This window comes from Fundicoccus ignavus (assembly GCF_009659375.1).
In the GTDB taxonomy this organism is placed as follows: Bacteria; Bacillota; Bacilli; order Lactobacillales; family Aerococcaceae; genus Fundicoccus; species Fundicoccus ignavus.
In genome coordinates this window covers 115,343-173,013 of record NZ_WJQT01000004.1, presented here as the reverse complement: position 1 = coordinate 173,013, position 57,671 = coordinate 115,343, and the positions used below count along the sequence as shown (strand labels likewise).

The following is a 57,671-nucleotide window of genomic DNA, read 5'->3' as shown; positions in this document are numbered from 1 at the left end:
TGATTCACCCGCACGTTGATGCAAACTTTCAATTGCTTCATCCACAGCCTGAGCCGTTTTATCCTTGATTTTCAGAATGACTTCATAGCGAGTTTTGCGTTCAACTAACGTCAACAATACGGGATCCGAGGCAACTTTACTTCCAATAACTGTATCAATTTCCCAATGTCCAAAACTCTTTCTTGTCTCAATTTCTTGAGGACGCTCTTCGATAGAAGGACCTAAAACGCGTTGGTTTCGGCGGGCTCTCTTCGTGTTCTTCTTGGTATTTCGCGAGAGTTTCTCTAATAAATCCAGGTTGCGTGTTTTCATGATGTCACTATCAATCCAGTGATATAAAGTTGTTGTGCAAGGGATGATAGCAGTCTCAAATAATTCATTTTCACGCGCGTGGCCAACGACCACATCTGGCGACCATTTGTCTTCCAACATCTTAGTGTCTGCCCACTCAACAAAGGCGTTCATTTTCGCCCATTTAGGTCTTCTACCGCAATTTAGACGTTGTTGGTCATAATGAGCTTTTCCAGCATCAGCATCGTAAATAGTGTAGGTATAGTCATAAATTTTCCCTTTTTGTTTTTGACGTTTCCGTTGTGTGACCGAACCTCTTTTCACTTCATTATGAATGGTTTGAGGTGAACGACCTAGTGACTTGGCAATAGCGCGGTTAGAGTAACCTTCTTTCTTAAGAATCGCAATTTGACAACGTTCTTGATAAGATAGGTGTTTCCCTTTTCGTGAGTTCGTGTTAAACTGTTCTTGCGTCATGTGAATTCATCCTTTTCTATTGAGAGTTGTGGTAACTTCAATATTAACATGAATTTCACGTGGCGTTTTTTTATGGACTTTTAGAAGTGGCTAACTTCATTATAAAATCCGCCGAAAAAAAGGTATTTTAAATTCAATCATTTTTTTAAAAACTAAGTGTACGCTTGATAGAGGTGGCTAACCTCTTTATAAAATGCACCCAAAATATGACTGAAATAAACCTAGCCAGAATCTAGTCTCGGTTAAATACATCTCGAGTATAGACTTTATCTTCAACATCTTTTAAATCATTTGACAGACGATTCGCTACAATCACATCAGAAATTTGTTTGAATTCATCAAAGTCTTTAATCACACGTGAACTAAAGAACTCATCCGCAGCTAAAGCGGGTTCAAATACAACCACTTCCACACCCTTAGCCTTAATTCGTTTCATAATACCTTGAATAGCTGATTGTCTGAAGTTATCTGAACCTTCCTTCATAGTTAAGCGGTGAATCCCTACAACACTCGGTTTTTTGCTTAAAATCATGTCTGAGATATGATCCTTACGTGTACGATTGGCATCCACTACCGCCGACATAATATTCTGCGGCACATCTTGGTAGTTAGCTAGTAACTGCTTCGTATCTTTCGGCAAGCAATAGCCCCCGTAACCAAAGGAAGGGTTATTGTAGTGTGAGCCAATCCTAGGATCAAGCCCCACGCCTTCGATTATATCTTTACTCGCTAAGCCACGAACCTCAGCATATGAATCCAACTCATTGAAGTAAGCTACACGTAATGCTAAATAGGTGTTCGCAAATAATTTAATCGCTTCTGCCTCAGTTGAGTCAGTGAATAGCATGGGGATATCTTGATCAATGGCACCCTCAGCTAACAGATTAGCAAAAGTCTTCGCACGCTCAGATTTCTCTCCAACGACAATTCTTGATGGATGTAAGTTGTCATAAAGCGCTCGTCCCTCACGCAAGAATTCAGGAGAAAAGATAATATTCTCTGTGTTATACTTCTCACGCATCTCAGCAGTATACCCCACCGGCACTGTCGATTTGACAATCATGGTTGCCTCAGGATTGATACGTAACACATCCTCAATAACTGCCTCTACACTACTAGTATCGAAATAATTCTCTTTAGGATCATAGTTCGTCGGTGTTGAAATAATAACAAAGTCAGCATCTTTATGTGCTTCTTCTGAATTCGTGGTTGCGGTCAAGTTTAATTCTTTATTCTTTAGATACTCTTCAATTTCTGTATCTTGAATCGGAGAAATTCGATTGTTAATTAAATCCACTTTCTCTTCAATAATGTCTAATGCGACAACTTCATTGTTCTGGGCTAATAAAACGGCGTTGGACAAACCAACGTAGCCTGTTCCTGCAACTGTAATTTTCATTCCTAATCTCCTATCAATATAGTAAATGTTATACTTGTTTATTTTACCTTATTATTTCACGTTTGTGTTTTTAATTGATGCCAGCTAGTCTTGATGTTTTACACTTTCAATGACAATAGCCGTGATTAGTCACGGCTAAAAGTAGTAGACCTCTTCACTTGTCAAGGGCAAGTTAATTTTGTTGGTTGGTTTTCTACTTGACGTTAACAAAGCTTTCATAAGTATTGTAAATTATATTATTACTTTTCAGTATGCCTTTCAATCTATTACCCATTTTCTTTCTCCTTACTTGCTACAAATATAGTATATCCATTTAATTAACACTAATTTCTTTCGGAAATCGATGTTTGTTAATATTCTTTTACTTGTTTTATAATTCAATTTTCCACTCTTCGTATATTTTGTTAGGGCGTAATTCCTCAATGATTAAACTTGAATTCATCCTAAATTTAGATGACAATTCAGGGTTTAATAGCACTTCCTTCATTTTCCGTACCATGTTATCTTCATCTCAGACTAGCTGACGTAACATCTGAGTCACTTGAACTTGTTTAGGATAGGTACAATATGCACGCTGATTACTCAACTTAATTTGTGAGGAAAGAAATGATTGGAAGTTAATTTGATGAAGAAATTCTTCAAACAGAATCATTCCTGAATTCGATGAAATATCGCCGCCATCGTTAGAAACAGTTAATTGCGTATTGAAATTTAATGTTTTCTCTGAAAAGTTACCATATGAAGCCCTCTAATGAGTTTGGTGATTGTTTGGGTAACTTTACACTAACCTATGGAAGGCTCTTTTTGCACCTAAAAGGTACAAAAAGAATATGAAATAAACCTAACTAGGGTAAGCCTCAGCGTACTAATCAGCAATACTATGAATAATTCAGGCTAATATTTGTTTGAAGAAGCCGATAAGTATAATTTCTCTAATTCTTCAATTGAATTTTCAATATTGTACTGGGAATTCAATAAGATATTGTAATGTTCATGTTTCTCTCTTTTTATTGGATAGTGTTTAAAAGTATTAATTATTGATTTTTCTAGTTTCAATTTATCTTCCAAATCAAAATACAAAATACTTGATGTAACATTTGCTTCAACTGGAATGTTACTTGATGCAAAACATTTCAAATCTGAAGCTTGACCTTCGAGTAAAGTAATACCTAACCCTTCAAAAAATGATGGTACCACCATTAGGTCCATTGCAAACAAGTATGGACTTACATCGTTCTGGCTCCCACAAAATATCACTTTATCTTCAAGATTTTTTTCTTTTACCAAATCAATATAATTTTGTAACAGTTCTCCTTCGCCAACTAATAATAATCTATAATTTGAGTCAACAAGTAATAAATTTTCTAACAATTCTATAAGATAAATTTGATTTTTTTCTTTAGAAAATCTTCCAACATTACCTAAAACTTTATTTTCATTAGTTAAATCAAGCTTATTTCTTAGTGTTAACCTAACGACTTCGTCAAAATAAAATTTTTCAACTGCTATTCCATTTGGTAATAAATTAAAATTCTTTCCAAAAATCTTTTTCCCTGCTTCATTCGAAACTGCTATTCGATTTGTACAGGTCAAAAGAAAAGGAAGTTTTAACAATAGATTTAATAATGGGTATTTAGTTTTTGTACTATGAATATGAGCTAATCTAACTGGGATTCTATTTATCCAAGCTAGAATTGTTTCTATTGCAAGAGTACTGCTGTTTCCGTGAACATGTATAGCATCGTAATCATTATCTCTCAATATTTTTAGTAAACTAATTATATACTTAAGTGGGTTACTCATACGTTGTGGTAAAATATAGATATTTCCTTTATTTTTAACTACCTCTAAACAAAATCTATCATTTGGTTTGTTTAAAACCGCAAAGTCTACATTGAATTTCTCTTTATTTAAATGATAATAATTATTTTCAACAACTTTTGTTATTCCATTGATATCAAACCTAGTTGTCAGTATTGTAAGTATTTTCATACGCAAAATCCTTTCGATGGACACTATAACTTTACTGAATTCATCGAGTTATTTAAACTTTAATCCGAATAACAGCTTTTCCACTAATCTTAATATCTTGCTACATTGATTCTCTTCTTTTTAATATATGATAATGTCTTAAAACTATACCTTAGACAAAAAATAGGGTGAGTAATAAATAATTTCAATAATTTAATAAGAGCGATTTTTTTACTACTTGTTTTATAATATAAAGGTATTATTTTTAATTCCCACGTTAACTTGGTAACTTTATCTTTTTTTATATCTATCGCATGTTTATTGTGCAAAGCTAGTCTCCCTTGCAATTGCTTTTGCATGTTCGTTGTAATTCTTTCTCCATCATGCAAGTAATATTTAACTAGAACTTCATTGCAGCCTGCAATTTTATACTCTTTGGAAATCCTTAAGAATAAATCGTAATCCTGATTAGACTCCAGTTCTTCATCGTAACACCCTATATTTACAAGTACTTCCTTTCTTATTAAAACAAAAGAATTAGAGCCAATGAAATTTTGCTTTAATAATTCACTATAATGTTCACCTTGCTTTATCTCATTTATAATTGGCCTTCTAATATTGTTAACCTCATCGATAATTATAGCTCTACAATACACCAATCCTACATCTTCATTAACAAATTTTTTCATTTGTAATTCAAGTTTGTTTAACACCCACTCATCATCATCATCTAAGAAAGCACAATACTCTCCTGACGAAGCACCTATTCCTGTATTTCTGGCCTTATTAGCTCCTAGATTCTCGATGTGTTGTATATATTTTACTCGTGCATCTTTTATGCTATTAATGTATTCCTTTACTGACTTTCTGTGTAGATAATCTGAAGGACTATCATCAATAATTATCAGTTCTAAATTTGAATATGACTGTTTTAATACGCTATCTATCGCTCTTTGTATTAATTGCGGTGTCCGTTTGTATGTCGGTACAATTACGCTTATTAGCGGCTGATTATTCATTAATTATCCCCTCTTTTAGTAAAATCTTTGACTAACAACTATATATTCTCTCGTATAAAACCATCGATTATTTCAAAAACATACGAAGGTTTATTATATTTTTTTGTTGTTTCATTTGCTAACATTAACAAAATTTGATTCTCTAACGTATCCATGTCAGTTACAGTTACCAGATACTTCTCCTTGGATAATACCCCAGACACTTGTAATTGATGATCATCGATATGTTCTCCGAATTTTGCTAATCTTGGTACAGCAATTACCTTTTTATTTTTTTTTAATGCTCCTACCAACGCTCCAGTCCCACCATGCGATATTATAAGTTTTGCTTCATTTTGATATTTTTCAAATTCATCCTGCGATAGGAATCTCTCAAACTCAAAATTCTGAGGTAGATAGGTTGACTGCCCAATTTGTGCAAACACTGATTCAGGTAATTTTGTTCTCTCCAGGATATTGTCCATTTCTTTTAATAGTCTATCAAATTGATATTCTCTGGAACCTACACATACAAAGATCATTTGAAATTCCTCCTCCTAACTTTAGAACACTAATAAATACTTCCACCATAAATTGCATCTGGATAAATTTCCTTTAAAGATTCCCACTGAATTATAAATAGGTCTGCAAATTTATACATTAGTTTCCCTGCTTTGGTACCATCGGTAACTCTCGCGTATGTCTCAATATATACTAACTTCTTTCTAAAAATTTTTGCATACAGTGCCAGCGGAAGTGCGACCATTGTACCTGTAGTTATTACAAAATCTGGTTTTTCTTTCATCCAGATCTTATAGGACTTAAAAGTATTCAGCAACATCTTAAATATAAATTTATTATCTTTCAGTCCAGTTTGAATGAGTACGTAATTTGTTTTGTTATCATACTCAGTTTTTTCCGTTACCCAGAAAATGTCATACTCATTCTCAAGTTTTTTTAACATTTTTAATTGTTCAAAATGTCCTCCAGAGGAGGATACTAAACAAATTTTTGCCTTATTAGCCATTAAATCCTCTTTTCTTTTTCATAATATTAATAATATCATCAATCAAATAAATAGAATAAAAAGATACTACTTACAGACTAGCTCTTAACCTAAATTATACAAGAGTAAACTTAGTAGCCACGTAAAATAACATCTTTGAAATTTGTGTTAAATAATCTTCTGAAAAACCCAAAATGCATAGTAACCTGAATTATTAAGCCCACTCATTCATTAATGGTATACTTAATAAATAGTGGATTTCATTAGTTTTTATTATAATAGTCTACATACCAATCAGTAAACTTCTGCAAACCATCTTGAATTGAGGTTTCTGGTTTAAAATCAATAGCTTTCTGTAATTTATCCGTTGACGCATAAGTTGCTGGAACATCTCCCGGTTTAATGGGTTCATAAATTTTCTCAAAGGCTACTTTTCTTCCTAAGGAATTACTCAATGCCTGTTCTAAACTAGTAATAAACACCATTAACTTTTCTGGGTTATTATTGCCAATGTTAAAAACAGTATGTGCTGGATTTACTTCGTTTTTTAATGGTGGATTATACATCAACTTTTCTATCCCTTTAACAATATCATCAACATAGGTAAAGTCTCGATATAAATCATTTTCAAAATCACCATTATTGTAAATTCTTATGGGGTCATTATCAAAAAACATATCAGTAAACTTAAAATAAGCCATATCTGGTCTTCCCAATGGTCCATAAACAGTAAAGAATCTTAAACCAGTAGCTGGGATATCATAAAGGTGACTATAAGTATGTGCCATTAACTCATTAGATTTTTTGTAGCAGCATAAAGAGATACGGGATTATCAACAAAATCCGTTTCCTCAAAAGGCACTTTTTTATTTGATCCATATACTGAACTAGATAAAGACTATACAATCAGTGTTAATTATCATTTTTTTAAAAAACTATGAGTTATTCAGGTTTGATATTGAAATTAAGGATTAGTGGCTTTTAAAAAAAGTTGATAAAAAAACGTTGGCTATCCTAATCTCTTTCTTGGACTAAAAATTCTATCGTCTATATAAAACGATGTTGTTAATGTAATAAGTATGTTACAACTATCCAGCACCTTAGATAGGTCAAATCAATTATCTTCACATTTTATCGATGACATATTCGATGAAACAACAAACGTCATTAATAATGTTTCTACTGAAAAATTAGGATTTAAAAAACCTAAGACAATAAAAATTATTAAGGAGATTAAAAAACTAACAAAATCCGTTTCAGTTTTCATCTTATGAATAATTCTAATAATAAAATCAATTATCACAATAACCAAAGAGCCAAGACCAATTAATCCATTTACAGCTAAAAAATCATACCAGTCTGCATGACTAGAAATCGTGCCAAACCGATATTCGGTATATGGTAACCCAAAAAGCGGATTGGCCTTGAAACTCTCCATAGCATAATTGCTAAGTTCATTACGGGTAATCAAAGTAGAAGAGATCTCTCCCCCCTCTAAAAATAATGCTGCAACCAAAAGTTTTGCTGATACCATTGGGGAAAGAAATTTTAGTGTAGAAATATTCCTTATAAGATTTGCTATTGGTGAGCGAAGGAAAAGCACCATCAAGAATGTAAATACAACTGCAACAACTTGTTTGAAACGATTAGATTTTGAAATCCAAAATATAAATACTAAAAAACTACTCAATACTCCTAACACTAGACCGGTCACTAAATTTCCAATAATCAATACAATTATGGAGCTTATGAAAGTTATAAGTGTTAATAAAGTTATTCTTTTCTCAAATAATATGTTTGCCAATATCGTTGAAATCAACATTGGCAATGAATAATATTGGTTGAAATTTATTATAAACATATAGTTTGCAGGTCTATATCTTATTGCATATGGATCTCCTAAGTTATAGTATATTGAAACCAAATTGGTTATAATAAAAGAAAACAGCACTAATTTTAAAATCAATGTTTTATTTTCCTTTTCAAGAGACATAAAAATATCATACAAAACAAATACTTGAAATAGCGCAATATATTTCATAACAAAATTTATAGGATCCCAAAATCCAAAGTTAAAATTTTGAGCAAAAATGAAACCTAATATATTAACGCCAGTAAGTAGTAAAACACCTATAATTGAGCGAAGTTTAACTTTATCCAGATAAACAATAACCAGTAAAGTAAATATCAACAATTGAAGCTCTGTACGAATTAAATTGAAAACAGAACAATATGTTATCACGAAATATATTCCTAATAGAATTATTTTTACATCGATTATTTTTTCTAGTTTAACTTGCACAACTATCCACTCCAATATTAACGAAAGACGCACTAACAAATTGTAACATGCTATTCTAACCACCTTATTATAAATATACCTAAAACACTCTTTTTTTTAAACTTTATATATTCTATTGTGCCTTTCAAGTAATTCATTAGAAATTGATATAAAATCTACATTTAGATTAGTATTTTATCAAATTAAACTGACTCATTGTACCATTTTATTATTGTCATTATCCTCTTATCAAAATCCTATTTAGAATCAAATCCTAAATATCTTTGAGCTAAACTTATATCTATCCAATTTCTTTATGTTCATAATGACGTTTTGGTTCTCTTGCTTGGGTGCCCAATATTTTACTTTAGTTACAGCTTCTTCATTACTGAAAACTAGCACCCCACCGTCAGAGGTAGTGATGATTTTAATTAGATTAAAAGTAAATACACCATAATCTCCAAAAGTACCTGTCCACTGGTCATGATAAACTGAACTTAAGTTTTTAGCAGCACCTTCTATCAATGGGACATTGTGCGCATCTCAAATCAACTTAATGCGTTCTACTTGCGCTGAAAAACCGTATTAATGGACAACAATAACTGCTTTAGGTTAATACTTTTTAATTGCTTCTTATGATAAATCTGCGTCCTTACGCCAACCATCTAATTCAGAATCAATGAATACTATTCTAGCATTTTCACAAACTATTTGATTTGCCGTGCAGAGAATTTCTTCGTTTGACAAAGAACCACATCATCTTTATCTACTCTAATACACTAACGCGCTAGGTAAATATCTGCTGTTACGAAAACAAAAGTTGGCGAATGATTTACTGATACTTTTTTGCTTAGCTCTTCCTCGAACAAATCTACGTTCTCTCCCAATGGCGCCATCCAATATTTTTCAAATGCTTCTTATAAATATTTTTTCCGGGCCTTCTTCACTCATATGAGGAGAAGATAATAGTATTCTTTCTCAATGTTGCTTCTATTCTTAGATTCCACCTCTTTGTAATGTTTACTCCTAGATTAAAATAAACGTAATCGAACACAACTTTGACTCTCTCGGTATCCATCAAACGTTTAGTTGAACACAAATTAAGCTTACGAATCGCTACTTAAAATAATTACTAAAAAATTTGTTAATAAAAAGTTAATATTACTTTTTTTCTAAGTTACTTATGATTTTTTTGATAATCTTTAAACTAGTCATTATTCTCATAGCCATAATAAGTATAATATCCTGCAGAATCGCTTAATTCCTTACCGTTCATCACATAGCCTAGTATATTAGCATTTACATTCTCGAGTGCTTCCTTAGCTTTCTTCACTTCTTCTTTACGAGAGTAGCCTTGGCGAACAATTATTACCACTCCATCCACTTTAGTAGCTAAGATTTGAGGATCTGTAACTGCCGTTATTGGGGGTGCATCATAAATAACGATATCGAAATATTGGCCTAGCTCTTGCATTAATAGTGTCATTCTCCCTGAGCCTAAAATCTCAGAAGGATTAGGCGGAATAGGTCCAGAAGGTAAGAAGTATAGATTTAAATCCCGGCTATGTTGAACCACTTGATTAAATTTTAAGTCGACATTAGTCAATAAGGTTGTTAACCCTTGTTCATTATTTAATTTAAAGGTTCTATGTACAGTTGGTTTTCTTAGATCGGCATCTACTAACAAGACTCTTTTATCTGTTTGTGCGATTACATAAGCTAAATTAGATGCGATTGTCGATTTACCTTCTGCTGGTATACTTGAAGACACTAATATGTTCTTCATTGGTTTATCAAGTTGAGCAAATTCAATATTTGTACGTATCGTTCTAAATTGCTCAGCATTTAAAGACTTTGGATCCGTATATGTGATTAACGATGTCCCTTGAATTTGTTCTTTTTTTAAACGTTGCTCTGTTTTTTTTCTTTTGTTAAACATATTTAGACTCTCTCCCTTGCGCGACTTTTTCCTTGTTCAGAAGTCAGTCTTGTTTGTTTTAATTCTTTAGTCGATAATTCATACACATGTCCAAGATTAATTAATCCCAATTGAGATAAGTAGTCATCTTCTTTAATAGTAGTGTCCATCAATTCGATTACCAAGATTATTAAGGTGCTGATTGCTAAGCCAATTATTGCTCCAATTAAAATAAACATTGTCAATTTTGGTGAAACTCGATTTGGATTATATGTTGCTGGCGATAAAACAAGTATACTTGCAACATCATAAACTTCGCGAACCGTTGCTTCAAAAACATTTATTATTTCATTTAATACTAATTGAGCTTCCTCAGGTGTTTCCATTGTCACTGTGAGATTAAATGCTTGAGAATTCGTCGATTGTCCTACATTAATAGCATCACTTAGTGTACCGATAGGATAATTGCTCCCTAAATTGTTATTAACCTGAGTTAGTACGGAGTGCCCAGTAATAATATCGCTATATGTATTTATAAGTTGGATGTTTGCTTGAATTTCATTTGACTGTATTGTTGTTTGAGTTACTTCACCTTGCTGGTTGACCAATAACTGCGCTTGCGAATTGTACTTAGGTGTTATAAAAAACATCATTATTAGCACAGACGCGATAATTCCTAATACTATTGCAATGACAATTGTAAAGAAATGTTTTTTTAAAATTTGATACAGGTCCTTTAAACTAATTTCTTCTTTCATATTATCCTCCGATATCAATTCGCACTTTCATTTGCGAATGTAATTATTTTTTCTTTTAATTTTCGACTATTACCAATATTCTGGTGCAACTCTTGAATAAATGAATCAATTTGATTTATTGGCATTTGGGCAACTTTTCCGATAAAGATTTTCTCATTCAACTGATTGCCCACTAATTCAGTTGAGGTTAATAATTCTTCATATAACTTTTCACCTGGTCTAATACCCGATTCGACAATTTCAATCTCGTTTTCTTTATGCCCACTTAGCAGGATCATCTTTTTAGCCAAATCTACAATTTTCACTGGGTCTCCCATATCTAATATGAATACTTCCCCACCATTCGCATACGCACCAGCGTATATCACTAAACGACTCGCTTCAGGTATCGTCATGAAGTAACGCGTCATTCTAAAGTCTGTGACTGTTATTGGTCCACCTTCCGCTATTTGTTTTTCGAAGACTGGAATTACACTACCGCGACTGCCTAATACATTCCCAAATCTTACAGCACAGTAATTTGATTGACTTTTCTCGTTCATACCTGTAATGATTAATTCGGCAACACGTTTAGTTGCCCCCATCACATTCGGTGGGTTTACTGCTTTATCAGTTGAAACTAACACCATTTTTGGTAGTTTAGCCGCATCAACTGCTTTTGCTACATTATACGTCCCTAATATATTGTTCTTAAACGCTTCAACTGGGTTACTTTCCATTAATGGAACATGTTTGTGAGCTGCTGCATGATAGACAATATCCGGTTTTTCTTTTTCAAACACTTCAAGTATTCTTTTATAATCTTGAACATCTGCTATTACTGGTCTAAATTCTGTAAAAGTTTTGAGTTTTAACAATTCATGATAAATTAAATAAATCGAGTTTTCACCATGTCCTAATAAAATGACTCTTTTAGGATTAAAGCGGGTTACTTGTCGGACTATTTCTGATCCAATTGATCCCCCAGCTCCGGTAATCAATATTGTTTTACCTTCTAGTTCATTGCGAAGTTTTGTTTCATCTAATTTTATCTCTTTTCTACCTAACAAATCCGAAATATTCACTTTTCGCATCGCTTGTTTAGGTTGATAAACACCTTGAATGACCTCTTCAACTTTAGGCATTTTAAAAACTTCAACATTGTTTCGATTACACATTTCTAAAATCAATTCATATTTAGCAGGAGGCAAAGATGGTATTGCAACAATTGCTTCTAATTTACCATATTGCTTCACCAATTCAGGAATTAACTCAATATCCCCTAGAACATCAACTCCACTAATGTTTTGCCCTTTTTTATCTAGGTCATCGTCTAAAATGGCAACTACATTAAGATTCCCTTTATTTCTACGGTAACTATTCATGAATAAAGAGCCACCATCACCTGCACCAATTAATACAATTTTTTTAATTTCATCTTCAACATGATTGTTTTTATATCTAGAAAGATAGATCATTTGCCACAAAAGTCTCAAGCCTATAATGCCTAAGGATGAAACAATCATCGTTAAGACTGTAAAACGGAAAGAAAATGTACTAAAGAACAATGTACAAAGCAATCCACTGAGTGCACCACTCAATAAAGCAATAATAAAGAGTAAAATTATATCGATTACACTTGTATAGCGATTAATTTTATTACTGATTTGAAATACATAAGATAGTATTACATAAATTGAGAAGGCTAGTATCGTATGAACCGCATAACTGAGTGCTGGTACTTTAATCAAAGTCAAAAAAAATAAATAAGACAACACTCCTGCTATGATAAACATTGCCAAATCAGCTAATAGCCATATCATACGTTTCTGTGTCTTATTTAGCTTTTGTACATATTCCACAATATGCATGGATATCCCTTGATGAGTATTCATAAATTTCATCACGTTCTTTCTTTAAGTATTGTTTACAGGACTTTTTTGATTAATCAACTTTTTATTAGCAATAATTTAAATAGTCTCTGTACAATTTTACCGTTAAAATGGCGTAATTTCAACCAAACTAGTAAAATTGAAATTGTCAATATTACAATTATAGTATAATCCTCAATTATTACAATGTATTTTTGTAATGTATTTTGTTTGAATACGTTTTAATTCTTCTATCTCAAGTTTTCATCCACTACAAAGTATAAACCAGATAAAACTCTATGCAATACACTAAGTTACACTTGCATTGCATAGAGTTTACTTGTTGTTTATATTTAAGTTATGGTTGTTCAGGTTTTTCAGTGTTTTTTATGGAATTCCACAAATCATGAATCCGATAATTTTCTTTTGGATATTCACTAAGCATTTGATCATAAGCTAAGTTACCAAAAACTTTATCTACTATATTAAAGTTCAAGAGTCGTTTGATTACTGGATTAAATAATTTCGTTTGAAAACTCTTTTTCCCATTAACTTCCGCAATAGTCTTTACTAAATCACTTGTCTTAACATATTCTTGGTTTTGCGGAAAGAAAACACCTGCATCTTCATTCATAATTAACAACTTGATAAATTCCGATAAATTATCGACATGAATCATGCTCCGTTGATTATCAAAATCAGGAAAGAACGGCAATGTTACAGCTAATTTGGCTAGTTTAGGGTAATTCCCTTTAGAGCCTTTGCCGTAAATCATTGGGGGTCGAATCGTCGCAATTTTAAAGGTGTTATCTTCAAGCGGAGCTAAACCAGCTTCGGCTTGAATTTTACTATCTCCATAGAAATCTTTCGCTACCGGAATCGTTTCCTTCGTAATCATGCCGTTCTCTGTTTTACTTGCACCATAAATGATAATACTACTCAAGAAAATAAATTGTTTAACGCCTTCAGCTTTTGCTTTTGCTGCCAGTTTGATAGTTAAATCGCGATTCACTTGATAGTACTTCTCTTTTAAATCTTTATCCGATGAAACGTGAGCGATTCCCGCTACGTGCACAATGCTATCGTAGTCACTAAAATCCGCTGCTTGCCATTCACTATTTCTAAGTGAAATTTTATCTACTTTTATGTCATCTGAATACTGTTTTAACCAACTGTCTAATGAATTCCCGATGAAACTATTGACGCCGGTAATTAAAACTTTTTTCATTTAGTTTTTCTCCTAATTACTTCTTACAAATTATTTTCTATCTCTAGTCAAACTTATTATTTATCAAGATAATACTAAAGGTAAATACTCTTCCTGTCAACAACTGATAGATAAAGACTCTCGATTAAAGGTTTCATCCCTTATATTCGAGAGTCGCTTGTGTTAATTTAATTGAGCGCTTAAATTACTAATTATTTCATTAAATGAGTCATCGTATATGAGATCATAATAAACCCCATCTATCATTTTACCACCACCTGATAATTGATAAAACTCAATGTTAGTTGCTAATTGTCGGTAATCCGCAAATAGTTGAACTAAATCTAAGAAGTTTAAGTCTGTTTCAATGTTACTCGACATTGTTGCGAACACATTCTGGAAGTTAAGAATTGAATCGAAGCTGGCCATCTTGCTGATTAGACTTTGAACGATTTGACGTTGTCTTTCTTGTCTACCATAGTCTCCACCAGAAGTATAACGCTCTCTAGAATAAGCCAAGGCTTTGTCGCCATCTAGGTTTGTTTCTACACCTTCAACAAATTCATATCCCGAAATCGTAAAACTTGACGGGGATACGACATCAATGCCGCCTACCGCATCTACAATTTCTTTTAAGCCTGCCATGTTCACCACAATGTAATTATCGATACTGATGTCAAACCAGTTTTCAACGGTCTGCATTGATAACTCTGCGCCACCGAATGCATAGGCATGGTTGATTTTATCCATGTAGTAACCTGGAATCATTACATAAGAATCTCTGGGTATGCTTGTCACGGTAATTAACTCTGTTGATGAATTAACCGTTAGTAACATCATCACATCCGATCGCCCATGTTCTGTACGACCTAAGTCACCCGTATCAACTCCTAATAGTAAGATAGATTTTGAATTTCGACTTTCTTGTGCATTTGCTGTCGTAGGGAATAATGTTGTGGTTACAGTAAAGAGGAATAAAAGCACCGTAAATAATTTGCGCATTTTTCTAGTAGTCATATGGGTACCCCTTGCTTCTTAATAATTTCTTGACTTATGATATCATTTTTTTCATATATAAACTAGAGATGTTTGGCTTTGTGGTATAAATTTAATTATTTAGCTATTAAAGATTAACTCTTTGAAGGTTAAATCGTTCTCTACAATTCATTATCGTTCATTATTTTCAATGTTTTTATTTAAACTATCCATTTAAGGAAAACAGTTGGTTCAATGATTTCAAGATTAATATGGAGAATTCAAACCAGAAAGGACTCTCTATCCAATCCTATTAAAAAAATAAAAAACGACCTGTTCGATTGATTGTGACGTGTCATCCACACTCTGTTAATTCTGAGCGTTTTCGTGCTTTGCGGACGAATCTATTATTCGCACAAAGAACACAAGGCATTCAATCAGTCTTGATCACCTCAAGTGTTCTTTCCGAAGGAAAATCTTTTGTAACGGTTAACTTAGCGACGGTCTTGGCTCAAACAAATAAGAAGGTTCTTTTAGTTGATGCTGATTTAAGAAAAACAACGCTGCACACTATTTTAAATTTAGAAAATGAAGAAGGTTTAACCTCTTACTATTATAATAAACGTTGAGTGCAACTAAAGTGATTCAGTTTGCTTCAGCATCCAATTTACATTTTTTTACCGTCTGGACCATTGCCTTCTAATCCGTCTGAGTTATTAATATCTACACAGATGCAATTATTATTAATGAAGCGACTTAAATGGCGCTATGACTTTATCATTTAGGATACCCCTCAGCTTTGGTTACGGATTCTTCTGTCTTAGCTTCTGATACTGAGGGTGTCTTATTGGTTTTTCGTCATGATTAAATGAAGAAAAATGAAGAAAGATGAAATTTCGAATGCTATTAAAAGGTTTGAGACTACTAATGCGAATATACTTGGTTATATTTATATTGACATTCCGAGCGCTGATTTTTCGGATCGTCAGCGCTACTATTGAAGAAATGTATAGTTACCTGCACTTAGTTCGATAATTATTGTTCACCACTCAAAAATAACACCTAGCGATTTTTGGCTAGGTGTTATTTGTTTTGTCATTTTTATGAACTATTTTAAATCGTATTTTGGAATGGGGTTGAATCTTGGTTTAACTCATCACCGCTGTAAAGATTTTCTTCGCGAGGGTCGAAATTAAGCTGTCTGACCAGTAATCGGATAGGACGGTCACAATGTATGGGCGAGAACTCTCAACGATGGCAGTCGAGTGGTTATAATACGGCCACCAGGCCCCAATTTTCTGGAAGACATTGGCCGAAACAGTGTCTAGTTTCGTTTTGTCATAGTCCGTCCGGTCTAGAGAGGTCATCGCTTGCTGTTGTGGATGCTCATAAATATAGGCCATTACTTTATTAATTTCACGCGGTGTCATATTGCGCGTATAACTTGGCGCGCCGTACACTTCTTTGGTAAAGCGGTTAAAATCTGATTTATCGCGGTAGCCTACATAATGCAGCAACATGTTACTGCCAAGGTTGTCCGAATTGACAATTGTGCGATTAAGAACATCACGTAAGGTATAAGTTTTATTCTGATAGTTCTCGTATTGAATGGTACCACTACCACCCCAGGCATAAGACTCATTATAATCATAAATCTTTGAGGTATACTTCAGCGGTGTATCCCAAGATAGATTGCCCTTCTCAACTTGCTCCAAGGTATAGGCCACTAGCACAATCTTCGGCACAGACGCCCCATACATGGCTGTATCCCCATTTAAAGAAGCCGTTCTTAAATCATCTTCGACTAAACTCTCATAGAAGACATGAATCGGTGAGTTCTTATATTGATTCAGCACTGCTTGCACTGCCGCATGCGTCCCAGTTAAGGTACCATCTGGTAAATTCGGTTCAGTTGGAGTAGTCGGCGGCGTCGGTGTCGTTTTAGTTGGGTCTGTCACGATTAAACGATCCCCCGAGTAAATATAATTCGACGTTAGCTTGTTCCACGACTTCAATTGATTGACCGTAATATTGTTTTGATTAGCGATCAACCATAGGTACTCGCCTGATTTGACCGTGTGATACTTGGCAGCTGGCTGTGTCGGTTCAACGGGTGTCGAAGGTTCTTCTGGCTTAGTGGGTTCAGTTGGCTTTTCTGACTCGACTGGTTTCTCAGGTTCTGGCGTTGTGGGTGTTGTTACTTTCGTTGGGTCTGTTACGGCTAATTTATCGCCTGAATAAATATAATTGCTTGTTAACTTGTTCCAAGACTTTAATTGATTGACAGTAATTCCGTATTGTGTCGCAATTTTCCATAAATAGTCCCCAGACTTCACCGTATAATAAGTGGGTGTTGGGGTACTTGGTGTTGGCTGACTCGTAGATGGCTTATCAGGTTCTTTAGGTGTTTCAGGTTTACTTTCGACTGGTTTCTCAGGTTGAGTCGGTGTCGTAGTTGTTTTCGACACAATAAAGCGATCGCCCGAGTAAATATAGTTCGAGGTTAGGTTGTTCCAGGTTTTTAATTGCGCTACGGTAATGCCGTGTTGATTGGCGATTTTCCATAGATAGTCCCCTGGACGTACTGTGTAATATGAATTGGTTGTTTGTGTATTGTCCGTTGGTTTAGTTGTGTGAGCGTCACCGGGTTTTGTAGTCGCTGTGCCTGCTGATACCTTCAGTTGGTCGCCTGAATAAATATAGTTCGAGGTTAAGTTGTTCCATTGTTTGAGTTGGGCAACTGTAATCCCATAGCGTTCAGCGATTAGATATAAGTATTCACCTGATTTAACGGTGTGTGTCTGGGCTGGTGTTTCAGCTGTTGCCGTTAAGGTATGCACTTTTAAGGTGTTTATTTCTTGTGTGGCTGCTTCGGCTTCTGGTTGAATTTCTGTTTCGATAAGTGCTTCTGTGAGTGGTTGGCTAATAGCGTCTTCTTGGGTTGCTTCCGATTCAAAATTATCTGTGGCTTCTGGTGTTGTGTCGTTTGAGGCTTCAATTGGATTATGTAGGCTATCTGATAGGGTGTCTGACAGCAAATCAGTTGGTGAGTTTTGGGACAATTCGTCTTGTCCAACTTCTGCTGGCACAGTGTCAGTTGATTGTTCGATTGAGGCTGTTACTTGGCTGTCTTGCTTGAGTGTTGTTTCAATCGTCGCATCACGTTCTGTTTCGTTCACCGTTTCTTCAGCATTTACGACTGGTCCGTTTAAAGAAAACATCGCAGCTCCAAGGGTAACGACTAGCCAACTGCCTTTTGATTTACGCATTAGTTTCTTCATTTATAGACTCCTTTATATTCGTTTAATGTATTCGTTTGCATTCTGTTTGATTATAACATTTTTATGGTTTGATATGTTAAGTTTTAGGATGAGAGGAATTTATTTATAAGAATGAAGTAATGGGGTGTTAACCTGAATTCTTAATAGCGAGTTTTTTATTCGGTGTTTAGCACTAAATATAATTCCTTATAAATAACTATTATTATCAATAGACAAATACCCCAAAAGATAAACTTTAAACTCTATCTTTTGGGATTGTTACTTAATCTGATTATTTGATTATTTTGGATTTTAATCAAACAGTTCTTACTAAGTAAATGTTTCATCATTCAAATTTTGTATATTCGAATCATTTTTTAAAGTATCTTGTAAAGATTCAATACTTTCAAACTCCATCATGTATTTAGGTTTAGTCCATTTAAAAACAGAATTTAATTTATTACAATAACAAACTTCATTACTTATGTTCTCTCCTGAAGTTATAAAAGCATAATTATACCCAAACTTTGATGCTCTTATAGAAGCACAAGAAAAATAACGGACACCAACACTAGAGGTTTCAGTGTTGTCTCTTGAGTGTAACCAATGCATAAAAAATTGTGGAATAATATATTCACTTGCAAAGTAATCTTTTTTATCTCTTCTAATATAAGAAGAACCCAATATTAGTGGATACCAATAAAGATAACTCTTTCTTGTACTTCTCAAGCTTTTATAACTAAACATCTCCTTATGCTTATTGAATTGTCTTTCAGAAAACAAATCCTCAGGCTTTATTGCTAAATCGATTACGTAAATGCGTCTATCCAAATTACTTCTATTAAGTTTAAATCTGCTTGCAACAAATTTTTTTTGATTTTGTTTCTAATTGACATAGTTTTAATGTTGTACTCAAGTATAAACACGGAAATCCAGGAATACTATATCTACATGTCTGCACAGACTGCCTTGAATTAAAAGGAACATGAAAAATAGCTTCTCTACCATAACCCCTATTATCATTCATTGGTCTAATTCTATATAGATCAACTCCATATTCATTATCTTGATTATTGTTATCATTACTATAGTTTTTTTAAAACTTTTCGAAACCCGAATTAATTTCTGTATTGTAAAAATCATCCATTATACTGCTAAAACATTGATATGATTTAGCAATGTTCCCCTTGAAATATTCTTCAAGTGAGATATCAAGTTTACGAATGATTATTCTTAAGTTTTCAAGTGTTTCATCCTCAACAGCAAACTCTACTAACGACTCTATATAAGCATTTAAATCATTTATAAAAATTTCCTTAAAATCACCTTCCCATCTTTTCGGAATAGTTAAAACATCTTTACTAAATATATTTTTGAAAATCTCATCTTCCATAGTCGGCACCTCTTTTTATTTTTTAATATCCATATATATATTAACGATTTTTTAACGTTCTCTTTTTGATGTTGAAAGTTTTTACTTGATTAATTAATTAATTAATTAAATAGTGGAACAATGGTATTCTTTATAGATTCATACTAGACTTTATTGACAACAGACGAGCTATTATAAACCATACATATCCCACCACAGAAGAAAGGTCAAAATATAGAAATTTATTATGACGAATTGCAATAATTATTGCGACATTTTTTTCTTTACTCAATTAATGAAGTTTCGTGCATGAATTTTTCTAAAGGTGTTTGATAATTCAGACATTTTCTTGGTCGATTATTCATTAGCCATAAAGCCGTGAATAATTCAGTTTCACTCACTTTAGTTAAATCAGTTTTCTTCGGAAAGAATTCGCGCATTAAGCCATTCGAATTTTCGTTTGACCCTCTTTGCAAAGCGCTGTAGGTATCTGAAAATTAGTAATCAATTCCTGTTGCTTCTACTTGCTTCTACAACAGGTTAACAAACAAATTTTTCTAATGTGACGACCATTGTATCTAGTTTCCAATGCCCAAACTATTGTCTCTTTCTAAAAGTTTTAGGTTGTTTGAAGATCAGGCTCCCCATATTGAACTTACCGCGTTTTTCTTTAAGTTGGTGACTTTTATCTTTATAACCATACTTTTCCTCCTTAATCATCAAAGTTATATCAGTTGATTGTTAGATCATTAACTTATTTATATTAATGACAACCGTAAAAATCCAGGAAAACAAGTTTTAACATTAATTTATTTATATAAATGATTATACATCGGCCCCTCCATTACATAAAGCATTCATTTTTTAATTGATAGGCGAGACGATCTGTTTTCCATTATTTATTCGTTGGTGTATTTATGTTGTTGCTCTAACGTTAAAAAGTTCACCTGATGATCCTTTGCTAAATAAAAAGAAAAGGATTGCTCCCCTTCTTCACCACATGGTATAAAATCGTATTTTGGCTTATTGAAACACGAGCACCGGCATGCCGTTATAGGCGTACTCGTAAACTTACTCCATGATATCAGACGGTGTGCTGATACTGCCCAGGGAACCGTTTGTTATTTAGGCTTCGATATCATCTCATTGCAATGCGCATGAATTGCATCATAACGAAACTGATCCAGGATGATGAGAACGATGCTTAGTTTTGGCTTGTTAGTCTTGACGATCTTGTTCAGAATCTGGTAGTTTTCGTGGTCGCTTCTGCTTGGCATATATTTTTTTCCTTTTTGTTTGAGGTGTTGTGGCTCTTGTTTTAAATGGTTACATTTTAATATTTTGTGCTGTTTGAAAAATATTGTTGATTGATGATTTTAGTTTAAGCGTTTAGACTGAGTTCATCTAGGTAGAAGAATTATAATATCTTTTGACGCAAAAACTTTAATCGCTGGTTGAAAGTTAGTTTAACTCCATAAAAAAATTCCATATCAATCTTAAATAATTGATATGGATTATATTAAGATGATGCACACTAAAGCCCCCTACCGCTTAATCTTTGTTTCCCTGTTTATTTAGCATAGGTGAAAATCTTTGAATTAACGTTGCTTCAAGTTCTAAACGTCCAATCGAGACTGAATATACTGTGAACTCACATTCAGAAATGAACTGATTAACAAAGCTATCCTCCTCTTCCGTAAAGAAATTCCTTTTTTTATCATTACTTATTAAATTCCCTAATTCTGCTTGTGTTTTAAGATCAAAACCAAATATATTTTTTCCTATCGTTCTTCTTAATGCAGACATTCTAGTCCGTCCATGATGGGTACCGATCCGCTCATTAAAATTGTGTGTTTCTCCTACATAGATCAATTCGTTATTTCTTCTGACAAGATAAACACCTTGTAGATTATTTCCCTGCCATTTTATTTCCGAAGCCTCAACCGCTTCGATTAGTCCCTCATTCAATAACTTTCCAGTCAAAGTTTGACTCTGTTGCCATAATAATAAAGCTGCCTCTTCAGTCTCTTCACTCAAAGTAAATATTCTTCCTTTGTGAGATTTGTTATTTCCTGGTTTCAAATTACACATCACATATTCTTCAAATTCCTTACGCCCAATCGTATTAGGTATTTCTTTGAACGATAAATTCTCTCCATGTATAGCAAATTCTTTATTTTTCCAGTGTTTAGATAGGCGAGTTTTTATATTAATACCTTGACCTACATATAATAGTTGTTCTTGATTATAAATTAAGTAATTACCAACCTGTACTGATGTTTCTTTTGGATTCTGAACATTTGGACTGTTTAATAACGTTGTTACTCCGCCTTGCAACACAATATGATGATTATCTTGGAGTTCTTTCCAATTCATAATAAATCCCCTTTTCTGATGTTTTCTAGGTATTATCTACTATCAATCTTTACATAAGCATGAATGCAGTGATTTAATTGGTTATTTTGTAAGCCATTAATATATAGTTTCTTTTGACTAAGCATTGATATTTGCAAATGGATATTTCCCATGACGTTGTTTAAATTCTTGAAGCAGTTTAGCTTCTACTTGACGCGGGTCTTGTTCCTCTATATATTTCCAAGCAAATACTAAGTTTTCTCGATCGGCGATTTGCCAAATATATCTTCCACCCCAATGTCCTACTGCTTTGGTATTGCCAAATCTAATGTAAGTACTTAATCTGCTTCTCAAATCAGTTGCCTTACCAATGTAGATTTCTTGAACACCATAAACCCATTTTTCTTCTAATAGTTCGATTGCCACATTAGGATTTTTCCCTTTAAAATGTCCACCTGTACCAACCTCCAAAAATTTTGGCTTATCCCCTTTGTAGAATACACCATAAACAGCTGGTGAGTTTTCAAGCATTTTTAAATTACTTGTCAGTTCCTCTAAAGTCGCAAATTTTTCATATTTTTCCATTTTAATCTTCCTTTCTTTTTCTAATCATGATCAATCTAACGTAGTTTAATAAGATTCCCTGATAAAGCTTCAAATTTATCTTGATATCGCCCAGCCCTAGCTCTGATCTGCACAGCATTAGCCTTCTCACCATTCTTTTTGAAATACAATTTTTGATCATATATCTCGTCCGCAAGTTCTGCTGCGTGTAATGTATGCCCATCTACTTGACTTAGCACTCTTTCCATCGCAACATGCAAGGTTATATTTTCTACTGGCTTTTGAAATTCACTCCTCTCTTCCTTTATTTCTCTTTGATTGATATTCTGAATGACGTATAAAGGCTCGTCATCTTTTATGATAATCACTTCACCTTTTTCGTCGACTAAATCCATAATATCCTCTGGCGATTCTAACAAACGACTATAAGCAACAAATTTACTGATATCCATTTATCGCAACTCCCTTCTTCTTGTCTTCATTATATACAAAGATATATCTAAAATCAAGTTATTTTATACAATTATATAATAATATGTTTTATTCGATAACATTCAACAATAACAACATTTTAAGCGCCATTAGCTTTTGTTCCCACACAAAACACCTTATACAATTGTATAAAACGGATTATTTAGTTAAATAGCTACAGTCAGACTTTATTCCATTTTTTATCGTTTTTTTCACAAAACAAAAAGAAGAGGATTGCTCCCCTTCTTCACCACATGTTATAAAGTAGTATTTTGCCTTATTGAAAGACGAGCACCGGCATGCCGTTATAGGCGTACATTATCTAATAGCCTAAAATTCCGCACTCCTAACGAGGCGGGATTTTAGGTAAAAAGGGACTGTGTCATAAGTCCCTTTTATAAGATGATATAGAACAAAAGATCTAACGATGGAAGGCAATCACATCTTCTTAATCGCTAGATATAAAATCATATTTTGGCTTATTGCACACTAGTACCAGCATGTCGTTATGGGTGTAAATTTTCTGATTGATCAGTGTACTTCAAATAAAAAAAGAGTAACAACTGGATAGGACCAATAAAGCGCTGGTATGACGATAGCAAAAGAATGACACATGTTATTTATTGTATTGTTTATTCAAGTTTTTCTGTTAGGTCACCCTTCGTTGACTTATATTTTGCTAATATCTTGAAGCCTGTCAGATTGTCTAATAGATAGTTTTCCCAAGCCGTCAGCAACAATATCAAGTGACCACTAATTAAAGTTTAAACGCTCATCAGAAACTTCCTAACATAACGAGCGCAATATGCAAAAGAAAAAAATAATCATTGCTATTTCTTCAGCTTCGACTGAACGAAGAGCAGTCACTGATTATTTTTATTTTGTTTATATTGGGCGCTAATAGCGAGACGTTCTGTTGATGCAAAGCTTCTGTCCTTATCAGCGCGTCTAATTGGTCCTTAGATGCCTTCTTTTACTAATGGGATAGCCGTGGTGTTCGCCTCCTTGTAAAATAAAAACTGACATGTTACGGAAAACTTTTGCTTCGTCTAGCCTTCTTTAGAAAGCTCGAGGTTATTATCATCTCTGATAAATTATAGTAAACCCCAAAAAATGTCAGTAAGCTTTAGCCAACTGACACTTTTCAATGGATATTATTTGGTTTTCACAACAAATGCTTGCCAAGGTTTCAGCGTAATATTCTCAAGCGAGATAATCTCATCTTCCGAGTTCTGGATAATTATATGATCAATAGAGTCTTCTGAAGAAAATTCATTCGTTTCATCAGATAAATTCGCTACTACTAGCCATCTTTCACCCTCATACTCACGGTAATAACTGAACACATTATCTACTGTATCCAACAATTTAAAACTCCCCCAAACGATGATGGGATGATCTTTCCGCAATTGAATCAAGTCTTTGTAAGTATAAAAAATAGAGTTCGGATCCTTTAACGCGGCTTCAACGTTGATATCTCGAAAATTCTCATTTAATGCAATCCAAGGTTTACCTGTAGTAAATCCTCCATTTTCACTCATATCCCAAGCAATCGGACGGCGAGCATTGTCTCGGCCTTTCGCATTGATTGACTCAATGATTTCGTCCTTATCAAAGCCATTTGCTAGACGTTCACTGTACATGTTGATTGTTTCAATATCAGCTGCTTCGCGAATATCCTTAATGGCAGTATTAGTCATGCCAATTTCTTCGCCCTGGTATATATAAGGTGTACCTTTCATCATATGTAGAAGAATGGCAAACAATTTTGCACTCTGAATTCGGTACTCTTGATCATTACCCCAGCGTGAAATTATGCGGGGTAAATCGTGGTTATTCCAGAATAATGAGTTCCAACCTTCATCTCCTAACTCAGTTTGCCATTTAGTCAGGACTTCTTTGAGTTCTGAAATCTTAATAGGCCTTAAATCCCATTTATCTTTGCCATCTTGCTGATCTAAGCCAACATGTTCGAATTGAAAGACCATTGATAGTTCATGACGGTCAGGGTTAGAATACAGCTTTGCAATTTCTGGTGTGGCACCCCAAGTTTCACCAACCGTTAGTAAATCGTGTTTACCAAAGGTTGCTTGATTCATTTCTTGAAGATAATCATGTAATTTAGGTCCATTTCCCGTGATACCCTCTAAAGGTTTTTTACCGACCAAATCGATGACATCCATTCGGAAACCACCTATTCCCTTATCAATCCAAAAATTCATCATATCGTAGATAGCTTGGCGAACCTTTTGATTTTCCCAATTCAAATCAGGCTGTTTTTGACTAAACAAATGCAGGTAGTATTGACCGCTTGCTTCGTCAAATTTCCAGGCAGGGCCAGAAAAAGTTGATTTAAGATCGTTTGGTACGCTCCCGTCAGATTTAGGGTCTGCCCAAACATAGTAATCACGGTAAGGATTTTCTTGACTCTTTTTGGCTTCAATAAACCATTGATGTTCATCTGATGTATGATTGACTACTAGATCCATGACAATTTTTATATTACGTTTGTTAGCTTCAAACAGAAACTCTTCCATTTCTTCCATCGTGCCAAATTCTTCCATTATTGCTTCGTAATCTGAGATATCATAGCCATTATCATCATTAGGTGATTGGTAAACTGGCGATAACCAAATGGCACCAATTCCTAAATTCTGTAAATAATCTAACTTTTCAATTATCCCTCTAATGTCTCCAATACCATCTCCATTACTATCTTTAAAACTTCTTGGATAAATTTGGTAAACGACAATTTCTTGCCACCAATGTTTCGACATATTCATTCTCCTCTCGTATTTACGAATTATATTGTTTAATTGTGACTAGTTGTTGAATTTTCAAAGCGCTTAAAGAAAGCGAGTAGTAAAAAAGTTCTTAAGAAATGAATAAAGCTGAGTCCCAAGAACATACTTATATAGATGCCAAAAACAAATAAATAATTTGACAATAACATCAAAACAAAGGGCAAGCAGAAAGCTAGCATCAACAAGCTACTAGTCAATGGATAGTTGATTGCTAACTTTAAGGTGTTTAAACTCGCTTGCTTGAATGAGTCATCATATCGTGATAAGTAGTAAAAGATAAACTGCATGTAATTTATGACGATGAGGGTGACTATCGCTACGCCTATGGTCATCCAACTGTCTAGCTGATTAAATGTGATCAGGTATAGCCAGTTAGTAATCAGGATGCTTGAAATTAGTAGGATACTTAACCAAGCAATCGTGCTTTGCTTGAACCTTTTCTTAAACACTTCCAAATAGGTTGAGACAATTCGTGTTTCACCTTGTGTGATGATACGCGTTGTGACTGCAAAAGCAGCTGCTTGACTCGCACCGATTGTCACAATCGGCAGGCTGGTAATAATCATCAATAAATTAAGTACCATCAAGCTCCAGACCTTCATCATAATACGGTAGAAAGTACCGTTAAGTCTAAATAATTCTTGCATAGTTATCACTCCTTCACTGCGCCAACAACAATTCCTTGCACGAAATATTTTTGTAAGAACGGATAAATAATTAATAGCGGGATGATTGCGATAACTATTTTGGCTGCATTAAGGTTTCGATTTGAAACGGCTAGTAGGCTTTGTAGTTGTTCTGATGACATACCTGCGCTATTTCGTAGAGTTTCAGCAATATTTACACTTAATGATTGGATGTAGGTCATCAATGGATAATTCTCGACTTTGGTCATATAAATCAAACCGCCGAAGAAATCGTTCCAGCTTCCGACGATACTAAAGAGCGATACCGTGGCAAGAGAAGGCAGAGAAATTGGTACATAAATTCTGGTTAGAACAGTCCATGAATTTGCACCATCCAGTAAGGCCGACTCTTCTAATGATTTGGGCACGCCACGGAAAAAGTTCATGACTAAAATAACGCTACCTAAAGGTACGGCGCCAGGTAGAATAAGTGACCATACGCTATTAATGAGCCCTAAGTTACGAACAATCAAATAAGTTGGAATCATCCCACCATTGAATAACATCGCAAAGATTATCAAGTTCATGAAGAATTTTCTTGAATAGAAAACTTCTTTAGATTTTGACAATGGGTAAGCGAGCGTAATAATGAGAAGCAGGTTTAGTATTAAGGCTGCTACCACTCTAAAAACAGAAATTCCAAAAGAACGCCAGAATTGAGAGTCATTCATTATTCTTTCATATGCCGCGAAAGTAAACTCAACCGGCCAGAGACCGACTCTGTTAGCAGCCGCAGCCTGAGAGCTACTTAAAGATAGCGAGACAACGTTCAACAGTGGAATTAAACAAGATAATGTCAATAAAATCACTATTGTGTATATAATGAACAGACGAATGCCAAATTTTTCTTTCATCTAAATTACTCCTTTCTAGACTAAAACATTACCCGGTTAGTAGTTTTTTCTGCTACCTTGTTAGAGCCAAACACTAGAAATAAACCGACAATGGAACGTATTAAACCTACTGCTGCACCTAAACTATAGTCACGTCCAATAAGTCCAATTCTATAAATGTAGGTATCTAACACATCACCACTTGCATAAACTGGTGGTGAATATAAGTTATATACTTGATCGAAGCCAGCACTTAAAATTCCAGGTAATGCGAGAATCGTCATCAGAATAATATAGGGCAACATACCTGGTAACGTCACATGTCTAACTTGTTGCAACCAGCTAGCACCATCCATCTTCGCAGCCTCATAAGTTCCAGGGTCAATCGACGTAATAGCGGCCAAGAAAATAATTGAACTATAGCCGAAGCCTTTCCAGACATCCGTCCAGATTAACAGATGAGGAAAAACCTTATTACTCCCTAAAAAATTGATAGGATTCAGGCCAATACTCTGCAGAATTTGGTTGACAGTACCGTCTAAACTAAACAAGTTCACAACTACTGAAGCTAAAATTACCCACGATAAAAAGTGTGGCAAATATACAATCGTTTGTAGAGATTTCTTAAACCATTTTACTCGAATTTCATTTAATAGAATTGCAAAAATAATGGGGATAATGGTATTTAGAATAATTTTCCCCAAGGCGATAAAGATGGTATTGTAAGTAACTTGCCAAATATCAGGCAAAGTGAAAATATATTTAAAATTATCTAACCAAACAAATTCTGAGTTTAAAAAGCCTTTTGCTGGTACAAAATCTTGAAAAGCCATCACGAGCCCAAACATAGGGGCATAAGAAAAAATTAGTAAGAATATCATTCCTGGAGCGACCATTGCTAAAAAGAGCCATTGATTCTTAGAGAACCAATTTTTTCTTTTTCTCTTTTCCATATTTTTGTCTCCTTCTCCTATAATTGTAGAATAGAGCATTTCATTGACAATGAAATGCTTTATTCTAGTCTACAATTAATTATTTTCTTTGTTGATTGACTGCATTTCTTCTAGAATCGCCGTCCCACCCTGTTGGCCCCACGTTTCTACATATTGCTCAAAGTTTTCGAGTGTCTCTTCACCCGTCACAAATTTGATGAAGGTTTCTTCTTCCAATTTGTTGATTTGAGCCCCGTTACGCTCGCTTGCTTCAATGGTTTCAAAGATTGCAACTGGATTCACTTCATTGTAAATGCCTGCTTGTCGTACGCCATTCATGACATTATTGACAGCCAATAAGCGTGAAGCATACACGGACCAATCGGTTGGATCAGAAGATACTGAGTCATCTAAATACGCCTTAATCTTACGCGCATTATTCTGAACGATAAAGCTATCAATAGCCTCGATAGTTGAGTTGCCTAAGGCTGCATCCGATGCTAGTACTGCATCATTAATCTCACTTAGATTTTTGAACAGTTCAATGTTTACAGGTCGGATAGAGCCATCAACAGCCAATTGGGCGTATTCATAAACCTCAGGGAATTCTGTTTCCATATCTTCAGAATTTGCGACTTCATCATAGATTAAATTAATCATTTCAATCGCTAATTCAGGTCTTTCGAAATCTTTTCTCACCACTACAAAGCTACCCACTCCTGGTTTATTAACACCATTGACAGTGCCATCTTCGTTTTCAATCGCAAATGGCGTGAAAACCGCTTCAGGGTTTGCTGTTTTTGCTTGAACTAAGCCCCAGTCTGGAAAATGCCAAGGTCCGGGTACGATACCGATTTCTCCGTTGACCATCATTGCATTAATATCATCGTAAGTACGAGTTCCGAATTGTGGATCTAAGATCCCTTGCGTAAAGAGTTCATTCAAGAAGGCTAGACCTTCTTTCATTTCTTCTGTATTAGAGCCGTACACTAAATTTCCATCTTCGCCTTCTAGGTAAGTTTTTGGATAGGCTCCGAATGCGTTGAATATGGCGGTTGCTGTATAGCCTGAACTACCGTGGTCTCCGGATGTTAACCAGTACGCTAATGCCAAGCCTTTGGTTTTTCCAGTTCCTCCAGCATCTTCTTCCTGAAATATCGTCGCAGTTTCGACCAACTCATCTAAAGTAATTGCATTATTCCCATCCTCGTCCAGTTCAATATTTAAATCGTCCAACCAATCTTGACGAATCCAAACCATGTTCGGTCCGAAATCGTTAGCTGTTCCTGGTAATGCCATTAATTGTCCATCGATTGTTGCAGCATTCAACTGAACATTATCGAAAGAGTCATAAATTGACTTGATGTGATCGCTAGCAAATTCTTCATAAACTTCGGTTAAGTCTTCGATTAAACCATTCTCTGCCAATTCTTCTAACTCGTCTCTGCTGACAGCCATGATGTCAGGTATCTCACCTGCCGCAATTGCTAAGGAAACTTGGCGCGTATACTCGTCGCCATTTGCTTCAAAGGCACTTTCTAATTGAACGCCTAGTTTTTCTTTGACGAGACGTCTGTAAGCATTATCGGCGTAACTATCGCCTTCCGGTAACTTTGAGTTTTGCTGAGTCTGTTGACCTAAAGTTACAATCAGGTTACCTTCTGCCGTTCGCTGCGCTTCCTCTGCTGATCCACATGCACTTAACAAAACAGCTGAACCTAAAAGCATACCTACTAATAATTTTTTCATCATTTCCCCTACTTTCTTTTAGTTAAACGTTTACGTAATCAGAATAATAAATTCAAGCTTCTCTTTATATTCTCCTTTCCTTTTCTATTTCCATTTTGAAATCAAGTAATTTCACTAATGATAATGAATTTACTTGATTTCAGAATAAATCTTTACGAATAGCCTTTTTAAATTTTTTAAGAAGGCTGTATACTCAATAGGTTAAACGTTTACGTAATGCGAAAAAAGTTATTTTATAATAACTTTTTTACTGAATTACGTTCAACCAAAGTAAAAGGTACAATCTCGGAAAGAATTTCTTTTTTCTTAAGAATCGAAAGAATTAAACTTTCGCAGCCAAGATTTCCCATTTCATAAAATGGTTGTGAAATAGTCGTAATTGTCGGTGTTACCATTGATGAAATTTTTGAATTATCATAACCTATCACCGATAAATCCTCAGGCACTATAATATTTTGTTTATTGCATTCTGAAATGACGCCTAGCGCCGTCTCATCACTCACGCAAAAAATTGCGGTCAAAGAAATGTCGTTTTGAATATAGTATTCCATGGCTTTTTTACCGGAGGTGAAGGTATAGTCACCGAAATAAATCATTTTTTCTTCAATTGGTATCCCATTTTGCTTTAAAGCGTCGCGGTAACCATTGATTCGTGGAATCCCAGCAATTGGATCAATCGGGCTAACCCCAGCGAAGCCTATTCGCTGATGGCCATTTCTTACTAAATAGTCAGTCGCTTCAAAAGCTGCAGAATAGTCATCCACTTTTATATAGGGGATTGAATCTTCGACTGCCTTGGTTGACAGAAGTACAATCGGAATATTGAGCGATTTCACTAAATCAACGCCCTCTTGTTCAACAAATATCGAGAATGCCACGATGCCATCTACTCGGCGCTCAGCCATTAGATTCAAACAACTTTTGAAATTCTCTCCTTCTACACCTGCATGCATAAGGATTACACTATAACCGTGTTTCTTAGCGGCATCCTCAATCCCATTCACAATATTTGAATAATAGAAAGAATCGACCGTTGGCATAATAATCCCAATAATATTCGACACATTTTTTACTAAGCTGATTGCATTTTCGTTCTTGTGATAATTCAACTCTTTAGCAATTTTTAACACATTCTCTTCCACTTCTTGACTGTAGCCGCCTAGTTGATTGATCACTCTTGAAACAGTTGCGATCGATACATTTGCCTGTTTAGCAATATCTTTAATTGTAGTAGCCAATCTAATCCCCCTTTCATGACAGAATTACGAATGTTGTTATATCAACTTGTTAAACGTTTACGTAAATGATTATAACCTATAGAATTTGCTTGGTCAACACAATTATGTATGCGGATTCATTTTTTTCGGGAGGATAGCGTCCTTAATCTCCATGACAAATCAGACCTATAAAGATCTCTCAAACTTATTTTTACGTCGCACTGAATTGATTAAAACTATGCATAGTTAAAAGAGCTCACGCTAAATGATCGATAAAAAAAATAGGGCCTACGTCATCAGTCAGCTCACTTGTTGACTGATTAACGCCATGTCGTCTCTAACATCCACTTAATCCGCCAGGTCTTGGGTATCTCCCACACGGATGCTTCCTTTCTGGACTTATTATGAGCATGTTAAACTCTCCATCAAAAAAAGAAGAGGATTGTTCCCCTTCTTCGCCATATGTTATAAAGTAGTATTTTGCCTTATTGAAAGACGAGCACCGGCATGCCGTTATAGGCGTATTCGTAGACTTGCGCCATGATGTCAGGCGGTGTGTTGATACAGCCCAGGGATCCGTTGGTCAGGTAGGCGTCGCCCCCGAAAGTCGGCTGCCAGTTGGCATCATGAATCCCCTGTCCCGTGTAGTCAAAGGCCAGCCAGTAAGTCACCGGCTGCACATAATCAACACCCGTCCGCGGATTAAAGCCCGTCAGTTCCGACGGAGATTCCATATTCCAAATCGCATAAGCCCCCGGCACCGTGTTAGTCCCAATTTGACCCGTCACAATCGGCGTCGAAATCACCGCCACCCCGTCAATATAAACATACATCATTTGATAGGTCATATCGACTTCAATATAGCTGCCCGCAATATCATCGAGCGTCCCATTATAACCAATCCCAACAATCGCTGGCTCTCTCGTCACCGACTCCCCAGCCGCTAAATCATTCAGTATATTCTCCGTTTCCGCCTCACGGTCAATCGACCAACCCAACGTCCCCGGCAACAACTGCACATCCCCCTGCAAGGTACTAGTGAAATTACGGTAATCATCATACGTCGCATACGCATCATTCAACGTCCCAAGATAGTCATAAATCATCTCCTGGTCAAAATAATACTCACCATTCTCATCCAAAATCAACCAACTATAAATCATTTCAGGAGTAATCACTTCTTCATAACCTGCAATGGTTAACGTAATCTCCATCGAAGTCAAAGCTTGAATCTGTTCCAACTCTTGAACGAGGGACGGATTATCGGCCGTGATACTTGGTTGCAAGTAAGCTTGACTCACCTCAACCACCTCTTGATTAAGGACAGCTTGAATGATTTGTTCTTTTAAGACCGAATTGTCGAGCTCTGTTCCCGTTTGGCCCGCTTCAATTAGATAGCCTTCCGTTTCAGAATAGCTAATTTTCGCATCCGTTGGCAAGAACCGCTCCCCATTCGCCTGATTATTGGCGGTTAATGCTTCTTGTAGTTGCTTGTCATCAATCGTGATTAACTCTTGCGGTGCATAAGCAATTTGTGTATCCGTCACCGCCCCAAATAGCCAATTCTGCTTATGTTGTTCTGACATTAAGCTTGCTAATGCCTCATCTGCTTGAATGGTTATGCCTAAGTCACTTGCATTAAGTGGCTCCCATGCTCGATCCGCTTCATTAAAATTAATCGTTTGTTGCGAAAAACTTTCTTTCAATTTGTCCGCCGCTTCCGCCTGCGTTAAGTTACTAATATCCACCGCCGCAAATTCAGTGTTCAAATAATATCGTTCCGCATAATACTGACTCCCCATTAGGTAACCCACCAGGCCTAGCACCACTAACACAATCATTCCAACTACAATTTTTTTCTGCATTTTATAATACCTTCCTTTAAATAGTTGAGTTGGCTTGCTAGCGGAACTCGTTCCATTTAAATTGCCCGCTCAATTATTATAGCCTTTATTATAAAATAGATTGTTAGCGCACCGTTTTTCAAATGAAATACGGCTCATGTGTTTATTCTACATGATTTTATTTTGCCTGTAATGGAAATCATGCCTTTGACTTATAAATTTCACAGAATATTCATAGATGGGCTTGAGTGAAGGTGATGAATTTTTGTAGCGAGTAGAAGCAGATGAATTTCCAAAATTTGTTTCAATTTGAAGGTATTAAAGCTGTCATATCAGTCTCTTTTTGAAAACTGTATAATAAATGGTTTACTAATCCGATGGATGTTTGACAAATAATTAATTATTAGGAGGTGGTACTTCTGGCAATTTTGGTTACCAACGTATGTGGGGACAACTGGGATAGCGAGAGTAAAGACCAACAGGAGCAGGGATCACCCCCGCGCTTGCGGGTACAACTGTAAACTCTTCCCTTAAGGCTGAAATTGATTGGGATCACCCCCGCGCTTGCGGGTACAACACTAAACGATCCCTATAATAACGCCAATCCACTTGCACCATTCCCAGCTTCTACTTCACTTTCAACTTAAACACAGCCTTCTTAAATTGCGCAGGCTCTTCCACATGCAAGCCAGGCATATGCGCATCTTGCGGGTAGACGATGTAAAAACTATTTTGGGGAATTTCAATGAGCGTACCTGGGCCAGTACCGAAGCCAATGTCTGATTCTGCATCAAAATTTAATTGGTCTACTTTATCCAAATTTTGCCACTGCATAAATTCCGACCCTTCTAACATTATTTGCAGATCAAGATATTTTTGATGGAACTCGTACTGAGCACTCTCCAACTCTCTGGTTTCGCCTGACATGATCGAAAAGAATTCGCCTTCTCCCAGGTCGTATTTGCCTTCTGGTAGTTCATTCATTTTTGTTAAGTACTCTTGATAGGCTTCAAATCTTGGGAATAATTGTCTGTAGTTTTCTAAGTTGCTGATTACGTCTAATATCATATTCTACCCTCACTTGTTATTATTGATGTTTACAGGATTTCCATGCCGATATGATTTCAGCAGTGCTACCCACTTCCCTTCCATTATATCAATTCCCCAACACAAGCGAAACCGCTTTCTTAATTACTTTTCTTTCCATTTATCAGACGAACGCTTATAATAAATCGTAATACTACCAGAAGGAGCTACCTATGAATCATTTTGACATGACTGAAGAATTCCATCACATCTTTGACCCGACGATTCCTAACGAGCCGACTGCCTTTGATTCGAAGAAAACGCTGGATCGCGCCGCTTTTAAAATTGAGGAAATCGTTGAATTTGCCTACAGTGTCAGCGACAATAATCCCACAACATTTGACCAAGCAATCGACAGCTTGCATGCTGCCATCGACACCGCTAAAGCCAAGATTCTTTCCAAAGAGCACGTCGTAACGGATCCTTTAATCGACCAAGTCGACGCTTTGAGCGATTTATTGTACTTCACTTATGGTTCCTTTTCTTTATTAGGGGTTAATCCTGGTCCGATTATGAACATTATCCACGAAGCCAACATGGGCAAGCTGTTTCCTGACGGTCAGCCTCATTACCATCCTGTCACGCATAAAGTATTGAAACCTGACAATTGGGAGCAAGACTTCGCGCCTGAAGCGAAAATCAACCAAGAAATTCAGCGCCAAAGAGCTGAAGGTAAACACTCGTCATCCTTGTAGCACCTTAAAGTTTAAGGTGTTTTTTTGCGTTCAAAAATATCATACTATCATTACTTCTTTAAATTTCTTTTCGCGATTTTAATGCTTTTATCGGATTACTCACCGTCACTCGGCGCCTTATTTTCCGAGAGTGGTATCTCGCGCAATCGGCGCAGCAGCTCTGCCTTTATCTCTAGTGAATTAGACAAAGCCTAGTCGCTTGAGTTGGAAAAGCCGGAAGGAAAGTAAAGGCTCCAGAAGCGACTATCACCTTGGCAAACAATAAGCTGAACGAAGCACAAGGTTTGATCCATCAACCTAATACTTATACTTATAATACGAATAAAAAAAGCGTCAACAAGCTTGTACTTACTGGCGCTTTTTCAAGATGATGATTTATCGTATTTTGCCGGTGTTTTCGAAAAGGGTTTGGGCTTTGTCATTGAGGCGTTTGACGGTGGTCGGGTCGAGCTTTTGAACCTCACGGTCATAGGTGAAGATGCCGTTAATTTCCTCCTCGACGTCGCTAACCTGGGTGTAAATCGCCATCGAAAGGCCGTTGGCAATATTCGGCAGAATGTCTTCTTTCCAGAGGCGCTCATAATTCGCGGTTAACGCTGCCGCCGACTTGTAATGTTGGTAGCCGAACTCCTTGTCGCTTGCGACGTGGCCATCAACCGCATAGGCATAGCCCCCATACTCGGTCAGCGCCACCACACGTTCCTGCGGCTTGACTTTCAACTTAAATAAATAGTTGTGAATGCTGTAGGCATCCCCGCCGTGCTGGTCAAACCAGCCACTCGTTTCAATCAGCCAACGCGTCGGATCCGTTTCCTTCACCAACTTGCCGACCTGCGCCGCATCAAACTGGCCCCAACCTTCATTGAAAGGCACCCAAGCGGCAACCGACGGAAAATGCGCCAGTTGCTTCATCATGCCGGCCAAATCTTGGTAGTACTGCGCACGCCCCGCTTCGTCTTCGCGGCCGAACAATTTATATTTGTCGTCCTTCAACTTGCGGCTCAGAAAATCAGACGCATTGGCAGCATAAGTCACCAGCCACATCGGATAATCCTGCGCCCCGCCATTCGGCATATCCTGCACCACCAACATTCCCAGGCGATCACAATGGTAATAAAAACGCGCCGACTCAATTTTCACATGCTTGCGAATCGTATTAAAACCCATCGCCTTCAACTCAGCAATATCATGGACCAGCGTCGCATCAGCCGGAGCCGTCAGCCCACCATCCGGCCAATACCCTTGATCCAGCACCCCACTCAGAAAAATCGGCTCATGATTCAAGGCAAAACGGCGAACCCCTTGTTTATCCGTCACCACACTCAAATCCCTCATTGCAAAATACGAATCCACGACATCCGCGCGATAAACCACCGTTACTGTATACAAATGCGGGTCGGCAGGCGTCCAGGGCTTCAAGTAGTCGAGCGCAATTCTTTGCGGGCGATTGGTATGGATTGGCACCGATTGTCGATGTCCGTCACGGTCTTGAATAATCACACGCGCTTGTTGCGAAAAGTCGCTGTTAGTATGAACCGTTAGCGTCAGGCTATTGTCATTATATTTGGGCTTGAGGTCGAGCTCAGTAATATAATGTTCTGTGACACTTTCTAGCCACACAGTTTGCCAGATGCCGCTGGTTGGCGTATAAAAGAGTGATTTCATCTTGCCTTTTGGCTTCAATTTTTGTTTGCCACGCGCATGCGGCTGGTACTCAGTGAAGTCTTTGGCAAGTACCGCGACAGTATTGGTGGTCTCGTTTAGGTGGTCAGTGATATCAAAGCTGAAATTCAGGTAGCCGCCGATATGCTCGCCGACATACTGGTCGTTGACGAGGACGACGCACTCCTGATCGACGGCGCCGAAATGCAGGATCACACGGTCGCGCACAAAATTGTCCGGCAACGTGAATTGCTTACGGTAGTGCATATAGTGCTCAGGAAAAACCGGCTGTTGGATACCTGATAAGGCGGTCTCAGGTGCAAATGGCACTGTGATTTTCTTGCTGTAGGTATCGGTCGTGGGGAAATGGCTCAGTTCAAAGTCCCACTCGCCGTTCAGGTTGAAATAACTCTTGCGCTTCATTTGCGGACGCGGATATTCTGGTAGCGGTTTGGCGGCATTCAGCTTGCGCCCCCACTTGGTATATAATTGTTCGATAGTGATCACCCGACCTTCATGGTTTGTTACCTATAGTTTAGCATATTGCGAGGGCTTAGATGTGGTTTCGAGGAGAAATATTTGCGTGGGGTTTGGAGCTTGGGCGGTTGCGGGTTTGGGGTGGTTGCGGGCTGGTGGCTGTGAGTAGATGAGTATTCTAGCCGATGGTAGGGAGCGTTCGGCTAGTTTAGCTCTTATTCTAGCCGATGGTTTGGCAGGTTCGGCTAGATTAGCTCTCTTTCTAGCCGATGGTTTGGCAGGTTCGGCTAGATTAGCTCTCTTTCTAGCCGATGGTTTGGCAGGTTCGGCTAGATTATCTCTTATTCTAGCCGATGGTTTGGTAGTATCGGCTAGATTAGCTCTTATTCTAGCCGATGGTTTGGCAGGTTCGCCTAGATTAGCTCTTATTCTAGCCGATGGTTTGGCAGGTTCGGCTAGTTTAGCTCTTATTCTAGCCGATGGTTTGGCAGTATCGACTAGATTAGCTCCTATTCTAGCCAATGGTCTGGTAGTTTCGGCTAGTTTAGCGCTCTTTCTAGCCGATGGTATGGGAGGTTCGGCTAGTTTAGCTCTCTTTCTAGCCGATGGTTTGGCAGTATCGGCTAGATTAGCTCCTATTCTAGCCGATGGTTTGGAATATTCGGCTAGATAAAATGGACTCTATAGAATGGACAGTTATTTTTACGGCTTCAAAAAAATATAGACAGTATGGAATAAGATAGATATATTATCTGTACATGAACAAACAAGCTAGCATCCAATTCATTCTCTTGTAAGAAAACCAAGGCGGTGTCGTGTCCCATCGGCCACGACGATTCTATTAGAGCCTCAAGGCGTTTAAAATCGTGTCGGCCAGCTGGCCGGCACTCCTTTTGCTCTTCGCTTTTATTCAAGCAAACGGACAAAGTCGAGAGGGCTAACAACCTACCTTCTAGCTCAACTAACCTAGCAAATAAAGTCCCTTCAGTAGGTTTACTGTTAGTGAAACACTACACGCAGCTGAAATGGATACATCAACAAAAACGACCCGAACGCTGTTTTGCAGCGGTCGGGCCGTTTGGTGTTGGGTCGTATTTTGGCTTAGTTTTCGGTGTCTAGAATATGTTTCGCAACGAATGCTGCAATCGCGCCACCTAGTAATGGGCCGAATGTGTACAACCATAGTTGAGACATTGCTGCACCGCCGGTGAATAGAGCTGGAGCAAAGCTTCGTGCTGGGTTTAATGACGCACCTGAGTTCGCGCCGCCCATTAAGATCATCGCTGTTAACGTTAAACCGATCGTGATGCCAGCCATGTTGCCGTTACCGTTTTTACCTGTAACTGTTAGAATCACTAACACGAAGAAGAACGTTAGGATCGTTTCAATCGCGAAACCACCCATGCTAGATAAACCTTCTGCTAAGGTGTTCGCTGCTACGTTTGCTGTATCCATGCTTGATGCTGAAAGTAAGAAACGTAGCGTCATTGTTGCGGCAGTTGCACCGATTAATTGTGCGACCACGTAAACCAAGAATTCCTTCACGTCTAAACGTTTGTTGATGAACATTGCCAAGCTGACAGCTGGGTTAATGTGCGCGCCTGAAACAGTTCCCACGCTGTATGCCATCGCCATTAACGTTAAACCGAATGCTAAACCTACTGCTAAGACGCCAGTGTTGCCACTATCCCAAACGGCTGCTCCTGTACCGATGAATACTAATGCGAATGTACCAATTGCTTCTGCTACTGCTTTTTTTAACATAAAATCTCCTCACTCCATCATAATAAATAATAAATTCGTCTATTATCTTATCATTAAATTATGAAAATTTCCAAGTGTCATGACAAGACCAATTTATTTCCCTAAGCCAAAATACTTCTCGAAAGACTGCTTGAGGATAAGCTTCCTGACGGCTTATCAAGCCTTTTTATGCTTACTATTAGAGACTTATATAGATGCTTCACAGGGTTTGCGTTTTAATTGGTGTTTACAGCGATCGAATATTCAAAGGATTCATGTGACCGTCAATAACTTTAGACAAATTTTTTGAGATTTCATCTGCTTATGCAACCTGAAGCGGACTGTGGAACCTCTTTTTTTGGAGCGAGGGGCTTCAAGAATGTTTTAACCTTGCTAAACTTGTATTACTTACAACAAGAAAACAAAGGCGGAGTCGTGTCCCATGGTCCACGACAATTATATTAGAAACACTAGGCGTTTAAATCGTGTCGGCCTGCAGATCGACACTCCTTTTGCTCTTCGCTTTTATTGAAGCAATGAATAAAATGAATTTTCTTAACAACGTACCTTGAAAATTCGTTTTATAGCCTAGCCTAACGAAGCACAACGTTTAATAACTCAACATAAAACGCACAATCCCTTACAAATTAAAAATCCTCCCCCGTTTTATTGGGAGAGGCTCGCGGTTAATATTTTGGCTGGGGTGAATTACATCATGCCGCCCATACCACCCATGCCGGCTGCGCCTGCTGCTGGGTCGACTGGTTCTGGGATATCTGCAACTACTGCTTCAGTTGTTAATAATAAAGCGGCAACTGAGGCTGCGTTTTGTAAAGCTGAACGCGTTACTTTAGTTGGGTCAACGATTCCTGCTTCGATCATGTTCTCGAATACATCTGTTAAGGCGTTGTAACCAATTCCTTCTTCTGCACGTTTCACTTCATTCACGACTACTGCGCCTTCTTTACCAGCATTAATCGCGATTTGACGTAATGGTTCTTCAAGGGCACGAGTCACAATGCGAACACCTGTCGCTTCGTCATCTGTACTTGTTTCAGTTTCAGCAACGGCTGCTTGTACTTGAACTAATGCAGTACCACCACCTGAAACGATTCCTTCTTCAACGGCTGCACGCGTTGCGTTTAGCGCGTCTTCGATACGTAATTTACGTTCTTTTTGTTCAGTTTCGGTTGCGGCACCAACTTTAACTACCGCTACACCACCTGATAATTTAGCTAGACGTTCTTGTAATTTTTCACGGTCAAAGCTTGAAGTTGTTTCTTCTGCTTGAGCACGGATAACCGCTACACGGTCAGCAATTGCTTTAGAGTCGCCAGCACCTTCAACAATCGTTGTATTATCTTTAGTTACTGTAACTTTACCAGCGTTACCTAAGTGTTCAACTGAAGCGTCTTTTAATTCAAAGCCTAATTCTTCAGAAACTACTGTAGCGTTCGTTAAGACTGCAATATCTTCTAACATTGCTTTACGACGGTCACCGAATCCTGGTGCTTTAACCGCTACGACATTTAATGTACCACGTAATTTGTTCAAGACTAATGTCGGTAATGCTTCTCCTTCAATGTCTTCTGCAATAATTAACAGTGGACGACCTGCTTGCATGACGTTTTCTAATAAAGGTAATACGTCTTGAATATTCGTGATTTTACGATCCGTAATCAAGATAAGTGGATTTTCAAGAACTGCTTCCATTTTCTCGTTATCTGTTACCATGTATTGTGACAAGTAACCACGATCGAATTGCATTCCCTCAACTACTGACAATTCAGTTTCCATTGATTGTGATTCTTCAATCGTAATGACACCGTCTTTACCAACTTTTTCCATTGCTTCAGCGATCAATTCACCGATTGCTTCGTCACCTGAAGAAACGGCTGCTACTTGCGCAATCGATTCTTTAGATGAAACGGGTACTGACATTTCTTTCAGCGCTTCTACCGCCACTTTAGTTGCTTTCTCAATTCCACGACGGATGCCTACTGGGTTGGCACCTGAGGTAACGTTTTTCATTCCTTCACGCGCAATTGCTTGTGTTAGAACAGTCGCAGTCGTTGTTCCATCTCCTGCAACATCATTTGTTTTAGAAGCGACTTCCATCACTAATTGTGCACCCATGTTTTCGAAACGGTCTTCCAATTCGATTTCACGCGCAATGGTTACACCATCGTTTGTGATTTGTGGCGAACCATAAGTTTTATCTAATACTACATTACGACCTTTTGGTCCTAAAGTTACTTTAACGGTGTTCGCTAATGTATCTACACCTTTAAGTAAAGCTTCGCGTGCGTCTTCTGAGAATTTTAAGTCTTTTGCCATCTTTAACTTTCACTCCTTAAATATAATTTATTATGTGCGTGCTAGCTTTGGGCTGCTAGCTATTTTGTTTAATGTCGGTTTAATTATTCAACGACTGCTAATAAGTCGTCTAATTCGATTACTAGGTAAGTTTGACCTGCGTCAGTCACTTCAGTACCTGTGTAAGCTTTAAAAATCACTGTATCACCAATTTTAACGCCATCTTCTGAATCGATGTCGTTTCCTACAGCGATTATTTCTCCGATTTGTTGCTTCTCTTTGGCCGAACTTGGTAGTACTAAGCCTCCAGCCGATTTCTCTTCAACTTCTGCAACTTTAATGACAACGCGTTCTCCTAACGGTTTTAACATTATGTTGTTCCCTCCAAATTCTGTGATTGTTTTTTGTTAGCACTCGAATTGTTTGAGTGCTAATTACAATTATTATTGTAAGATAATCCTGTATAAAATGCAAGCATTTCTTGACGTTTTTTGACATTTGTTTTAAGTTCGCGAACAAGACAAAGAAACCAAGCAGTCACACCTCAGCAACTACTTGGTTTAAACACATATAAACTTTTAGCCAACAGAACCCTCCATCGAATAGGCAATCAAGCGGTTGAGCTCGACGGCGTATTCCATTGGGAGTTCTTTGGTGAAGGGTTCGACAAAGCCCATCACCAACATGCCGGTGGCTTCTTCTTCGGATAGACCGCGGCTCATCAAGTAAAATAGTTGTTCTTCAGAAATGCGCGATACTTTAGCTTCGTGCTCTAGCGACACTTGCCCGTTATGAATTTCATTGTAAGGAATCGTATCGGATTTCGATAGTTCGTCCATAATAATCGTATCGCACTCAATATGTGAAATCGATTCCTGAGAATTCTCTCCGAAATAGACTTGACCGCGGTAATTGACCTCGCCGCCATCTTTCGCAATCGATTTAGAAACAATCGAGCTCGAAGTATTCGGCGCTTGGTGAATCATCTTGGCACCCGTGTCTTGAATTTGTCCCGCGCCCGCAAAAGCTACCGAAAGCATTGTCCCACGCGCACCTTCACCTTTTAGGAACACACTTGGATATTTCATGGTAATGTGGGCGCCAAGATTGCCGTCTACCCATTCCATGACGCCCCCTTCATAAGCATGTGCGCGTTTCGTGACTAAATTATAAACGTTACTTGACCAGTTTTGAATCGTGGTGTAACGACAATAAGCGTCTTTTTTCACGATAATCTCGACAATCGCCGCATGCAAAGAAGCCGTCGAATAGGTGGGCGCCGTACATCCTTCCACGTAATGAATACTCGCGCCTTCGTCCACAATAATCAGCGTCCGCTCAAACTGCCCCGACCCTTCATTATTAATCCGGAAATATGTCTGCAAGGGAATATCACAGCGCACCCCCTTAGGAACATAAATAAAGGTCCCGCCACTCCAAACCGCGCTGTTCAAAGCCGCTTCGAAGTTATCTTCTTTACTCACCACCGTGCCAAAATATTCCTTAAAAAGCTCGGGGTAATCTCTCAAGGCCGTATCAGTGTCGGTGAAAATAATGCCTAATTTTTCAAATTCTTGTTTTAAGTTGTGATAAACAGACTCTGATTCATATTGGACGGCTGCTCCAGCTAAGTAAGCACGTTCAGCTTCAGGAATACCTAGACGCTCAAAGGTTACTTTTAATTCCTCGGGTACATCTTCCCAAGAGCGGGCTGGTTGCGAAGTAGCTTTCTGGTAATAGGTAATGTCATTTAAGTCTAGCTGCGATAAATCTGCGCCCCAGTCAGCGATTTTCTGCTGGTGGAATGCTTCGAGGCTTTCGAGGCGGTAGTCTAACATCCATTGGGGTTCGTTTTTTTCGCTTGAAATCGTACGGACGACATGTTCATTCAAGCCTTTTCCGGTTGAAAAAATGATTTCGGCTTCGTCACGAAAGCCATAGGCGTAGTCGGACAGTACGGGTACTTCTTCTGTCATGGTTAATTGCTCCTTTCATACGTGTTTCATCTATAAAGTGTTTGTTTGACTTTCGGTTGGGGAGAGTCCCAACTCAACCGCCTTCCAGGCGAGGATGCCGCATTTGTAGCGACTAGGAAATTGTTTGAGGCCTGCTAGTAAGGCGGTGTCTTGTAATAAGTCGTCTGCTTCTGGAGGGCTTATTTCTCCTGTGGTAATGAGGGTGTTGAATGTTTGAATGAGTGTTTGGGCTTGGTCGATGGTCTGGTTTATCAGGGTTTCGGTCATCATGCTGGCGCTGGCGGTGCTGATGGTGCAGCCGTGGCCGGTAAAGGCGATGTCGGTTATTTGGTTATTGTCCACTTGGATTTGGACGGTGATGGCGTCGCCGCAGGTTGGGTTGAGTAGTTCCATTTGGTGGGTAGGGTTGGCCAGTTTCCGGTTGTGGCGGGGGTGGTGGCCGTGATCCAGGATGACTTCTCGGTATAGGTTATTTAGGTTGTTGAGTGCCATGGGCAAAAAACTCCTTTATGGCTTGGGTCGATTGTAGGAATTGTTCGACTTCGGCTTGGGTATTGTATAGTGATAGGCTGGCTCTTAGGGTTGCGGTTACGTTGAGGTAGCGCATCAAGGGTTGGGCGCAGTGGTGGCCGGCTCGTATGGCGATGCCTTCTTGGTCGTAGCCGGTGGCGGCGTCATGCGGATGGACGCCCTCAATGTTGTAGCTGACGATGCCGTGGTAGTCGGCTTGTTGCGGCGGGTGCAAGAGCGTAATTCCTGATATGCTTTGTAAGCCTTGTACCAATTGGTGCGTTAGGTTCTTTTCGTGAACCTGTAGCGTTTGCCAGTCAAATTGCGTCAAGAATTCTATGGCTTCTGCGAGCGCGATCGCTTGTGCAATGGGTGGTGTGCCGGCTTCAAATTTCCAGGGCGCCTGTTTATAATTGCTTTGATAGTCTCCCACTAAGTGAATCATTTCGCCTCCGAACTGCGTCGGTTGAGTCCGGTCGTGATGCTTAGCTTGGAGGTAACACACACCAATGCCAGTCGGCGCATAAAGTTTATGTCCGCTAAAACAATACGCATCAACGCCCAATGCTTGGACATTTACTGGCAGGTGGGCGACTGCTTGCGCGCCATCGACAATCACGAGAATGTCATGCGGATTCGGCTGGATGTCTCGTGCTTGTGGGTGGTTGGTGCTATTGTTGGTGCTATTTTTGGTGCTTGTGTTAATGCTGGCTTCTGTGCCGATTTCGGGCTGTGCTTGTATTTGTGATGCTTGCGCTTGTTGGTGCGCCCAGTCGGTAATGGCTTTAATCGGTTGCTCAAGCCCTAGCACATTCGAAACGTGTTGGATGGCAATCACTTTAAGCCTGCGGGTATCCGTTTCGTTCGCAAGTCGCGCTAAGTCAACTTTCCCAGTCAAAGGGTCTAGCGGTGCGTAAATTAATTCAGCTCCCGTTCGTTTGGCGACTTCTTGCCAAGGTACCAGATTTGAATGATGTTCCAAGACGGTCACCATAATCTGATCGCCGGCTTTTAGCTGCGGTTCCACTAAGCCGCGTGCCAGGTGGTTCAAGCTAGCCGTCGTTCCACTTGTAAAACTGATTTCTGAAGCGGATTGGCTCCCAATAAAGTTAGCCACCGTTTGACGAGCCCTTTCATATTGATCGGTTGCACGTTGCGCCAAGGTATGTACGCCACGGTGGATATTCGCATTATCTTGCTGATAAAATTTAACCAGTCGATCGATGACTGTTTGCGGTTTGTGGGTGGTCGCCGCATTATCAAAATAAATTAGTCGCTCGTCATTGACCACTTGGTGTAAAGCCGGAAAAGCGCTACGTATTGTGTCGAGTTCCGCGGTTTGCAAGCCTTCTGCCTTATTGTGCGCTACTTGTGTTTGGTGTTGTATTTCCGCTTGGCCTAGTGTTTGCGCCTGGCGCTGTGTCTCGCTGTTCATAACAGGTGTCCCTCCTTCGATTGGGCTTGTGTGGATTTATGCGTGTCTGCATATTGTTTCGATTGTTGTTTACCTTACGCTATTAATAGCACTTAGAGCTACTAACCTCCGCCCACACATTCCCTCCTTACATTAAGCTAGCAAGTTTACGGTCTATAATCGCGACCATTTGATCGCGCACTAATTGTGATGGCATTTCTTGAATAACGGAGCCTAGGAAACCTCGCACAACCAGAAATTCAGCTTCTTGTCGCGGTAAACCACGGCTCATCAAATAGTAAAGTTGTTGTTCATCAAGCTGTCCGGCGCTTGCCGCATGCCCCGCCGTCACTTCGAATTCTTCGATTAAGAGAATCGGATTGGCATCGCCGCGTGCCTCATCAGATAGCATCATGACACGACTTTCTTGTTGAGCATCGGCATGTTTAGCATTCTTTTCAATCAGTCCAATACCATTAAAAGTTAAGGTCGCACGATCAAGAATGACACCGTGTTGGAGAATATTCCCAATTGAATAATGTCCTCGATTGACAACTTTCGCATCAATCCCCTGCACTTGATCTTGCGAGGCAATGGCAACAATGGCTAATTGAGATTCTGATCCTTTACCATCTAAATAAGTATCCGTGTCTAGAATCGTATGCCCATCATTCATGGCACCAATCGCCCAATTGACCACCGCATCATTTTCAGTTCTGGCATAACGTTTAATATATGCCGTCGTCTTCGCTGCTAAAGAATCAATCGCACAATATTTAATTTGCGAACCAGCGCGTGCCACGACTTCAGTTATTATCACCGCACTATTAGCAACTTCTCCTATAGTCTGCAAGCGCTCGATATATTCCAAACGCGCATGAACACCCGCCACAATTACACTTCGCAAATTACACGTTTGAGCCGCCCGACTATCCTGCAAAATCAAACAATCAATCACAACTTTTTCTTCATAATGATCCGGAATATAAATAAATACCCCCCCGTCAAAATACTCACGATGATAAGCGAGCACTCGATCAGCCTTTTCAGGAATGACGCTGTATAAATATTCTTTGACCAATTCTGGAAAACGCACTGTCGCCTCCTGCCAATCGACAACGATGACTCCAGCAGCTTCTAAGTGAGCGGGTATGTGTTTTTCAAGAAAGGTTTGGCCACTATAAACCAGACGAATTTGACTGTCTTCTACTGACGTTTCGCTAGTATAATTATCATAAGCAAGTGGTGGTAGGTCGACTGTTTTGTCAGATAGATCCGTCACTAAAAGCGGCCAATCTTGAAACGACACACGTTCAATCTGAGGCCAGTCCAACGCTTGCCACTTTGTAGTAGTTTTATTCAGCATTTCGCACCTAGCCTTCCTTTTCAGTTGTCGCTAAACCTTTATAGCCTTCTGCTTCGAGTTGCTTCGCGAGTTCAGGCCCGCCAGAAAAAGCAATCCGCCCATCCATCATGATATGCACGATATCAGGCTGAATATAATTCAACAATCGTTGGTAGTGTGTAATAATCAATGACCCAAACTGCTTACCTCGTAAGGCATTCACCCCGCGAGCAACAATTTGTAAAGCATCAATATCCAGACCTGAATCAATTTCATCTAGAAGCGCAAATGTCGGTTCAATCATTAAACACTGCAAGATTTCATTACGCTTCTTCTCTCCACCTGAAAAGCCTTCGTTAAGATAACGCAGCGCCATTTCTTCAGGCATCTCAAGTAAGGCCATTTTCTCATCGAGTTTCTGCATAAATTGACGAACGCCTATTTTGTCATCTTCTGCTCGTCGCGCATTCATTGCCGCTCTTAAGAAACTGGCATTCGTCACCCCTGGTATCTCACTCGGGTACTGAACAGCGAGAAACAGACCAGCGCGCGCTCTCTCGTCGACTTCCATCTCAAGCACATCCTGCCCATCGAGCAGCACTTGGCCTTGCGTCACTTCATAAGCAGGGTTCCCCATAATTGCTGCGGCCAGCGTTGATTTTCCAGCTCCATTCGGCCCCATAATCGCGTGAATTTCATTGGTGTTCAGCGTGAGGTCCACCCCTTTTAATATTTCCTTGCCTTCAATCGCCACGTGTAAGTCGATAATTTCTAGTGTTGCCATTTCCATCACCCTTTCCTTTCAAATATACCATTTTGTGATTTTATACACTTTTATATAAGTGCGTATTTTGTTTTATATAAAATTTTATATCACGCACGAAAACTTGTTATAAACAATGATAATTCACACTTTATCATTTGTCTAGGCTTAAAAACATTTTCGTTAAAAATGTTTTTTTGTACTTGTTTTTCACATTCCATGTGATACTATAAACTTATCTAAAATCTTAAGGAGGAGCTCAGATGGAAACGAACGACGTGCTGTCTATCAAAAGTCAATTAGCCGCGCGTGGCAAAAAACAACTGTCACAAGTCCTTTATGACAGTTTGAAAAAGCTAATTTTAGCGGGCGACTTAGCGCTAGATGAACGCATCAACGAACAACAATTAGCCAAAGCCTTGAACATATCGCGTACTCCCTTGCGTAAGGCATTGGATCAGTTGGCAGCCGAGCACTTGGTGGCTTATGAAGATAATCGCGGGGTTCGCGTCATCAATATTACCGAGGATACCATCAGCGAAATTTATGCCATTCAATTACAACTCGATCAATTGTTGTATCACGAAGCGATGCGTAAATTGAGCCAAGCCCAACTGGACAGCTTAGCCATGGACTTCAGTCAATTAAAGCGATATGAAGCGACTTATCAATTCGATAAATTAGCCCAACTCACTCAACAGTTCAAAGAGTTAATTATCCCGATCGCAAAGAGTCCTATTTTGAAACATTTATTGGATGAATTAACGATTTTTTCCAACCGTTTAAGCTATTTGTTAGAGGGCGACTTACGTCATCAACAGATTGCCTTGCGCGAACAGTTAGTGATTTTAAACAGTTTGATTCATAAAGAAGCGAGTGTCTTGGAGAAGGCGTTGGGTCAACAAGTACGTCATGCGCGCAACTATATGCTGCAACAATACCGCCGAAGTATGCGTGATGATTATGAGGCGGAAGATGGGCAGTCGTCACAACCTCACCTTAATATTTTCATTTGTGATGAAGCGGCTTGTCCACTGTACACATCTTTTCAAGCAATGGTAACCAGACAACCTGCAGGGGGAATTAGAGATTTTTAGATGACACCGGAAGTCATTATATTAAGCTTTTGGTTTTAGCTTGATCATATAGCGGTTTTTTTGTTGAAATACTAAACGTAGGTGGGACTCTTTATTGTTTTGATGGGTTGTCAAAGGAATCATGCGAATCATCAGCTTGGAGTGACGGATGTTTAAGGACTTCCGACGCAAGGAGGAAGTTACCGCCTTGGGGTATTTGTTTCAATGTGCAAACTCAGAGGCTAAGTTTGATGATTGAAGGCCTCAATGCGCTAACTCTGAGGCTGGGTTTGATGATTGAAGGCTTCAATGCGCTAACCCAACCCACGAGTTGGCACATTGGATTGGTTAACGTGTCGACTCAGAGTTTGAGTTGGCACGTTAGAGTACGAAACATGGTAAAAACCTGAAAAATTGCTGGAAAAAGGTGTTTTTCCGTCTGAAATTTGCTTAATACGAAGAGTTTTTGTTTCAATGTGTCGACTGGGGATTTGAGTTGGCACATTGGATTGGTTAACGTGTCGACTCAGAGTTTGAGTTGGCACATTAGAGTACAAAACATGGCAAAATCCTGAAAAATTGCTGGAAAAAGGCAACTTTCCGTCTGAAATTTACTTAATACGAAGAGTTTTTGGTTCAATGTGTCGACTGGGGATTTGAGTTGGCACATTGGATTGGTTAACGTGTCGACTCAGATGTTGAGTTGGCACATTGGTTAGGTCAACGTGCCTTGAAGGCTTCAATGTTCAAACTAAAATCGAGAGTTTGAACATTGAAATGGATTGGGCTACAGTTCCCAACAAAAACTACTTGAATCTTTGAGAGAAAAGTAAACACAGCCTAGCCACTTGAGCTCTCAAAGCCCCGGTAAAGCACTACAATGAGCGGAGCCTACACCACCACCAAATCAAATAGACACAATACAATTTTAAACGAGGAGCATTTATGAAAATGAACAAAAGACTTTTAGTTAGTTTACTTGCAAGTATTACCTTAGCACCGATTGGCATCACCTTAGTGGAACACCACGATTCCACTGCTGCAGTCGCGATGGCTGCTGATACCCTTTCAGTCGAGGATATTCACGGCGTTGTGGAAGTTCCCGTGAACCCACAAGTCGTTGTGGCTTTAGACAACCGTACCTTTGAGACGTTAGCGGATTGGGGCGTGACCTTGGCGGCGGCACCTAAAGACGTGATGCCAGCGAACAACCCTTATGTGGCAGACGAGAGTGTTGTCAATTTAGGCAATCACCGTGAACCGAATTTAGAATTGTTAGCAGCTGCCGAGCCCGATTTAGTAATTGTCGGTCAACGGTTCGCTTCTTATTATGATGAAATCAAAGCTTTAGTTCCCAATGCTGCCGTCCTGGATTTTAGTTGGGACGTGTCGAACGATGATGGATCCACTGGTCAAAACTTACTCAACGGCTTCAAGTCTTCGACTTTAAGTTTAGGGGCCATCTTCGGACATGAAGCAGAAGCGGAAGCCTTAGTTGCGGACTTGGATGCTGCATTGTTGGCCGCGACAGAAGCCTATAACGGACAGGATACGATTTTATCTGTTGTAGTTTCAGGAGGCGAAATTGGTTTCTCTGCACCTAATTCTGGTCGAGTTTGGGGACCATTGTATGAAATCTTCGGTTGGAAAGCAAGCTTGGACTTGGACAACGCTTCATCAAGCCACACAGGCGACGACATCTCAGTTGAGGCCATCGCACAAAGCGATCCAGATTGGCTAATGGTACTCGACCGCGATGCCGGCGTCTCTTCATCAGAAGGTGCTACTCCTGCAACTGATGTTATCGAAAACGCCACCGCCTTACAGAATACGAACGCCATTCAGTCCGGTAATATTTTGTATGCGCCAGCCGACACTTATACCAATGAATCGATTCAAACTTATATCGAATTATTCGAACTATTAGCAGCTGCCTTTGCCGGCCAGTAGTGAGTGTGACACAAAAAAATTACAAGTGGCTCTTGAGTTCAGGGTGCGTATTGCTTAAGCGCGCGTGATGTTGGTAAGTATTCTGATTGGGGGGGGAAAGATGATGATACGGAGTCGAAATTACTTGCTATTACTGGGCATAGGGTTAGTGGGCTTGATCGCTTTGTCCTTGAAAACCGGCGCCTACGACATCTTGAATCAGCCAGATGGTTGGCAAATGTTCTGGATCACTCGGGTACCGCGCACGGTTTCGCTGCTTTTATCGGGGGCTGCCTTGTCGATTTGCGGCTTAGTGATGCAGTTGCTAACACAAAATCGTTTTGCGGAACCGACGACCGCCGGCACAATCGAATGGGCGGGGTTGGGCTTAACCTTAGCATATGCCTACTTGCCGGCGCCTACCCTATTCCAGCGGATGTCAGCTGCCATTGTGTGCGCCTTTCTCGGCACCTTGATTTTCTTTTTCATCATTCAACGCTTACAGCTGCAGACTTCGCTGATGGTGCCGATTGTTGGCCTGATGTTGGGCGCCGTCGTCTCTGCTGTTTCGAGCTTTCTGGCTTTAGTTTTCTCGCTGAGTCAGTCATTAGAGGTTTGGTTCACGGGTTCCTTCACCCAAGTTCAAGCCGGTCGTTATGAGTATTTATGGTTGATTGCGTTGATTACGGTAATTATTTTTCTGGTGTCAGATCGTTTGATGGTGGTCGGCTTAGGCAAAGATACTGCGACGAGTTTGGGGGTAAATTTCCAAGCTGTCTTGTTGCTCGGAGTGGGGCTGGTTGCTTTGGCTGTCGGCATTGTCACTGCAGTCATTGGCCAGCTGCCCTTCTTAGGCTTGATTGTGCCGAATTTAGTCTCAATGTGGCGCGGTGATGATTTGCGGTCTAACTTACCGTATGTTTGTTTACTGGGCATGATGTTAATCACAGCTTGCGATTTAGTCTCACGAACAATTGTGGCCCCGCTTGAGATGCCGGTTTCGCTTATTCTCGGAACATTGGGCAGTGCTATTTTTCTTTTATTACTCTGGCAACAAGCTAAAAGAGGAGGTAAACAAGGTGACTAAATTAATCGCAACTGCTGGCAAGCTTAGTTTGGGAAGTCAGCGAAATTCTGGCCTACAGGATAATCCTACCCCAAATAAGCAGATGCCGTTAAATCACCCTCACGCCTTTCGAACGCGCGAAAGTTATATTCGCTATATTTATTTGCTTAGTATTCTGGCAGTGGGGGCTGTGGTATTTACTTTAGGATTATTGCTTTACAATAATCCCGTGGCGGTTACGTCGCCCTCCTTCGGACCTGTGGTACAGCGGCGCTTAAATGCCTTAATCGCGATGGGTATCGGTGCAGTTTGCCAGGGAGTGGCTACGCTCGCCTTCCAGACGGTGACTAATAATCGCATCATTACCCCATCGCTCCTTGGTTTTGAAGCCTTATACTCGGTCATTCAAACTAGCTTATTATTCTTTGGCGGCCTTCAAGTTTTATTAGCTTTCAACGGTGCGGGCGCCTTTTTATTGCAAGTCGGCTTGATGGTCGGCCTATCGCTTCTATTGTACGGCAGTCTCTTGAACAGCGCTCGCCAAAATTTACAATTATTATTGTTAGTCGGCATCGTGCTCGGCACCTCATTGCGCAGCCTTGCGACTTTCATGCGCCGCTTATTGGAGCCAGCTGAATTCGATATTTTGCAAGCGAGACTATTCGCTTCTGTCAATAACGCCGATGCCGAGAGCTTCCCAATTGCTATTTTGCTGGTGGTGGTGGCTCTTGTCTGGTTATTGACCTCATCCAACTGCATGAATACCATGCGCCTTGGACCAGACGTCGCCGTCAGCCTCGGTGTGAAATATCGTTATTGTGAATTTAAAATTCTAACAATCGTATCGATTTTGATGAGCGTCTCAACCGCGTTGTTGGGCCCCATCACTTTCCTAGGCTTTCTAGCCGCCACCTTGACCTATCAACTCGTCTCAACTTACGACCACCGCTACCAATTTCCAGTCGTGATTTTGCTCAGCTACTGCGTCCTGACCGGCGCCTATTTCTTAATGTTCCACGTATTTAGCGCCCAAGGTGTTGTCACCCTCATCATCGAACTCGTCGGTGGCCTGACCTTCCTAGCACTCCTAATGAAAAGAGGTAAAGCATGATTAAACTAACCACCGTGTCAAAATACTACTCACAATCATCGAGCGTTGGACCCTTAACTCTGGACATCCCCAAGGCGGGTCTGACGTCATTGATTGGACCTAACGGTGCCGGTAAATCCACTATGTTGTTAATGATTGGACGCTTGTTGAAACTAGACGCCGGCACTATTCATGTAGCCGGAATGAATGTAGCAGATACACGGTCGGGTGACTTAGCGCGCGTCTTGGCTATTCTCCGCCAAGACAATCACTTCATCACGCGCCTAACCGTGCGTCAATTAGTCGCTTTCGGACGCTTTCCCTATTCTGGTGGCCGCCTGACGGTTGTGGACTATCAGGCGATCGCGCGCTATATTGAATTCTTCAATCTAGAATCGATTGCCGATTGTTACTTGGACGAATTGTCGGGCGGTCAACGTCAGCGCGCTTATGTTGCGATGATCTTGTGCCAAGAAACAGACTACATCTTGTTAGACGAACCCTTGAATAATTTAGATATCGCCCACTCGGTCCAAATGATGGACCACTTGCGTCAGGCGGTCGATAGCTTAGGGCGTACCATTGTGATGGTCTTACACGACTTGAACTTTGCCGCTCGCTACTCAGATTATATCTGCGCGATGCAAGCTGGCCAAATCCAACATTTCGGACCTCCCGCCTCAATCTTTCGCCCAGAAATATTGAGCGAGCTGTACGGAACCCCTGTAGAAGTTTACGAAAGTCCACGCGGGCTGGTAGTTGCGGTTTAGTTGTGGATCAGGGAGCTTAAGCCGAATCGGCAAACAAATCCAATCGGCTTCAGTCTTAACCATTTTATGTGGGGTTGTAACAGCTTTGTTTCTAAATATGGGATGAATAGCCAATGATTTATTTTGTTTCTGCTTCTATCGTGTCGACTGGCGATCTGAGTTGGCACGTTGGAGTTCCAGGTGGATTGTGGCTGTAAATATGCTGATTTGACTGAAAAAAGGCAAGTAAAAGTAAATATTTGAAGTGAAAATTGCAGAATATAATTCTAGCGTGTCGACTGGCAATCTGAGTTGGCACGTTGGGGTTCCAATGTGTCGACTCAAAACCCGAGTCGACACATTAGAATATATTAGTGTAATTTCGGGTAATGTTTGGCTGTAAATAGGCTAATTAATCTGGAAAAAGTTAGAAACAGTATAAATTTGAAGTGAAAATTGCAGAATATAGTTCTATCGTGTCGACTGGCAATCTGAGTTGGCACGTTGGAGTGCCAATGTGTCGACTCAAAACCCGAGTCGACACATTAGAATATATTAGTGTAATTTCGGGTAATGTTTGGCTGTAAATAGGCTAATTAATCTGGAAAAAGTTAGAAACAGCATAAAATTGAAGTAAAAATTGCAGAATATAGTTCTAGGGTGTCGACTGGCAATCTGAGTCGGCACGTTAGAGTTTTAATGTAATTTCGGGTAACGTTTGGCTGTAAATAGGCTAATTAATCTGGAAAAAGTTAGAAACAGCATAAAATTGAAGTAAAAATTGCAGAATATAGTTCTATCGTGTCGACTGGCAATCTGAGTTGGCACGTTGGAGTGCCAATGTGTCGACTCAAATCCTGAGTCGACACATTAAAATGCACAATAATCAATATAACGATAGAACGAGCGAATATAATGATAAGATACCTTGTTTAATTTCAATTCTGAATAAGAACATAAAGTGCTTATTGTTTACCAACTAATCAATAAGGGAAACTTCTTTTGAGAAAGAAGTTTTTTATTTTTCTCTTTAGTGGTTTGGGCGGATTTTCTAACTGTTTTCAAGTTATCTTTACTGATTTTGTACCCTTTTAGCTTTCAATGTTTAAACTCGCCATTTGAGTTTGATGATTGAAGGGGTCAATGTTTAAACTCGCTGTTTGAGTTTGAACATTCAATTCAAGTTTCCGCAATTAAGTGATAGGTTGATACAATAAAACAATAAACACCCCACTCTCACGATAAGCATTGTGAGAGTGGGGGTTAAGTTTATTGGCCTCGTAAATAAGCTAACGATTCGCGGATAGCTTGATCTGGATCGTCGCCTTCGATACTACATTCAAAGGCAAGGTCACCTGTGTAGCCTAATTCCTCAAGGACTTCCAGAAAATGCGGGAAATTCAAGTTGCCCGAACCAGGTTGGTAGCGGTGGTGGTCGGCTAGGTGAATGTGACCAAGATATTCGGCATTGTCGCGTAGGGCTTGTTCGATGTCGGCTTCTTCAAGGTTCATGTGGTAGAAGTCGGCCATGATTTTCACGCGGTCGAGTTGGTTCTCGACGATTAGCTGGCGCGCTTGCGTCAGCGTGTTGAGCAGGTGGTCTTCTTTCTGGTTCAGTGGTTCCAGATAGATGTACGTTCCGGTGGATTCGGCGACGGCTTCTAGGCGACGGAGTGAGTCGCTTAGAACGGCGAAGTCTTCTGCTGGCGTGCGAGTTGCTGCATGCTCATGCAAGCCCCAGCCTGCTGGGACGACCATTCCGTGTCCGCCGACTTCTTGAAGGGCGTCTAGTATCGCACCAATTTCTTGGATGGCACGTTGGCGGCGGCTTTCGTCATAGTCGCCGATATGGCCTTCATAGCCGCCGCAAGCTGTAGCGATGGGGAGGCCGGTTAATGTGACCGCTCGCTTAGCCTCCGCTAGAGACGTCAGTAAGAGTTTGCCGTCGATTTCGTAGCTATCGTAGCCGAGTTCTTTTATACGAGCGAGTTTATCGTTCATATTTTGTGGGAAGTGTTCTTGGTTTTGTGTGCTGATATTCATGGTAGCGCCTCCATTTTCGTTTGGTTCATTGTAGCATATTTGATATGCGGGGTGGAAATTTTTGTTATAATAAGTTTATAAAGTTGAGGTGATGTTGATGGAAGTGGGTTCTTTGCAGATGCAGGTGCGTGAGGTGTTGCGGCAGTGTGATTATGCGTTGGAGGCTGTTCGGGGAATGAATGCTTATTTGGCGGGTGATGCTTCGGCGACGGTGACGGCTTTCTGGGCGCATTCGCAGAATTTTGTGTTGGCAGCTGGTTTGTTGGCGGATTTGTTGGGGGCTGAGCGTCGTGGTTGGCGTAAGGAGTCGAAGGAGTTGCGTCATTATTTCGGTGTGACGGGTGCTTGGCATTTGAAGGATTTTGCGGATTTTTACCGTGATTATGCGAGTCAGCTTGAGAATTGGTCGGTTGAAGCGGCTGGTGGCATGGTTGTGGATGCGACGGTGATGCCGTTTGAGAAGGTTCTGGCCAATTATGGTGCGAGCGCGCGTTTTCTGCGTTTGTTTGATCCGCTGACTTTCAAGTTGTATTATTTGGACACGGAGCTGGATGTGCAGGCGGCCGTCGACGAGATTGTGCGTTTATACAAGGCCGGCATGGCTAAGTTAGAGGCGCGTTAAAGCTGATAGTGGCTGGTCTGTTTACGTGTACTGGTCCAGAGGCTTGCCTTGAGGTTTTCGTGAGTTTCACTGTGAACAACTCAGGTAGCGGCATACGAAAAAGTCAAAATCATAGCCGTCCACAAATTCTATAAAGTTTAATCTACGGAGACTGGCTGATGGCTGGTCTTTTTTGGCTTCTAAACGGCCTTAAAACAAAAAACTCGGTTTTCCAAGGCAAAGCTCAGCTGATTGAGTTTAAATAACCGATGACTTCACTAAGAAGCTTGCCTATATTTACCCCATCACCACAATCACAAAGTCGCAAAGCAAAAAGCCATCTCAATTTCACTTCATTAAGACAGCTTTAATGATTTAATCCATCAACAAATCTGCGATAGTAGCTAGTGCCTTTGTTTCCTTTGTGTTAGCCTTGTAAATTTGAAGTGCCTCGATTAAATTATATTCCATAAAGAATTCTCGAATAAACACTTCCGTTTTAATATTACGTTCCTTTAAGACTTCTTTAACAAATTAAGATGGCTTAACTTTGCTTTTTATCACCTTCAAACGATTTTATCGATTGAAAACACCAAAAGTTTAACTTTCCACCCAAAACACTCCCATTAAAGTAAATTATCACAATAAAAAGCCCGCCTTATCAAAGACGGACTCAAAACCCTTTAACGGAAGAGTCAACCGAGATATTGGGTCACCTCCTACAAACCAGAGCAACCTCCAGCCGCTTGCAGGTCGGGCGGAATATCATAACTAGACTGAATAGTCATCCTCAATCTGAAAACACCTACCTTCGTCGCATATAATGGGAGACTCAAGAAAACAATGACACTATCAATAAATTGCCACCGAATTCCATCACCTTTTCGCTCACAAACGTGCCACATTATTTTATTCATTCAATTCCTCCTTCTAAGTCATCAAATAAAAATGCACAGGGGATACAAATAGAGCACCTAACGAACAACGTCACGTGCGACCAAGAATCTATTGAATATTAAATTAACGACGCCGACAACAGGCAGGGAAACCAAAAGCAACAACAGCGCCACAGCCAAACGAAGACATAAAAAGCCCATGCTCAAAAGAAAATAAAAATGAAAACTCGTGTGTAGTGTAACATTTAACCCGAACATGGCAAACCACTCCTCAGAATTCGATCAACTATCGACACAAAACGATTGGCTGGGAAAATATCTGACTAAACCAAGTGTAGCACAGGCACCCCCCAGAAACTCACAATTTACGAGAACTTAACACACAAAACCCAAAATTAACAAGAAATTTACACACTAGGGAAAAAGGCACCACACCCTACAAGCACACATTAGCCAAGCCTCCCCACCTCCCAGCAGAACGTCCTAGCTCATTCACACAGCCGCTAGCCATTAGTTTGACCCGTGATAAACCCGCTCATCAAACAAAAACCGGAGCCAAGCTCCGGCTTTCCTGTCACGACTGACTATCCAAAGAAACTCAAGAGAATCCCAGCGGCAATCGCTGAACCGATCACGCCAGCTACATTAGGTCCCATGGCATGCATCAATAAATAATTATCCGGGTTAGCTTTGATGCCTTCGACTTGCGAGACACGCGCGGCCATGGGGACGGCGGAAACGCCGGCCGAGCCAATTAGCGGGTTAATTTTTCCACCCGTTAGTTTGTACATCAGCTTGCCCATCAACACGCCACTGGCAGTTCCTACCATGAACGCCAGCAAACCTAAGAAGACTATTTTGATCGTATCGAGACTCAATAAAGTGGCAGCATCTGCGGATGCGCCGACCGAAACGCCCAGGAGAATCGTCACGATGTACATCATGGAGTTTTCCAGGGTGTTGGCCAAAAGCGGCACGACACCGCTCTCGCGAATCAGGTTGCCGAGCATCAACAT

The 57,671-nt window shown here is 39.3% G+C and carries 47 protein-coding genes and 2 pseudogenes (2 of these 49 running past the window's edge); 9 read left to right on the top strand and 40 right to left on the bottom strand.

Annotated elements, in window-relative coordinates:
- From GF867_RS04905 to GF867_RS04835, 14 genes and pseudogenes are all read right to left on the bottom strand, one after another.
- A protein-coding gene (locus GF867_RS04905; protein WP_153831994.1) for an IS30 family transposase crosses the window boundary here: on the bottom strand, positions 1 to 768 show its 5' portion. It extends 312 nt beyond the left edge of the window; only the first 768 of its 1,080 coding nucleotides appear in the window; it begins with the start codon at positions 766 to 768; its stop codon lies off the left edge, out of view.
- Positions 769 to 1,000: 232 nt separating this feature from the next.
- Positions 1,001 to 2,167 (bottom strand): nucleotide sugar dehydrogenase, encoded by a 1,167-nt coding sequence (locus tag GF867_RS04900; RefSeq protein WP_153831993.1) that lies wholly within the window; start codon positions 2,165 to 2,167, stop codon positions 1,001 to 1,003.
- Positions 2,168 to 3,061: 894 nt separating this feature from the next.
- Positions 3,062 to 4,159: a glycosyltransferase gene (locus tag GF867_RS04890; RefSeq protein ID WP_153831992.1), complete on the bottom strand. Its 1,098-nt coding sequence runs from the start codon at positions 4,157 to 4,159 to the stop codon at positions 3,062 to 3,064.
- Positions 4,160 to 4,248: 89 nt separating this feature from the next.
- A complete protein-coding gene (locus tag GF867_RS04885) occupies positions 4,249 to 5,157 on the bottom strand; it encodes a glycosyltransferase (RefSeq protein WP_153831991.1) in 909 nt (302 codons plus the stop codon).
- Between the two features lie 38 nt (positions 5,158 to 5,195).
- On the bottom strand, positions 5,196 to 5,678 hold the full coding sequence (gene pssE / locus GF867_RS04880) for a PssE/Cps14G family polysaccharide biosynthesis glycosyltransferase (RefSeq protein WP_153831990.1): 483 nt from the start codon (positions 5,676 to 5,678) through the stop codon (positions 5,196 to 5,198).
- Positions 5,679 to 5,707: 29 nt separating this feature from the next.
- Positions 5,708 to 6,163, bottom strand: coding sequence for a PssD/Cps14F family polysaccharide biosynthesis glycosyltransferase (gene pssD, locus GF867_RS04875; RefSeq protein ID WP_153831989.1), 456 nt, complete (start codon positions 6,161 to 6,163; stop codon positions 5,708 to 5,710).
- 242 nt (positions 6,164 to 6,405) lie between these two features.
- Positions 6,406 to 6,930 (bottom strand): GDP-mannose 4,6-dehydratase, encoded by a 525-nt coding sequence (locus GF867_RS04870; RefSeq protein ID WP_216650256.1) that lies wholly within the window; start codon positions 6,928 to 6,930, stop codon positions 6,406 to 6,408.
- A 326-nt stretch (positions 6,931 to 7,256) separates the two neighbouring features.
- Positions 7,257 to 8,444: a hypothetical protein gene (locus GF867_RS04865; protein WP_153831988.1), complete on the bottom strand. Its 1,188-nt coding sequence runs from the start codon at positions 8,442 to 8,444 to the stop codon at positions 7,257 to 7,259.
- Between the two features lie 246 nt (positions 8,445 to 8,690).
- Positions 8,691 to 8,951, bottom strand: a pseudogene (locus tag GF867_RS14310) (DegT/DnrJ/EryC1/StrS family aminotransferase); the annotation flags it as partial.
- A gap of 679 nt (positions 8,952 to 9,630) precedes the next feature.
- On the bottom strand, positions 9,631 to 10,362 hold the full coding sequence (locus GF867_RS04855; protein WP_153831986.1) for a CpsD/CapB family tyrosine-protein kinase: 732 nt from the start codon (positions 10,360 to 10,362) through the stop codon (positions 9,631 to 9,633).
- Positions 10,363 to 10,364: 2 nt separating this feature from the next.
- On the bottom strand, positions 10,365 to 11,099 hold the full coding sequence (locus tag GF867_RS04850) for a YveK family protein (protein WP_153831985.1): 735 nt from the start codon (positions 11,097 to 11,099) through the stop codon (positions 10,365 to 10,367).
- Between the two features lie 14 nt (positions 11,100 to 11,113).
- Positions 11,114 to 12,973: a polysaccharide biosynthesis protein gene (locus GF867_RS04845; RefSeq protein ID WP_153832018.1), complete on the bottom strand. Its 1,860-nt coding sequence runs from the start codon at positions 12,971 to 12,973 to the stop codon at positions 11,114 to 11,116.
- A 334-nt stretch (positions 12,974 to 13,307) separates the two neighbouring features.
- Positions 13,308 to 14,177 carry an NAD-dependent epimerase/dehydratase family protein gene (locus GF867_RS04840; RefSeq protein ID WP_153831984.1) on the bottom strand — a complete coding sequence of 290 codons (870 nt, stop codon included), beginning with the start codon at positions 14,175 to 14,177 and terminating at the stop codon, positions 13,308 to 13,310.
- A 162-nt stretch (positions 14,178 to 14,339) separates the two neighbouring features.
- Entirely contained in the window at positions 14,340 to 15,173 is an 834-nt protein-coding gene (locus GF867_RS04835; RefSeq protein WP_253940733.1) for an LCP family protein, read from the bottom strand.
- A gap of 305 nt (positions 15,174 to 15,478) precedes the next feature.
- Between GF867_RS04835 and GF867_RS13965 the strand changes: the two genes are divergently transcribed.
- A complete protein-coding gene (locus tag GF867_RS13965; RefSeq protein WP_172973960.1) occupies positions 15,479 to 15,760 on the top strand; it encodes a nucleotide-binding protein in 282 nt (93 codons plus the stop codon).
- Positions 15,761 to 16,279: 519 nt separating this feature from the next.
- Here the strand turns inward: GF867_RS13965 and GF867_RS04825 are convergent.
- From GF867_RS04825 to GF867_RS04755, 15 genes and pseudogenes are all read right to left on the bottom strand, one after another.
- Entirely contained in the window at positions 16,280 to 18,412 is a 2,133-nt protein-coding gene (locus tag GF867_RS04825) for a LysM peptidoglycan-binding domain-containing protein (protein WP_153831982.1), read from the bottom strand.
- 309 nt (positions 18,413 to 18,721) lie between these two features.
- On the bottom strand, positions 18,722 to 19,222 hold the full coding sequence (locus GF867_RS04820; protein ID WP_153831981.1) for a hypothetical protein: 501 nt from the start codon (positions 19,220 to 19,222) through the stop codon (positions 18,722 to 18,724).
- Positions 19,223 to 19,487: 265 nt separating this feature from the next.
- Positions 19,488 to 19,784, bottom strand: a complete 297-nt coding sequence (locus GF867_RS04815) for a hypothetical protein (RefSeq protein ID WP_153831980.1) — start codon at positions 19,782 to 19,784, stop codon at positions 19,488 to 19,490.
- 263 nt (positions 19,785 to 20,047) lie between these two features.
- Positions 20,048 to 20,260 (bottom strand): annotated as a pseudogene (locus GF867_RS04810) (transposase); the annotation flags it as partial.
- Positions 20,261 to 21,314: 1,054 nt separating this feature from the next.
- Positions 21,315 to 22,139, bottom strand: a complete 825-nt coding sequence (locus GF867_RS04805; RefSeq protein WP_153831978.1) for a GIY-YIG nuclease family protein — start codon at positions 22,137 to 22,139, stop codon at positions 21,315 to 21,317.
- A gap of 117 nt (positions 22,140 to 22,256) precedes the next feature.
- Entirely contained in the window at positions 22,257 to 22,703 is a 447-nt protein-coding gene (locus GF867_RS04800) for a GIY-YIG nuclease family protein (RefSeq protein ID WP_216650255.1), read from the bottom strand.
- Positions 22,704 to 22,738: 35 nt separating this feature from the next.
- On the bottom strand, positions 22,739 to 23,134 hold the full coding sequence (locus tag GF867_RS04795) for a hypothetical protein (RefSeq protein ID WP_153831977.1): 396 nt from the start codon (positions 23,132 to 23,134) through the stop codon (positions 22,739 to 22,741).
- Between the two features lie 1,173 nt (positions 23,135 to 24,307).
- A complete protein-coding gene (locus GF867_RS04790) occupies positions 24,308 to 25,930 on the bottom strand; it encodes a glycoside hydrolase family 13 protein (RefSeq protein WP_172973959.1) in 1,623 nt (540 codons plus the stop codon).
- A gap of 35 nt (positions 25,931 to 25,965) precedes the next feature.
- Positions 25,966 to 26,604 carry a DUF624 domain-containing protein gene (locus GF867_RS04785; RefSeq protein ID WP_153831975.1) on the bottom strand — a complete coding sequence of 213 codons (639 nt, stop codon included), beginning with the start codon at positions 26,602 to 26,604 and terminating at the stop codon, positions 25,966 to 25,968.
- Positions 26,605 to 26,609: 5 nt separating this feature from the next.
- Positions 26,610 to 27,497 carry a carbohydrate ABC transporter permease gene (locus GF867_RS04780; protein ID WP_153831974.1) on the bottom strand — a complete coding sequence of 296 codons (888 nt, stop codon included), beginning with the start codon at positions 27,495 to 27,497 and terminating at the stop codon, positions 26,610 to 26,612.
- 20 nt (positions 27,498 to 27,517) lie between these two features.
- Positions 27,518 to 28,429 carry an ABC transporter permease gene (locus tag GF867_RS04775; RefSeq protein ID WP_153831973.1) on the bottom strand — a complete coding sequence of 304 codons (912 nt, stop codon included), beginning with the start codon at positions 28,427 to 28,429 and terminating at the stop codon, positions 27,518 to 27,520.
- Positions 28,430 to 28,504: 75 nt separating this feature from the next.
- On the bottom strand, positions 28,505 to 30,157 hold the full coding sequence (locus GF867_RS04770; protein ID WP_253940732.1) for an extracellular solute-binding protein: 1,653 nt from the start codon (positions 30,155 to 30,157) through the stop codon (positions 28,505 to 28,507).
- A gap of 233 nt (positions 30,158 to 30,390) precedes the next feature.
- Positions 30,391 to 31,395, bottom strand: coding sequence for a LacI family DNA-binding transcriptional regulator (locus GF867_RS04765; RefSeq protein WP_153831971.1), 1,005 nt, complete (start codon positions 31,393 to 31,395; stop codon positions 30,391 to 30,393).
- Between the two features lie 464 nt (positions 31,396 to 31,859).
- Entirely contained in the window at positions 31,860 to 33,239 is a 1,380-nt protein-coding gene (locus GF867_RS04760) for a L,D-transpeptidase family protein (RefSeq protein ID WP_153831970.1), read from the bottom strand.
- A gap of 606 nt (positions 33,240 to 33,845) precedes the next feature.
- Positions 33,846 to 34,286, bottom strand: a complete 441-nt coding sequence (locus GF867_RS04755) for a NanQ anomerase/TabA/YiaL family protein (protein WP_153831969.1) — start codon at positions 34,284 to 34,286, stop codon at positions 33,846 to 33,848.
- Between the two features lie 191 nt (positions 34,287 to 34,477).
- Here GF867_RS04755 and GF867_RS04750 point away from each other — a divergent pair, with 191 nt between their 5' ends.
- On the top strand, positions 34,478 to 34,999 hold the full coding sequence (locus GF867_RS04750) for a pyrophosphohydrolase domain-containing protein (protein WP_153831968.1): 522 nt from the start codon (positions 34,478 to 34,480) through the stop codon (positions 34,997 to 34,999).
- A gap of 375 nt (positions 35,000 to 35,374) precedes the next feature.
- Here GF867_RS04750 and GF867_RS04745 read toward each other — a convergent pair whose 3' ends face one another.
- The gene (locus GF867_RS04745; protein WP_216650254.1) at positions 35,375 to 37,168 is read right to left on the bottom strand and encodes a glycoside hydrolase family 2 protein; all 1,794 of its coding nucleotides are present in this window, start codon (positions 37,166 to 37,168) and stop codon (positions 35,375 to 35,377) included.
- Positions 37,169 to 37,307: 139 nt separating this feature from the next.
- Between GF867_RS04745 and GF867_RS04740 the strand changes: the two genes are divergently transcribed.
- Entirely contained in the window at positions 37,308 to 37,811 is a 504-nt protein-coding gene (locus GF867_RS04740) for a hypothetical protein (RefSeq protein ID WP_153831967.1), read from the top strand.
- 428 nt (positions 37,812 to 38,239) lie between these two features.
- Here the strand turns inward: GF867_RS04740 and GF867_RS04735 are convergent, their stop codons facing one another.
- The 8 genes from GF867_RS04735 to sufC form a co-directional block, all read right to left on the bottom strand.
- Positions 38,240 to 38,902, bottom strand: coding sequence for an MIP/aquaporin family protein (locus GF867_RS04735; RefSeq protein ID WP_153831966.1), 663 nt, complete (start codon positions 38,900 to 38,902; stop codon positions 38,240 to 38,242).
- A gap of 687 nt (positions 38,903 to 39,589) precedes the next feature.
- Positions 39,590 to 41,218 (bottom strand): chaperonin GroEL, encoded by a 1,629-nt coding sequence (groL, locus tag GF867_RS04730; protein WP_153831965.1) that lies wholly within the window; start codon positions 41,216 to 41,218, stop codon positions 39,590 to 39,592.
- An 83-nt stretch (positions 41,219 to 41,301) separates the two neighbouring features.
- Positions 41,302 to 41,568 carry a co-chaperone GroES gene (locus tag GF867_RS04725; RefSeq protein WP_153831964.1) on the bottom strand — a complete coding sequence of 89 codons (267 nt, stop codon included), beginning with the start codon at positions 41,566 to 41,568 and terminating at the stop codon, positions 41,302 to 41,304.
- Positions 41,569 to 41,775: 207 nt separating this feature from the next.
- Positions 41,776 to 43,173: a Fe-S cluster assembly protein SufB gene (gene sufB, locus GF867_RS04720; RefSeq protein ID WP_153831963.1), complete on the bottom strand. Its 1,398-nt coding sequence runs from the start codon at positions 43,171 to 43,173 to the stop codon at positions 41,776 to 41,778.
- A 30-nt stretch (positions 43,174 to 43,203) separates the two neighbouring features.
- Positions 43,204 to 43,665 carry a Fe-S cluster assembly sulfur transfer protein SufU gene (gene sufU / locus GF867_RS04715; RefSeq protein WP_153831962.1) on the bottom strand — a complete coding sequence of 154 codons (462 nt, stop codon included), beginning with the start codon at positions 43,663 to 43,665 and terminating at the stop codon, positions 43,204 to 43,206.
- Positions 43,643 to 45,118: an aminotransferase class V-fold PLP-dependent enzyme gene (locus GF867_RS04710; protein ID WP_153831961.1), complete on the bottom strand. Its 1,476-nt coding sequence runs from the start codon at positions 45,116 to 45,118 to the stop codon at positions 43,643 to 43,645. Before GF867_RS04710 ends, sufU begins: the two co-directional genes overlap by 23 nt.
- Positions 45,119 to 45,245: 127 nt before the next feature.
- A complete protein-coding gene (locus tag GF867_RS04705; RefSeq protein WP_153831960.1) occupies positions 45,246 to 46,463 on the bottom strand; it encodes a SufB/SufD family protein in 1,218 nt (405 codons plus the stop codon).
- 7 nt (positions 46,464 to 46,470) lie between these two features.
- A complete protein-coding gene (sufC, locus tag GF867_RS04700; RefSeq protein WP_153831959.1) occupies positions 46,471 to 47,226 on the bottom strand; it encodes a Fe-S cluster assembly ATPase SufC in 756 nt (251 codons plus the stop codon).
- 242 nt (positions 47,227 to 47,468) lie between these two features.
- Here sufC and GF867_RS04695 point away from each other — a divergent pair, with 242 nt between their 5' ends.
- From GF867_RS04695 to GF867_RS04675, 5 genes are all read left to right on the top strand, one after another.
- Positions 47,469 to 48,302, top strand: coding sequence for a GntR family transcriptional regulator (locus GF867_RS04695; RefSeq protein ID WP_153831958.1), 834 nt, complete (start codon positions 47,469 to 47,471; stop codon positions 48,300 to 48,302).
- A 924-nt stretch (positions 48,303 to 49,226) separates the two neighbouring features.
- A complete protein-coding gene (locus tag GF867_RS04690) occupies positions 49,227 to 50,231 on the top strand; it encodes a siderophore ABC transporter substrate-binding protein (RefSeq protein WP_153831957.1) in 1,005 nt (334 codons plus the stop codon).
- A 100-nt stretch (positions 50,232 to 50,331) separates the two neighbouring features.
- Entirely contained in the window at positions 50,332 to 51,297 is a 966-nt protein-coding gene (locus tag GF867_RS04685) for an ABC transporter permease (RefSeq protein ID WP_253940731.1), read from the top strand.
- Positions 51,290 to 52,387 carry an iron chelate uptake ABC transporter family permease subunit gene (locus GF867_RS04680; RefSeq protein ID WP_366927750.1) on the top strand — a complete coding sequence of 366 codons (1,098 nt, stop codon included), beginning with the start codon at positions 51,290 to 51,292 and terminating at the stop codon, positions 52,385 to 52,387. Before GF867_RS04685 ends, GF867_RS04680 begins: the two co-directional genes overlap by 8 nt.
- A complete protein-coding gene (locus GF867_RS04675) occupies positions 52,384 to 53,136 on the top strand; it encodes an iron ABC transporter ATP-binding protein (RefSeq protein WP_153831955.1) in 753 nt (250 codons plus the stop codon). Before GF867_RS04680 ends, GF867_RS04675 begins: the two co-directional genes overlap by 4 nt.
- Positions 53,137 to 54,384: 1,248 nt before the next feature.
- Here GF867_RS04675 and GF867_RS04670 read toward each other — a convergent pair.
- A complete protein-coding gene (locus tag GF867_RS04670; RefSeq protein ID WP_153831954.1) occupies positions 54,385 to 55,158 on the bottom strand; it encodes a sugar phosphate isomerase/epimerase family protein in 774 nt (257 codons plus the stop codon).
- 97 nt (positions 55,159 to 55,255) lie between these two features.
- Between GF867_RS04670 and GF867_RS04665 the strand changes: the two genes are divergently transcribed.
- Complete coding sequence (locus tag GF867_RS04665; RefSeq protein WP_153831953.1) at positions 55,256 to 55,780, top strand: hypothetical protein; 525 nt, start codon at positions 55,256 to 55,258, stop codon at positions 55,778 to 55,780.
- Between the two features lie 1,459 nt (positions 55,781 to 57,239).
- Here the strand turns inward: GF867_RS04665 and GF867_RS04660 are convergent.
- A protein-coding gene (locus tag GF867_RS04660; RefSeq protein WP_153831952.1) for a sodium ion-translocating decarboxylase subunit beta crosses the window boundary here: on the bottom strand, positions 57,240 to 57,671 show its end. The gene runs 699 nt beyond the window's last position; the window shows 432 of its 1,131 coding nt (coding positions 700–1,131); its start codon lies off the right edge, out of view; it ends in the stop codon at positions 57,240 to 57,242.

Coding starts and splice junctions, on each gene's coding strand:
- GF867_RS04840 (WP_153831984.1), bottom strand. CDS start 14,177: ATGAAAAAAGTTTTAATTACCGGCGTCAATAGTTTCATCGGGAATTCA.
- GF867_RS04785 (WP_153831975.1), bottom strand. CDS start 26,604: ATGCAAGAATTATTTAGACTTAACGGTACTTTCTACCGTATTATGATG.
- GF867_RS04850 (WP_153831985.1), bottom strand. CDS start 11,099: ATGAAAGAAGAAATTAGTTTAAAGGACCTGTATCAAATTTTAAAAAAA.
- pssE (WP_153831990.1), bottom strand. CDS start 5,678: ATGATCTTTGTATGTGTAGGTTCCAGAGAATATCAATTTGATAGACTA.
- GF867_RS04735 (WP_153831966.1), bottom strand. CDS start 38,902: ATGTTAAAAAAAGCAGTAGCAGAAGCAATTGGTACATTCGCATTAGTA.
- GF867_RS04845 (WP_153832018.1), bottom strand. CDS start 12,973: ATGAATACTCATCAAGGGATATCCATGCATATTGTGGAATATGTACAA.
- GF867_RS04675 (WP_153831955.1), top strand. CDS start 52,384: ATGATTAAACTAACCACCGTGTCAAAATACTACTCACAATCATCGAGC.
- GF867_RS04815 (WP_153831980.1), bottom strand. CDS start 19,784: ATGGAAGATGAGATTTTCAAAAATATATTTAGTAAAGATGTTTTAACT.
- GF867_RS04670 (WP_153831954.1), bottom strand. CDS start 55,158: ATGAATATCAGCACACAAAACCAAGAACACTTCCCACAAAATATGAAC.
- GF867_RS04705 (WP_153831960.1), bottom strand. CDS start 46,463: ATGCTGAATAAAACTACTACAAAGTGGCAAGCGTTGGACTGGCCTCAG.
- GF867_RS04755 (WP_153831969.1), bottom strand. CDS start 34,286: ATGATATTAGACGTAATCAGCAACTTAGAAAACTACAGACAATTATTC.
- GF867_RS04760 (WP_153831970.1), bottom strand. CDS start 33,239: ATGCAGAAAAAAATTGTAGTTGGAATGATTGTGTTAGTGGTGCTAGGC.
- GF867_RS04870 (WP_216650256.1), bottom strand. CDS start 6,930: ATGGCACATACTTATAGTCACCTTTATGATATCCCAGCTACTGGTTTA.
- GF867_RS04740 (WP_153831967.1), top strand. CDS start 37,308: ATGAGTATTCTAGCCGATGGTAGGGAGCGTTCGGCTAGTTTAGCTCTT.
- GF867_RS04900 (WP_153831993.1), bottom strand. CDS start 2,167: ATGAAAATTACAGTTGCAGGAACAGGCTACGTTGGTTTGTCCAACGCC.
- GF867_RS04795 (WP_153831977.1), bottom strand. CDS start 23,134: ATGGATATCAGTAAATTTGTTGCTTATAGTCGTTTGTTAGAATCGCCA.
- GF867_RS04710 (WP_153831961.1), bottom strand. CDS start 45,118: ATGAACAGCGAGACACAGCGCCAGGCGCAAACACTAGGCCAAGCGGAA.
- GF867_RS04835 (WP_253940733.1), bottom strand. CDS start 15,173: ATGACTACTAGAAAAATGCGCAAATTATTTACGGTGCTTTTATTCCTC.
- GF867_RS04685 (WP_253940731.1), top strand. CDS start 50,332: ATGATGATACGGAGTCGAAATTACTTGCTATTACTGGGCATAGGGTTA.
- GF867_RS04780 (WP_153831974.1), bottom strand. CDS start 27,497: ATGAAAGAAAAATTTGGCATTCGTCTGTTCATTATATACACAATAGTG.
- GF867_RS04885 (WP_153831991.1), bottom strand. CDS start 5,157: ATGAATAATCAGCCGCTAATAAGCGTAATTGTACCGACATACAAACGG.
- GF867_RS04695 (WP_153831958.1), top strand. CDS start 47,469: ATGGAAACGAACGACGTGCTGTCTATCAAAAGTCAATTAGCCGCGCGT.
- pssD (WP_153831989.1), bottom strand. CDS start 6,163: ATGGCTAATAAGGCAAAAATTTGTTTAGTATCCTCCTCTGGAGGACAT.
- sufC (WP_153831959.1), bottom strand. CDS start 47,226: ATGGCAACACTAGAAATTATCGACTTACACGTGGCGATTGAAGGCAAG.
- GF867_RS04825 (WP_153831982.1), bottom strand. CDS start 18,412: ATGAAGAAACTAATGCGTAAATCAAAAGGCAGTTGGCTAGTCGTTACC.
- GF867_RS04770 (WP_253940732.1), bottom strand. CDS start 30,157: ATGAAAAAATTATTAGTAGGTATGCTTTTAGGTTCAGCTGTTTTGTTA.
- GF867_RS04890 (WP_153831992.1), bottom strand. CDS start 4,159: ATGAAAATACTTACAATACTGACAACTAGGTTTGATATCAATGGAATA.
- GF867_RS04750 (WP_153831968.1), top strand. CDS start 34,478: ATGAATCATTTTGACATGACTGAAGAATTCCATCACATCTTTGACCCG.
- GF867_RS04855 (WP_153831986.1), bottom strand. CDS start 10,362: ATGTTTAACAAAAGAAAAAAAACAGAGCAACGTTTAAAAAAAGAACAA.
- GF867_RS04775 (WP_153831973.1), bottom strand. CDS start 28,429: ATGGAAAAGAGAAAAAGAAAAAATTGGTTCTCTAAGAATCAATGGCTC.
- sufU (WP_153831962.1), bottom strand. CDS start 43,665: ATGGCACTCAACAACCTAAATAACCTATACCGAGAAGTCATCCTGGAT.
- GF867_RS04805 (WP_153831978.1), bottom strand. CDS start 22,139: ATGAATTGGAAAGAACTCCAAGATAATCATCATATTGTGTTGCAAGGC.
- GF867_RS04665 (WP_153831953.1), top strand. CDS start 55,256: ATGGAAGTGGGTTCTTTGCAGATGCAGGTGCGTGAGGTGTTGCGGCAG.
- sufB (WP_153831963.1), bottom strand. CDS start 43,173: ATGACAGAAGAAGTACCCGTACTGTCCGACTACGCCTATGGCTTTCGT.
- GF867_RS04800 (WP_216650255.1), bottom strand. CDS start 22,703: ATGGAAAAATATGAAAAATTTGCGACTTTAGAGGAACTGACAAGTAAT.
- GF867_RS04725 (WP_153831964.1), bottom strand. CDS start 41,568: ATGTTAAAACCGTTAGGAGAACGCGTTGTCATTAAAGTTGCAGAAGTT.
- GF867_RS04790 (WP_172973959.1), bottom strand. CDS start 25,930: ATGTCGAAACATTGGTGGCAAGAAATTGTCGTTTACCAAATTTATCCA.
- GF867_RS04690 (WP_153831957.1), top strand. CDS start 49,227: ATGAAAATGAACAAAAGACTTTTAGTTAGTTTACTTGCAAGTATTACC.
- groL (WP_153831965.1), bottom strand. CDS start 41,218: ATGGCAAAAGACTTAAAATTCTCAGAAGACGCACGCGAAGCTTTACTT.